Here is a 57,671-nt window from a genome sequence, read left to right on the forward strand (position 1 = left end):
ATCATTTATGACCGATAGAAACAAATAAGCACCTCGGCTGAGGTGCTTATTTCGAACATTTTAGTGTGGACGTTATGCCGCTGAATTCAAATGCGATTTTTTCGTGGTCACATTAGTACGAACTTCTGAGAAGTCATGGCTAAAGTGGTCAACTTGAATTGCTTTGTAACGCAGCTTATCCGCCGCCATAATCTGATCTATTTCTTGCTCAGTTAACACATCCTCTTCAAACGCTTGTTGTAGGCGGTCATGTAATAGACCTTTGCGTGCAACTTTGCCATCTTTAGCCGCCTTCATCAGTTTGCGCTCTAATGGCTTAACGTCATACATCGCTAAAAATGCATGCTCCATCAAACCCACACTGTCGTCTTCGTCTTTACCGATGTAACAAAGGTGCGTCAGACGGTCACGCTGAGCGCCTGGGGTCATCATAGCCTCTGCCAGACCTACACACAGTTCATCACTCGGTGCTTTGAAGTGATTACCAAGTGGGAATAACAAGCCTTTAAGGACACCACCTACGTATTTCACAGGGAAGTTTGAGTACGCTTCATTCAGTGACTTAGACGCATTGTATAAGCAGTGCTGTACCGCGTAATGGACAAAGTTTAGATCACCCTGTTGTCGACCTTCATCTTCGTACTTCTTCAACGCGGCTGATGCCATATAGAGGTAGCTTAGGCCATCACCCAAACGAGCAGAGATCATCTCTTTACGTTTTAAATCACCGCCAAGCGTCAGCATCGCAAAGTCAGCACTTACGGCTAGCGCACGGCTTAGACGAGTAATGTCCTTGTAATATTGCTGCGTAGGGCCTCTCATGTGCGCCTTAACAAAACGAGAACCAGTTAGCGCTGCGCCAAGTGCGCCAAAGGTGTTACCCGTGGCATGTTTAATGTGCTTAAACAGCAGATCATCAAACTCTTTCGCACCTTCTTTCGAATCTGGGTTGGCCGCTGCTTCCATCTCTTTCAGTACGTATGGATGACAACGTGTCGCACCTTGACCGAAAATCATTAGGTTGCGAGTCAAAATATTTGCACCTTCGACGGTGATAGCAACAGGAATGCCTAGATAATGTTTCGCTAGGTAGTTCATTGGACCATCTTGAATCGCGCGCCCCGCATGGATATCGAAAGAATCGTTCAGGATAGTACGGGCCATTTCCGTCATGTGGTATTTAGCAATAGCTGTCACGATGCCTGGTTTCTCTTTCATATCAAGAGACGTCGTCGTCAAAGTACGTGTTGCTTCAAGTAGATAAGTTAAACCACCAATGCGTCCCATCGCCTCAGCGACACCTTCAAATTTACCGATGGACATACCAAACTGTTTACGGACATATGCGTAAGCGCCTGTGGTTCGTGTGGTAAGGTGACCGATCGCGGTGCCGAGCGCAGGAAGGGAAATACCACGGCCTGCCGACAAACATTCCACCAACATACGCCAACCTTTACCCGCGTACTCTGAGCCACCAATTAGCCAGTCCATAGGAATGAACACATCGTTACCACGTGTTGGACCGTTCATAAACGCAGAACCGAGCGGATCGTGACGCTCACCAATTTCCACACCTTCGTGATCAGCAGGAATCAATGCACAGGTAATACCCACATCTTTCTTGTCGCCAAGCAGGCCATCTGGGTCTTGAAGTTTGAATGCGAGACCAAGAACAGTCGCAACAGGTGCTAGGGTAATATAACGCTTGTTCCAACTAACACGGATACCAAGAACTTCTTCACCCTCGTGCGTGCCGTAACAAACTACGCCTTGGTCTGGAATACCGCCTGCATCTGAGCCAGCTTCAGGGCCGGTTAAAGCAAAACATGGAATATCCGTACCGTCAGCGAGACGTGGTAGCCAGTAGTCTTTTTGCTCTTGAGTACCATAGTGAGAAAGTAGCTCACCTGGGCCAAGAGAGTTTGGCACCATGACTGATACGGCTGCGCTGATGCTTCGTGTGGCAATACGAGATACGATGGTTGAGTTTGCAAGTGCAGAAAACTCTCGGCCGCCGTATTCTTTCGAAATGATCAGGGAGAAGAAACGCTCTTTACGTAAGAACTCCCAGACTTCAGGTGGTAGATCACGGTCATCTTTTACGATCTGCTGATCGTTTAGCATTTCAAGTAAAGTCTCAAGTTCATTATCCATGAAGGCTTGTTCTTCAGACGTCAGTGCTGGTTTTGGGTAGTGATGAAGCGTTGTAAAGTTAGGCTTGCCAGAAAACAACTCGGCATCCCACCATACACTACCGGCTTCCATTGCCTCTTTTTCCGTACTCGACAATGGTGGCAGTACTTTCTTAAACATTTTAAATGCTGGGTCACTAATCCATTTTCTTCGTAGAGAGCTCATAGTTCAGATCCTTTTGTTCACATTACCGCTCGCGGCTTTCACTTTTCTTTTTTATTGATTTAATTAGGTTTACTTGGCGGACATTCCTGCCGACAGGTATGGAATCAGTAGGTCGACGACAGACTTCGCATCGACGTCTTTTTGGAATTTACTTTCCGCAATTTCCGTTAGCGCTTGACTAGATGCCATGGTGAAAACACAAGTTCCAAGGGTAAAGTGTAATCGCCAAAACAGCTGTTCTTCTGTTAGTTCAGGGTTTGCTTTGCCTATGGAGAACATAAACAACTTCAGCACTTCGTCATATCTGGTGCTGATAAACCAGCGCAAGTGCCCCTGTACATCGGTGTAACCTCGCCCTATCAACAACATAAACAAGGCAGTACCGTTTGGTCGCACATCATTTAACGCCCGTAAGGGTAAGCGCAACGATTCGAATACCTCATCCATGTTGTAATCGTCACGGGTGTTTAGCTCTATCAGAGATGTTTTAATGCTCGGCATTAACGCTTCTAAATAGCGGTCTAAAACGGCTCTAACGAGCGTCTTTTTATCGCCAAAATGGTAGTTTACCGAAGCAAGGTTTACGTTCGCCTTACCAGTAATGGTTCTTAGTGATGTGTCATTGAAGCCGTATTCTGCAAATAGTCCTTCTGCTACATCGAGTATTTTTTCTTTTGTTGTACTTCTCGGGGCCATTTCAATCACTCGTATTAAACAACTGTTTGAAAATATACTCCCGAAACGACAGATTAACAAACGATTAACATCACATTTTCAAGCATTGGTCTGACCAGACATAGAAAGTGCAGGCGTAAAGGAATGAATTTAAAGCGAATATTATTTTGTGAAAAAAACTTCTAAAAAAAATGGAACTGAATGGAATTAGCTCGGTCTGAATTACTGTAACAACTAGGGCATTTAAAGTTTTTCAGGCCGTCAAACTTGTTTCTTTCTGGTTGTTACATTGCTGCTTTTTCTTATTAACTCCTATGTTTGTATCCGCCCAGATAAATTTTCTTCTGGGCTTTTTTTCGTCTGTCGTTCCCCGCTATGCACTAGCAAATAGTAAATCCAAGATATAAAAAAACCTCTCAATTGAGAGGTTTTCGTATTTCAAATTGCTGCTCTAAAAGCGGTTCGCTTTAGTATTCCTCAGCAACCTCTTCTGACGCCTGCTTTGGCAACGAGAAGTGCAGTAACGCATAGCCAAGTACAGCGGCAGTGGTAGAGCCCATCAAGATGCCTAGTCGAGCATAAGTGTCAAACTCAGGACTCACGTTTGCAAACGCCAATGATGAGATGAAGATAGACATCGTAAAGCCGATACCACACAACACTGACACCGCAAAGATATGCATAAAGTTCACGCCTTTCGGCAGCTTAGCAATACCTAGTTTCACTGCCGCCCAACTGAATGTGAAGATACCCAGAGGTTTACCAACCAACAGACCCAGTGCAATACCCAATGGCAACATTGAAGTCAGACCTGACATCGATACACCCTCTAATGAGATACCTGCGTTTGCGAACGCGAATAGAGGAAGAATACCGAATGCTACATATGGGTGAAGTGCATGCTCCATGTGTTTTAGTGGAGAGTGTTCACCCTGCTTACCTTTCAGTGGAATAGCAAAACCGATCACCACACCTGCCAATGTTGCATGGACACCAGATTTCAGAACCGCGAACCAGAGAATAGCACCAACGATCATATACGGTGTTAGCTTAGTCACCCCTTTTGCATTCAGCATAAAGAGCAAGCCAGTCATCGCAAAACCAACTAACAAGGCCATTGTTGATAGGTCACCGGTGTAAAACAACGCGATGATCACAACAACACCAAGGTCGTCAATGATTGCAAGTGCAAGCAGGAACACCTTCAAAGCGATTGGCACACGTTTACCTAGTAACGCCATGATACCAAGCGCAAATGCGATATCTGTCGCCGCTGGAATTGCCCAACCAGAAATCGCTTCAGGGTCGCCAGCATTGAAAGCAACGTAAACAAGTGCAGGAGCCAACATGCCGCCAACCGCAGCAATTGCCGGGAAGATTGCGGTTTCTTTCGATTTTAGTGCGCCTTCAAGTAGCTCACGCTTTACTTCAAGACCGATTAGTAGGAAGAACACAGCCATAAGGCCATCGTTGATCCAATGGGATACTGACATACCAAATACATAAGTATGCAGCATAGCTTGATAAGTTTCGCCAAGTGGGGTGTTAGCAATGGTCATCGCAATTGCCGCAGCAATTACCAGAAGAATACCACCAGCGGATTCCATTTTGAAAAAGTCACGAATGACATCGTTCATGATTTCGCCCTTATATTTATTATCTTAATAAACGATTAACAAAGAATGATGAGAGTGTATAGCTGCTGAAAATTTTAGAATAATCGCTTGTTCAGAGTATAAACTTCGATTTTTCCGATGTATTCTTTACGACACATCGTATTTTTCAACAAGAACATATAAATTTACAAGACCTGACAATCTCCCTATAAGTCTATGTATTCACATAGATTACTATTAACTTAGTATAATATGTGACTGATTTTCGTGATTAACATGCAGTTTTACGACGAAAACTGCGTGTTTCAACGACAAAAAAGCCACCTTTGATGAGGTGGCTTTCTGTTCTTTTTAGTAACCGGTGAGTTGCATAAATCCCCACGCTTCATTGGAACCCGATGCGAGTATCGGTCCTTCCCAATAAGGGATCACAAACGGAAGCCACATGTCCGATTTTATGATTCTCGTCGTCAAATTGATGTTGTGCTCGGGGACATTAATGATCCATTGCAGCGGTAGCCTTCTTCCGTTTGATAAGCCAGTGACCTGCAAAGGTGTCATGGTTAATTCTTTCTCAGTTAAGTTGATCACCTTACCGGAACGTGTCGCTAAAGTGCCAAACAGATGGGGAACCTGTCCATGATGACGATAGCGACTCACCGTAAGTGCTCGTCCATCATCAAGATTGAAAACAAACCAGTCCCAGCCTTGTTGTCCTTCACCGATTAGGCCACTACCCCACTCTTTTTGCGTCCACGCAGCCCCTGTCACTTCAATATCCCGACCATTTAAGGTTAGGTTGCCTTTTACATTTAAGAAAGGCGCACTGAAGCTAAAGGATGCGACAGATTGGAGAGCGTGCTTAACTTGAAAGCCTTTATCGCCATTCACGACGAACGGGCCGCTAGTAGTGGTATTTAAATCCATACCAAAGGTATCCGTTGTCACCTCTAAGTTACCCGGAAAGGGCGTAGAACCTAACGCTCGCCACGTCCAATTATCTATCCACAGACGGAACGGGCGATTTGTCATTCCTGCTTGTCCAATGCCACCACGCGCCACTCTTTGTTCTTTCCATACTTTAGAGCCATTGCTAATCACAATATGGGAGATAAAAAGCTGTGGATTTTGCCAACCTCTCGTATCACGCTCATCTGTTGCAACTCTAAAGTAGCTCCATTGAACGTTGTAAACCTTGCCATGCTTATCTTGTAATTTGGCAAAGTAATTCCACCATTCATGTTGATAATCTGGATGGAAGCGAAAATCCTGAGGAAGCGAGACATGTTCATCTGGCAACACTGGTTCAAAGATCGTTTTGCTTTCTCTTTGTAGTACTGCGCTAATGTCACTCTCTTTCGTTGCCGTCGCTTCGGCCCAATGCGTGAAATACAGTGTCGCACCCGTTAATGCAATGAAAGCAACAAACACCAACACTGATATCGAGAAGATCTTTTTCGGCTTCATATTCTTCGTCACAGAGCATCCCTCAACGACTTCATCGGAGTACTCTTAATCATTCTGATCACTGGCAATGCCCCCGCGATCATGATGGCAAACATCGCCCAAGCAATCGTCTGAACATACTCCCAAGGGATCGTTTGCAACTCTAAAGACCAGCCAAAAGATTGCTTAATAATGATATCAACAATCAAATGTGCCAACGCTAATCCGAGCGGGACGGCAATAATGGCGGAGATCATACCAAAAGCAAACAACTGTAACCCCCCAAGGAGGACAAGCTCTTTACCCGACACGCCCATACAACGAAGTAAAGAAAAGTGCCTTTGCCGTGAAAACTCGCCAGCAAGGGTGGCAAAGAACAAGCCAAACACAGCAATAATCAATGTAATGTTGCCTAGTGTGCCTGCAATCGCAAAGGTGTGGTCAAACACTCGCATGGCTTGGTTATAGATATTGTTGTTGTCGAAGACTCGGTCTTGTGACAAGCGGAACACGTTTTCTAAGCGACGTTTCAAACCTTCGCCATTAACATTGTCTTCAAGTAAAACGCCAAGCCCAACGTTACCTGAGCCCGCAAAAGCATACAGCCAATTTCGGTGCGACATCATCACTTGGTTGTAGGGGTTGCCATAGTCGTAGTACACCCCAACAACTTGCCACCCTCCGCCTAACGGTGGCTGAAGATCAATATAGTCACCAGGGCGAATGTCGAGCTTCAATGCCATAGACTCACTGACCATCAGACTTTTTGAATGATGTAAGTGATACCAATAATTAGGCACGCCAAGTTTTACTGTGAGTGAATCAAGTTCCCCTTCCGAAGCCCCTGTACTCACTACTTGAAGCGCTCCACGTTCCGTAGGCACATCTTTTTCCCAACGCCACCAAACGGTATCGACCTCTGGTTGTTCTTTTAACCAAGCACTCATGCGAGCGGCTGAGTTGTTCGTAGGGTAGATGTAGATATCTGCAGCAAGACGTTGGCTCAACCATTTGTCGGTCGTATCACGAAAACTGCCTACCATGGTCTCAACACCAATGTTCGCCGCAAGTGCCAGCATAAAGGCCATCGTAGCAACACCTCGGTAACTCATGCTTGCCGCCGCATCAGCGAAGAACCAACGGACACGAACCCAACGTAATGAATAAGAGAAACTTTGGAACATATGCCACATCAAAAATGGCATAAACAACGCCACGCTGATCAACATTAGCGCTATGATGGCAAAACCTGACTCTTGCGTTCTTGGAGCTTGATAAACCGCAACGGCCGCCACACAAAAAGCACAAGCAGCAAACGCCTGCCAAGAGAACTCACGTCCAGCAAAGCGCATCAAAGATAAACGAGAAGAAAGACGGATGGGTTGTGATTTCAACAAACGAATCAAAGGCCATAAACAAGAAATCAGAGCGCCCAACGCCGACATTGCCAAGCTATATAAACTCGATTCCCATGACCAACCAATGGTGAGACCAACGTTGGCATCGTATAAATCACTTAAGCTGGATGACACTGCAGGAATCAGTTCATTCGCTAAGATCAACCCGAAGAAGTTACCACAAGCCCATGCAACCAAAACTAGAATGGTCAGTTCTAACATCAATGCCTGTGCGAGCTGCATGCCATTCACGCCCGTTTGGCGAAGAATACCAACTAAACGTTGACGTTGGATAAAAGACAGAGACATTGCTTGATAGAAGATAAACAAACCAACAAGGAAGGACAACATTCCCATGGCCGTTAAATTCATGTGGAATGCTTTAGTAAGCGATTCTAACTCTGTACGGCTATTGCGCACCAACGTCATGCCATTAGGTAGCATGTTTTTTAGCGCCAGAACTTTTTCCTCTGGCATTTCACCACAGGCAATCGCAGACAATCCTGAACTGCGTTGCAGCATTCTTAATAGAGAGATGTCCGTGACTAAACGTGTACCAGAAAGCAAGTTGTCACTATCAACCTTCAAAGGCCCGAGCTGACTGCCATCATTCAGCGTAATAAAGTCCCCATTGCTCCATGACATATGTGCAGCTAAATCTTGGCTGACTAAGATTGGATATGGCGGCTTCATTAACGTCAGCATTGGAAGATCTTTAAGCGATTTACCTTGCTGTAGCGGCAGCAATGCAACAGGGTCAACCCCCACCAGCATCAAACTTATATCGGTGTTGGTGTCTAAATGTAGAACATCAAATGGTGCGCATTGATTAAAACCAGCACGACGAAGCTGGATATAAAAGCCTTGAGGAATTTTGTTTGCAGAGTGTTTAGTACGAATACGGTAAGGCAAAGGGTTGGAAAAAAGTTTCTCACCAGTTTCGTAGCTCTGTTTCGCGTGTTGGTTAATTGAAGTCACACCAACAAGGAGTGATACTCCGAGGGTTAAACCAAGCCAAACAAGAATAATTTGAAGTGGGTAACGACGGTAATGACCGAGTAGCGCCTTAACTACGGGCCATAACATGCAATTGCCCTCCTTGAAGACGAATGCGGCCTTCCATGTGCTCAGCGACCTTTTCACTGTGCGTCACCAACAACAGCGTACACTCAAGCTGACGAGCAAGGCTGGTCAACAAGCGCATTACCGCTTCAGCATTTCGTTCATCTAAGCTACCAGTCGGCTCATCGGCAAGTAAGATCTTCGGCTCCATATACAGCGCACGAGCAATCGCAGCGCGCTGCTGCTGTCCACCTGATACCTCTTCTGGATAACGCCCTAAAAGCGGCATAAGATCGAGTGCAGAGAGAATTTGGCGCCATAAACCTTTGTCTTCAGGCAAGCCTTTTAACTGGCGACAGAAACGGATGTTATCTGCAATATTCAAAGTAGGCAGCAGGTTGAATTGCTGAAAGATGTTGCCGATGTTGTTTCGACGATAAAGTGTTCTTAAGCGCTCTGGAGCACTGTGCATCGCGAAACTTGGGTATTGGATTTCACCAGAGTCAGCGGTATCAAGGCCTGCAATTAAATTAAGGAGTGTACTCTTACCTGAACCACTCTCTCCCATTAATGCAACTTGTTCACCCTGTTGTAATGTTAATTCTGCCCCTTGTAGTACAGGATGAAATTCGCCCCCGTCTACATAGCCTTTACATAGGTCTGACAGTTTCAACATTGATTTTGCCGCTCAAATGGTGTTTAAAAATTGGAATCAGAATCTACACTAAAATCCGGTTGGTAGGAAGTAATTTGAATAGTTGATCACACTATCAGACTACAAATGCAACTTGTCTCGCGACCCTTCTTAAGCATCGATCAAATTTTTCATCCATTTCTTACTCGCCATGCGGTGTAAACATGTCCCCCACTTAACCACTTCCTCGGTTAGAAACAATAAGTAAACCCATTGTGGTTCAAAGCCTAGGTAGATAGCACCAAAGGCGGCAAGAGGAATGCTAATCACCCATTGCGCAATCAGATCTTGGTACAAGCAGAACTTCACATCCCCACCCGCACGAAGCACACCGACAATGGCCATCATAGGAACAGAGCGAAGAACCACGCCGACGGCAAGAATCACCATAAACTGTTCAGCTAGGTGGCGCGTTTCTGGTGTCAACGCACTGAAGGCGTCGAGAATAAGTTGGTTAGAAAACAGAAGTAAAATCGCCACCACGATAGCAATCGCCACATTGAGGATCACCGTCGCCCAAGCTTGATAATAAACAGGGCCAAAGTTCTTCGCTCCCAATTGATTTCCAACCAATACTGCCGCGGCGTTAGATGAACCAATCATCATAGCTAGAGCAATCGACTCTACCGGCGTCATTACTGACAATGCCGCTAAACCTTGAACGCCTGCTTGCCCCATAATCGCATGATAAGCAAACAAACCACCCGCCCAAGCAAGGAAGTTAAATGTGGTCGGAAGAGAGAGCTTCAAGAAACGTGTAATTTTATCCAGCACCAAGCTGGCACGAATGTCATCCAAACCAAACGCAATGATGTGTTTTTTAAACCACAGGTAACTGAATAAACAAGTTACTTCAATAGCACCACTGATGACGGTGGCAATGGCAGCCCCTTTAATACCCATCGCAGGAAAGCCAAATTGGCCAAAAATAAGCACCCAGTTAAGGAAGATGTTGGAAAGAATGCCGATGCCGCTAAAAAACGTACTTAGACCCGGTTGATGCATAGCACGCAGACCCACCGCCATACTTGCGACACAGGCTACAGCAAACATACTAACCGATGAAATAACGAGATAATCAGCACCAAGTCGAATCACCTCTTCCGAATCCGTTGTCAGGCGCATGATTGGTTCTGGGAACAGAACGAATAACACCACCGTAAGGGCAGCGAATACCATGGAAATCATCCAAGTCAACGACGTACTTTGCCTTACACCTACTTTGTTTCCCGCTCCCCAGTACTGCGCTGTTAACAACGCCCCGCCGGTTGTGACGCCAAGGAGCATGATGGTCGTAACGAATGTCGCTCTTGCCGCAACGCCGACCGCAGCAATTTCAGCCTCTCCCAATTGACCGAGCATCAGTACGTCCACCAAGCTTCGGCTGGAGAACATCATGCTCTGTAAAGTTATGGGTAATGCGATGGCAAATAGTCGACGTAAAAACGACTTATCAGCATGAATAACCAATTGTGAGAAAAAAGTCATGCTCGCTCCGACGACAACTTATTGATAGAACGGGAAAAGTGTCTCATGATTATACCCAGTGGTGACTAATCCACCAGTAATAAAAGGATTCATAATGAAAAAGGTGTTGGTACTCGGGGCTTCCGGCTACATAGGCTCTCAACTTCTTCCACAACTGATCGATAAAGGTTACATTGTCACTGCAGCAGCTCGTCATATTGACTATTTAGAATCTCGAACTCAGCCACACCCTAATCTCACACTCACTTATTTAGACCTCGCAGACGCAGAAGCGACGCTCGAAGTCGTAAATGATTTTGATTTGGTGTTCTTCCTTGTGCATGGTATGGCACAAGGTCACGACTTTGTTGAGTACGAGTTAAACCTCGCAGAGAACTTCAAAAATGCGCTTGAGAAAAGTCGCGTAGAACACGTGATCTACTTGAGTGCGATTCAGCCTCAAACCGGCAACTCTCAACACTTAGCAGCACGTAAAGCGACGGGGAAGATCATTCGTCAGGCTGGTGTTCCTGTTACCGAGCTTCGCGCAGGCGTGATTATTGGGCCAGGGTCTGCGGCATTCGAGATCATGCGTGACTTCGTCTATAACCTGCCGATTCTGATTGCGCCTAAGTGGGTCGACTCCAAAGCTAACCCAATCGCCCTACCCAACCTCAATCACTATTTGCTGGAACTGGCAGAAACCAAACCAACAGAAAGTGAAATCTATGAAGTTGGTGGGCCGGATACATTAAGTTATCGCGAGCAATTTGAAGTCATTTGTAAAATAACGAAGAAGCCTTACAGACTGTGGTCAACGCCACTGCTAACACCCAAAATGGCATCGTATTGGTTAGCCATTGTGACGTCAGTTCCCACAAGTATTGGTAAAGCGCTGCTTGCTGGTTTAGAGCACGATTACATTGCCAATACCAAAGCCATTCACGAGCGATTTCCACAAGAGTTAATCAGCTATGAACAGTCCGTAGCGGACACCATCGCTACGGAGGGAACTTTTGTGCGTAGTAACGTGTGGGGGTTTGAACCAGCAGCTCTCAAACGTTGGCAGCCGGGCTACGGCTATTATCCAAAACAAGCAGGAGCAAGCATTAAGACAAAAGCTTCTGCAGAATCACTTTGGAAAGTCGCACAAAAGATCGGGAGCCCTGAAAAAGGCTATTACTTTGCCAACATCCTTTGGCGCACCCGAGAGTGGCTTGATATCTTCTTTGGTGGAGGAAAACCCATTCGAGTTTCACCACCGGGGCCAGAGCTCAAAGTAGGTGATTTCATTGATTCATGGAAGGTCATTCGCTGCGAAGAGAACCAGTTTCTCTCACTGTTTTTCGGTATGAAAGGTCCCGGACTTGGTCGTTTAGAAATTACAATCAAAGACGATGGCGAAGAGCGCGAATTCGATATCACCGCATGGTGGCACCCGCAAGGCTTCCCTGGTTTGCTTTACTGGTTTGCGATGATGCCAGCACACCTATTCATCTTCAAAGGTATGGTAAAAGCGATCGCCAAAGAAGCAGAGCATCTAGAGCGGGAGTAACGCCCCATTGCGCTTGGCCTCTCATAGCACTTTCAAACAAAGCAAATAAAGGCTATTTGAGAGTGCTATTGAAAAGGTTCTATATTGATTAACACTCTGTAAATTTAATTGAATTTATTTCAGTACAATCTCCATATTATTCTTAGCTCATACCTTTTTAGACCGGCTTTGTTCTGAACTTAGTGACTATAACGTTAAGCAGATTTTGGAATCACAATGGGCAATCGATACATCATTAGCAGTAAACACCACGATAACTTTATGCTTCGTCAGCAACACGTCGATAAGATCGCGTTGGTGACAGAAGGTGGCGGCCAGCGAGGCATTTTTACTGCAGGCGTGTTAGATGCCTTCCTACATGCTGATTTCAATCCGTTTAATCTGTTGATTGGTACTTCTGCTGGCTCTCTCAACCTCGCCTCTTATATCTGTGGGCATCAAGGGCATGCTTACAAAATCATCACAGAAACAACACGACGCCCTGAGTTCTTTAAACTCACGAAATACTTGCTCAACGGTGAAGGGTTTGACTTAGATTTTTTAGTAGACAATGCCGAGATAAGCATCCCGTTAAACTGGGAAAAAGGTTCTGATTTACTCAAAACAAAGCAAGTCGTCGCTGTCGCGACACACGCACGAAACCTAACGACAGAGTGTTTTGATGTCACCGTTGATAATTGGAAAGATGTACTGAGAGCATCTTGTGCTATTCCCGCTCTGCACAAAAAGCCCGTAGTGTTTAATGGCGCACGTTGGTTAGACGGCGGTGTATCTGCACCAATCCCAGTTGAAGAAGCTTATCGTCGAGGTTACAAACACATCGTCGTGATCCGGACGATGCCCATCGATTTTGACGAACATCATCCTTTAATAGAAGCCGTGCTAAAGCGCGCGCCATCCAAAACAATGAGTGAACTGTCGGCTATTTTGCTCAAACACGAAGAAACTTATCGACAAACTCGACGCTTTCTCGCCTCTCCTCCTGATGATGTAAACATTTACGAGATTTCTCCAGCGCGGAACTTACAATCTTCGGTTGTTGAGAGTACGAAAAAACAACTTGATGCCGACTATTTGCACGGTGCTCAACTGGGCCGCTTGTTTGTGACCAGCATAGGAAGAAAACTCAATATTCCTCACAAGCCCTATAAACGCTATCACCCCATTACCTCGGAATTGAGCCATCATAAGCAGGATTATCACCAACAAATAGATGACGTATGGCAAAACAGAAAGAGCGGTTACTTTAAAGGTGCGATGAATAATGATATCGCTTGGATTAACGTGAACCCTCAAAACCATACAAGAACGTTAGTCATTGTTCAGGGGCGAAATGAATCGTTTTGGAAGTACAAAGAAGTCATTTACGAACTCAGCCAATACTTCAATATCTATTCCTTTGATCATCGAGGTCAGGGAGAGTCGCAACGCTTGGCAGAACACAGCGAACTTGGACACGTGGACCAATTTGAACATTATGTTGAAGACTTAGCTCAGTTTCTTGAAGAGGTTGTAGAGAGCCAACATAAAGACGAAGTTATGATGCTCGCCCACTCGATGGGAGGTGCTGTCGCAACTCAATACCTCGCGAGTTATGATCACAACGTTAAAGCTTGCGCCCTAACAAGCCCAATGTTTGGTATCAAATTACCCAAAGTGGTTGGCGGCATTCAAACGGCCACCATTAAACTCATCAGTCAACTTCAGAAAACACCGAATTTCGCCCCTACCCAAACAGCATTTGTGACTAAAACCTTTGAAGGCAATGACCATACAAGTAGCCCTAATCGCTTTAAAGCCTACAGTGATTTGTTGAGCAACCACCCCAACTTGAGACTCGGTGGTGTTAGCCCTAAGTGGATTAGCGAAGCCGTTGCTGCGGGTAAAAATTGTTTAGCTCAAGCCAAAGACATTAAAACGCCGATTTTAATCGTGCAACCGGAGGGGGATAACGTTGTGTCGTTGCCTGCCCAAGACTTATTCAATGAGCATTGTGCCAGTTCAAGGCTTTTAAGCATTCCTCATGCAAGGCATGACATTTTAATTGAATCCGACCGATATCGAGATTGGGCCCTAAAACGGATAATGAACTTCTACGATCACAGCCATAAGTTTGTTTAATCGCTTGATAGAAGTGAATGTCATGCCCTCAAAAACAAAAAAAGCGTACACACCACAGTATGTACGCTTTAAAGAGCCGTAATCTCCGATAAGTAACGTTCTTATCTCACCCGTAGGTGAAACTGGGTTACTTATTGAGATGCTTGATACGGTCTAGTCTGCTTTAAATGACAACGGGATCTCTGCCAGTTGATTGCCTTCGTTCGCAGGGAAGATCAGGTATTCACCGTGGTATTTCACCATGGATTTGTAGTCCGTCACTTTATGAACCATATAACCCGCTTGTGATGCTTTTTCGACAAACTCAGCGTGGTTACCGCGAACAAACCAACTCATCGGTTTAGCAAGCACTTCACCATCAAAACAGCTTTCACATTGGTCTGCACAAAGCGCCAGAGAGTTTTGACCCTCGGTGAAGATTTGTACTTTACCACAACCAATCAGTTGCTCAGAAGTCGACACTTCCCATTGAGCTTGCTCCATAAGATCCAAAAACGCTTCAATGTCTGAATCTTTGATCACTTTCTGTTCTTCGCCTTCTGGGAAGAATTGTGCGTAATAAGCAGAAATACGTTTGAAGATAAACAGCAAGCCAGCATCGTTCCCTTTTGAACGACCCGCTTTTTGCCAACGCGTTAAATCATCCCCAACAGTGCGACCGAAACGCTGTGATTTTAGCGCTTTGGTCACCCAACGAACCAAGTAATGATTGTTAGCAACTGGCGCATTCGCCAATTTACCTGAACGATGTTCCTGATCCAGTTCTTCCAGAGCAGAATTAACCAAGTGTTGAATTTCTTTGGTGTAATTAGACATTACGCCTTTCTTCCTAAAGCCCAATAAAACAGTGCAGACAGCACTGAACAAGCAAACATAACGATGATCATCGGCCATGCAACACCGCTCGGCATTGCAGCAACCAGCGCACCAATAAGTGAACCAGTACCAAAACGCAAGGTGCCAGCAAGTGAAGATGCTGTACCAGCCATGGTTGGGTAACCACTCAACAACAACGCCATTGAGTTACTACCAATCGTAGACAAGGTACCAATAAACAGCACGACAAATGGCACCATACCCCACAAACCAAGGTTGAACATCCAACCAACAAACAGACCAATACCCGCGGTTAATTGCACAGCTAAACCAAAACGAAGCATGGTATGAGAGCCGACTTTTTTCACCAAACGACCGTTGATGCTGGTCATGATGATCATCGCCACGATGTTCAAACCAAATAGATAACCAAATTGGTCCGGTCGAACACCATACAAATCTATATAGATAAATGAACCCGCCGTAAGGAATGCAAACATACCTGAGAACGAGAACGCCCCAGAAAGCATTAAACCTAATGCTTCAGGATTTGAACACAAGCGTGCATAGTTGCGAATTGTTGTTCGGAATCTTAATGGCTGACGGTTTTCTGGTTTTAGCGTTTCCGGAATCATCCATAACACCAGCAAAATCACTACGACAGCAAAGATAGCCAATACCCAGAAGATAGAGCGCCAACCGAACCAAATCGCTAAGTGACCACCGATCATAGGCGCAACAAGCGGCGCAATAGTGATAACTAGGGTCACAAACGACATTGCACGTGCAAAGTCTTCACGGTCAAACATATCGCGAACGACAGCTTGGATGATCACGGCAGCTGCTGCTCCTGCAAAACCTTGTGCAGTACGTACATACGTCAGAGCATCAATACCATTTGTAGTTGCACTAACTACCGCCGCCAAACCAAAAAAGAACACACCTAAAATGAGTACAGGTCGGCGACCATAGCTATCAGCTAGCGGTCCATGAAGCAACTGGCCTAACGCAAAGCCTGCGGTGTACGCCGTTAACGTAATTTGCACTGCCCCTGCTGTCACGCCTAGATCTTTCGCGATAGTAGGCATAGCTGGCAGATACATATCGATAGCAAGCGGGGTTAATGCACCGATTGCACCGAGAACAAGAAACAATAAAAAACTGATTTGTGACTGGGGAGCACTTTGGGCTTTTTCTGTCATTGATTTACCTCTTGTTGTGGTCCTCCCATCAACATTCCACATTGATTGAGACAGATGAGTGACACTTCTCGAACACTGGCTTCATAACAGAGTTACAAAAAACAGTGCGTAGTATCCATACTATTGAGAAATACAGATGCTCAAGTACTTTTTCACTTTTTTAGTGTCACTTGAGCATTACTGACGAAAGTATACCAAGGCGGTCTTGACTAACTCGACGCTTAAACCTGCATGATGATTATGCGCAGCGACAATATAACCGAGCTAAAACGAAGAGGCGGTGAAGTTAACACCGTCTGTACTTATCGTCAGTAAGGACCAACAAGAGAAAAGGTTTTTCTCAGATTAAATACAGTTCAGCCTGCGTTTACGAGCAGCGAATACATGACTGGTTCAGTCATTAACACAAATTTGGTAGGAAACCCCATTCTGAGTGATTTCCTACCAAAACACTAGTTCCTATCGAGAACTAAACAATTTCCCAGAACAGCGATTATTTCCAATCAGAAAGAATTACTTTAATACCGATTCGACTTCTTCTTCGGTTAACACACGGTAATCACCGGGCTCTAGAGCTTCATCCAATACGATAGAACCGATACGCTCACGGTGAAGGTGTTCAACCTTATTGCCAAGAGCAGCAAACATGCGCTTCACTTGATGGTACTTGCCTTCGACAATCGTCAATAGCACTTCGTTTTCGGCTTCGTTCACGATTTCCAAGTGTGCTGGTAATGTCGGTTCACGTTCATTGCGAAGTTCTATCCCTTGGGCAAACTTCTCCACGTAGTCTGGCTCAATCGCATCCACCAACCAAACACGATAGGTTTTCTCACACTTGTGTTTAGGTGAAGTAATACGATGAGACCATTGGCCATCGTCAGTGATCAAAACTAATCCTGTCGTATCGACATCCAAACGACCAGCAAAGTGCAAGTTCTCTACTTTCGGCTCATCGAGCAGAACGAAAGCGGTCGGGTTATGCCCGTCTTCATGCGAACAAACAAAGTCCGCAGGCTTGTATAGCATGATGTAACGTGGGCCAGGTTTACCAACGTCACGACCATCCCACTGGACGACACCACCTTCTGGTACTTTAAAAGAACCACTTTTTTGTACTTCACCATTGATGGTTACTTCACCACTTTTGATGATCTTTGTTGCCTGCTTGCGAGTCGCACCCAGAGCATCACACAAATATTTATCTAAACGCATGAATACCTCATTGAATTATACCCAAATGACCTCTGCCCAAGCCCATTTAAGCTAACAATCGGTAAGTAAAACCGCACTCAAAAGTCACTTGGGTATAAAAGTCGGGTATTATAGCGATCCTAATTAGAATAGTTGAGCAATTTCACAGATTTTCATGTACACCCTTCGCCCTTACCAAGCCGACTCTGTAAAAGCGGTGATTCATTATTTTCGCAAACACACCACACCAGCGGTCATTGTACTACCAACAGGTGCCGGTAAGAGTTTGGTTATTGCAGAACTGGCGAGACTCGCCAAGGGACGCGTATTAGTGCTCGCACACGTTAAAGAGTTGGTGGAACAAAACCACGCCAAGTATGAAGGCTACGATTTAAAAGGCTCAGTTTTTTCGGCGGGTTTAGGCAGAAAAGAAACCGATCAACAGGTGGTATTCGCATCCGTTCAATCAGTCGTACGCAATTTAGATTCATTCAAAAACCAATTTTCCTTGCTGGTCATTGATGAATGCCACCGCGTACCCGATGATAAAGACAGCAGCTACCAAAAAGTCATCACTCACCTAAGAGAGCTCAATCCAGGTATCAAGGTCCTTGGCTTAACCGCAACGCCATATCGTCTTGGGATGGGGTGGATTTACCAATACCACACTCGCGGACAAGTTCGTACCGAAGAACCTCGTTTTTTCCGTGATTGTATCTTCGAACTACCTATTCGTTATTTATTGGATGAAAACTTCTTAACACCTGCACGCATGATGGATGCACCAGTACTGTCCTACGACTTCTCGCAGCTTAAGCCAGCCAGTACTGGACGATACAAAGAAGCCGAAATGGATATGGTGATCGACAAAGCCAAACGCGCCACGCCACAAATCGTTGAACAGATCATTCAATACGCCAAAGAACGTCAAGGTGTGATGGTATTTGCTGCGACGGTACGACACGCTCAAGAAATTCATGGGTTATTACCTGAAGGGGAAACATCCATTGTGATTGGTGATACACCAACTCCAGAGCGAGATGCGATCATTCAGTCGTTTAAAAACCGTGAGATTAAATACCTAGTTAACGTCTCCGTTTTAACCACAGGCTTCGATGCACCGCATGTTGATTTGATCGCGATTCTACGGCCCACGGAATCAGTCAGCTTGTATCAGCAAATTGTTGGTCGTGGTCTGCGTTTATCAGAAGGCAAAACCGAATGTTTAGTGCTCGATTATGCCGGTAACAGCTATGACTTATACCAACCAGAAGTGGGCGACCCAAAGCCAGACTCCACCAGCGAGATCATCACTATTCCCTGCCCTGCTTGCGGGTTCAACAATAACTTTTGGGGCAAGTTAGACAGCAATGGTTTCTTGCTTGAGCACTTTGGCCGTCGCTGCCAAGGCTATTTTGAAGATGACGAAACCGGAGAACGCGAGCATTGTGGTTATCGGTTTAGAGCAAAATATTGCGGTGAATGCGGCGCTGATAACGACATTGCGGCGCGTATTTGTCATGAGTGCGATGCCACCCTTGTCGATCCAGACAAAAAACTCAAAGAAGCATTAAACCTGAAAGATGCGCTGATCTTCGAATGTACAGAAATGGATTTGTCGGTATTTAAGTCCAGTGACGGTAAGTCGCAACTGAAAGTGACATACTCTGGTGAAACCTATCAAGGCGAAGGCAATGCACTGGTACACGAGTTTTGGTCATTGAACACCAAAAAACAGAAGCAAACCTTCAAAGACCAGTTTGTGCGTCCTCACCTTGCCGACAAACATCGCCCATTTGAAGAGGCTTCCCCGACCAAAGTGGTCGCGAATCAGCATCGCTTTCGCTTACCTCAATTTGTAATAGCAAGAAAGTCTGGTCGTTTTTGGAAGTTACGAGACAAGATTTTTGAAGACGAATTAAAGCAGTAATCGGCACATTATCGCGTCCAGATTGAATACAACGGCGCGACATGATTACTGAAAACTCTCGGTTATTTTGAGCGGTACATATCCCGGTCAGCGAGTTCGATAACGTCTATCAGGGATTCATTCCCTGTTGCTTTGGCCACACCTGTCGTTACTTTTACTTCTACATTATAACGATCTAAAGGCTTGGCAACGATGTTCTCCTTGAGTCGTAAAGCTAAGTTTTCCGCAGATTCTAAGGAACAAGAAGGAATCACCGCTACAAACTCATCTCCGCCCAAACGAATCAACCAATCGCTTTGACGGAACGTAGATTGCATCGTTCGAGCAATATGAATCAATGCCATGTCACCAGCATTGTGGCCATGGTTGTCATTGATCTCTTTAAACTTATCACCGTCAATCAAAATCACAGAGTAGTGGCCTTGTTTTATTACCTGCTCAAATTCTTCATCTTCAAACACCTTCCGGTTATGTAGAGACGTCAATTCATCTTTGCTGGCATTTTTTATTGCATGCGCTAAGTGGTTTTGATGCCTTATATTAGAGGAATACAATCGATGGTAGGTGCGCACCAACCCCCAAGCGACCAACAACACCCATAGATTATCGATCAGCACCTTTACTACCGGAAGCTGATAGATAACCACGCTCGTATTATCGAGAGGTAGCACTAATCCTCCAGTAAGGTCATAAAAAGGGTACTTATCATGCCCTATCGTGACATAGTAATGCCCATTTACTTTTTCTGATGTGAGGCTTTGACCATCTAAAAAATGGTAGTTCACATAAACTTCAACAACGACATCTCCCAAAATCTGACCATTTAAATAAACGGGACTGGAGATGCTGAATGCGGTTTCACCGGTTTCTGTGTTATTGAAGTTTTCCGAGAAGATGACGCGATCCGCTAAGTCTGAGTCGTGCATATTCAAAGTACAGGAACGAGTTTGACTACATAGCATGGGATCAAACATCGATGCGTCGATAGCAAGATCATCATTCGCTTTCGAGAAGATAAGTTTCTTTCCCTCATAAGAACGATAGTAGATATGAACGTTAGGTCGTTCTGTTAGTTCTCTATTGTAGCGAAACAAGTCATCTAGAGCAGAAAACGCGATGCGTTCATTTGGGGTTAATTCTGCATCGTTAAGAGATTTAACTCGTTGCGAGCTCTCTATTTGTTGTTGGGTAAAGTTTACATCGGATTGGTTCTTCAAATCAGACTCGATTCGTAGCCCAGTTAATATCGCGGTACTTTTATAAAGTTCCAGATAGTTCGCAATAGAGGCAAACTCTTTTTCGCTGCGATTGATCGCCCATACGCTCATCACTGAAACTACGACGATATAGAGGCAAAACGAAATCACTAATGAGTTTTTCGACAATTTAAAAAGAAGCATTCTTTATCCTAGAACTCCATGCATACACTATGAACTGCACCGAGCTATCCAATTAAAGTGCTCTATGATTTGTCCAGACCAATTATATGTAACATTTATATCAACAACATATCGCGCGAAAAATATACATTTGTTGTGTTTTTGTTTATAGGCATGTTGCAAAACGCGAACCCTCCTTTTGCCTAATTAGTGTCAATTTTCTCTATAAGCTATTTAAATTACGGAATTTATATTTTTAACGGTTCGGGCGCAGAAAACTTTGCACCTAAATCCACATTCACTTTCCATTCATGTACAAGCGGATATAATTTTGCTAACTCTCCCAAAAAGGCTTTGCTATGTCTAAATCCTTCATTACACGCAAGCTACCCATGCTGTTAGGTTTAGTGCCACTTTTGTTGTCTGCGCCAAGCTTTGCGAATCATCACGATCACAGTGACCATCATGACGACAAAGATGGACACGCCATTGTTCGTGACGTTGAAAAACCGGGAACCCGAATTGAATTCGATGAAGATCAAGACGAAGTCTATCGCGCTGTGCAGAAAGGCTATATTCGCCCTTTCTCTGATATGTATGAAGCGGTGGAGAATGATCTTTATGGGCGTATTATTAAAGTAGAGTTGGAAGAAGATGACGATGAATGGGTTTACGAGCTAAAAATCCTATTCGATGACAGCGTGATCAAAGTGGAATACGATGCTGCTACGCTTGAAATGCTAGAAATCAAAGGTCGTAACTTTAATAAAGCGCTCAAACCGCAATAATCCATCAAACATAATAAGAAGAAAGAACATGAAAATACTTGTTGTCGAAGATGAACCTCGCCTAGGCGAACAAATTATCGAAACTTTAGAAAACAATGGTTGGGTACCAGAGTTATCCCAAGATGGCATTGATGCGCTTTATCGCGCGACGTCTGAAGAATGGGATGTGATCGTGCTTGATTTAGGCCTGCCAAAACTGGACGGTTTAACAGTACTTAAGGGGATTCGAGATGAGAACATTAATACCCCTGTTGTCATACTCAGTGCACGTGACACCCTATCCCAACGCGTTGAAGGCCTAAACGCAGGCGCGGATGACTACTTAACAAAGCCATTTGAAATGATGGAGTTAACGGCTCGATTACGAGCTCAATTACGTCGAGCATCTGGTAATGCTTCCCCAGTAATGAAGATTGGGGATTTGAGCCTAGATACGCGTTCTTCGAAAGTTCTATGGCAAGGACAAGCGGTTAGCCTTACTGCATTGGAATACAAAGTGGTCGCGTATTTCATGCATAACCCAGAGAAGGTCATTTCGCGTACTGAGTTGGTGGAACACATTTACAAACAAGACTTTGACCGTGACTCCAACACCATCGAAGTTTTTATCGGTCGTATTCGTAAGAAAATCGCACCAAAGATCATTAAGACAGTACGTGGCTTGGGGTATCAGTTGAATGCCGAGTAAAAACAAACTGCCAATGCACGTTCTCAAGCGGCTAAGTATTAAAAGCCGCTTAGTGCTTGCAGCGGTGGTTTGGCTCACCGCAATGATCCTCGCTGCCGGCGTGACAATTCCAACTCAAGTTTATCATTACATGGTGGATGACACTCGTTCACAATTAAATGTCTTTATGGACGAAATAGCCGCTCAGCTTGAAGTTGACAGTAAGGGACAACTCTCTCTTTCTACTCAACTTTCCGACCCTCGCTTTAGTCGCCCTTACAGTGGTTTATACTGGAGCGCCTCCACAGAGACCAACCTCGAACGCTCACGTTCACTTTGGGATAAAAAAATCACTTATAAGGGGCTTGATAAAAACGCGTTTGGTGCACGAGATGAAAAACTCATCACCATAAAGAAAACCCTTTATCTGCCCGACTATAACGGTCCTATCGATATCATCATTGGTGTTGATGAAGATCCAATTGAACACACTATTCAATCTCTCACCGGTCAATTGTGGATTATATTAGGCTTGCTATTCGCCGGCGTCTTAGCAGTTATCTTGCTTCAGATCGCTTGGTCATTGAGTCCCCTAACGAAGCTGCAAAGAGAGCTTGCCGAGCTCAAATCGGGCAACAAGAAGGGGCTGGAAGAAGAATATCCAAAAGAAATTTCACCTCTAATTTCCGATCTGAATGCCTTGCTCTTTCACTACCAAGAGCTACTTGAACGAGCGCGTAACCACGGGGGTAACTTATCTCACGCGTTAAAAACACCACTCTCCGTGTTAAAAAACGAAGTGCAGAGCTTAGCCCCTGAAACTCAAACGAGATTGAATGCGCCGATTAGTCAGATTCAACAACATATTGATTACCACTTAGGCCGAGCTCGTATGGCCGGCTCTATGAACATCCTATCGGTAAAATCTAACCCATCAGAACGCGTTGATGCGATCTCTATGGCGTTCGATAAAGTGTATGCCGTAAGAGAAGTCACATTAATCAATGAACTTGATTCTGAGTTGAACGTTGCCGTTGAGAAAACGGATCTTGATGAAATGGTGGGTAATCTACTAGAGAATGGTTACAAATGGGCAGCGAGCATTATTCGTGTCCATTCTACGCAAGACAAAGACAACATTCACATCATCGTTGAGGATGATGGACCTGGTATCCCCGCCGAGCAGTTATGTCAGGTAATCAAACGTGGTTACCGATTGGATGAAACCACCCCTGGCTCAGGTTTAGGCCTGAATATTGTGAGTGAGATGGCCCACAGTTATCGTGGCCAGCTTGAGCTTTCACAAAGCAAAATGGGCGGTTTAAAAGCCACCCTTATTTTGCAAAAGAGTCGAGTTTAAATCACATCCGGTGATAACACTGAAATGGCACTTATCGATGTTTCATCGTTAGGTGCCATTTTTGTATCTGATTGCTGATTAGGCACATTTAAAGCGAGTGAAGGCTCGCTAATCAACAAGACATTCCCATCAGAGTAATAGTCATGTTGATTGTCCATCGCGACAGGTTGCGCCAACGAATGCAATTCCCCTACTAAGGCTAGATGACTCATTTCGATTTGATTCGCCAGACGGTCTCTTTCACTGTCTACGTTTGGATCAATCCGGTGCAAAACGGTCACAATACCGGAATAGTGCGCTAATTTAAGTCCATCATCATAGCTTATCGCCCCAACCCAAACCGACTGATTTGAGCTTGCCTCGTGCCCTGCTTGCCACCAGCGTATATGAGAGCGTTTAAGTAAGCTTCCGGGTTCTTGAAATGCCATCGCTTGTGGTTTGCCATTCCAAAACAAATCCGACACAGGTGGCAGCTTTTGCTTCAACAAACTCACATAATCAGACAACTCAATGTCGTTTCTTGAGAATGTTTGATTTTCTAGCCAACCGAGTTCTTGCATTAAGACTCTCGGTGATTCACCGACGTAGACCAAATTTACAGCCTGAGCGTCAAACACATTGGAACGTCCTGGGTACACTTTAAAACCGAGATCGTTAAACGCGATTGGTTGAATCTCAGTGGACTCGACTTGCTGAACATTATCGTCAGCAAGATAGAAAAAATGACCATAGTTTGCAGCAACCAAACACAACACTAATGCCGTCAGTGATTTGGTCCACTTGCGTGACCAGTTCTTTTTCCACGCAACAACGGTAAATGTCACAGCCACCAATACCGAAGCAATAAGAAGTTTATGTTCAATTAAGATTAACTTTAAGGAATCCAATGGCAACCAAGTTTGCAGACCTGCAGCAAGCAAATATCCAGCAACAACAAATTGCCCAACACCGAGTATCAAACCTATTGATGAACAGATGGTAAAGCGCTTCCAACTCACGTTCACTGAACCCGCCATAAATGGCACGACCCAAGCGACTGGGCCTAGTAGACGTGCAAAGATCAAAATGGCGTTACCACGCTTTTTCATCAGCAAGCGACAACGGGCAATTGGGCGCTTCGTCTTAGCTTGCCAACGAATTAGCTTTCTCTGGGTTTTAGAACCCGAATGTTTACCAATAAAGTAACTGAGTTGATCACCAAACCAACCACCAATGAGGACGGCGATTACGCCCCAGATGATGCCTTGGTGTAATTGATAGCCCGCAGCGAGCAGAAACGGCTCGCCCGGGACAAAGAGATTTGGTCCAATCGTCGCATCCAGAAATGCCCCGAAGAACAGACTGATCGCTTCCAGCATACAGCCTCCAACGATTATGAGTGTTGATCTTTATAGTGACCGAATTTGTATTCCATTTCGTTGTTACGCATTTCCCCAAAGAAGAATCGACGTACATTCGCTTTGAAATAGGTCATGCCCATTTTAAAGAAACCATCTTGCTCCAAACGACGCGGATCGAATTCGAATGTCATTGGTAAAAAGCGGAATCGCCATGTTTTTGAAGCGCGTTTCACGTAATCACAATCTTCGCAAAGCGTGATGGATTCATCAAAACCGTTAAGCTCTTTATGCGCACGCTTGGTCGAGAAAATACACGCGCCAACAGCCGTTGGGAATGTGTACTGGGTAATGAACAAGCCTGTATTAAACAAGCCATAGCCAAGTTTGTGCGCCATTGGTAATTCCTTTGCCCCCATGTACACACCGGCCACTTCTAACTTCGCATCTTCTAACTTGCTCATTGCACGACTTAGAAAGTCGCTTGGCAAACGTACGTCTGCATCCAAGAAAAGAATGCGTTCGTATTTCGCCAACTCTGCCCCCGTGTTACGTCCTAAGCTGACACCACGAGTCTCCATTTGATGAACGGTAAGTTCCAGCAATGAGCTTTCGTAAGCTTGTGCAACTTCACGAGTCGAATCTTCGCTGTTCGAGTCCACCACAACCACTTCAAATTTCTGATGTGTTTGTTTAGTTAAATCTTCGAGTAGTCGACCAATACGTTTTTCTTCATTTAGAGTAATAATCACGATACTGACTGGGTTCATAATGCGCTCCATTGATGCTCTCGTTAGGTGTTGGGCCAAGAATAGAACCGAGTGGCTTAACGGTTACTGAGGTCAGCATTCATTTTGCGTTCATTTCGTTAATAACAGATGTCGATGATTACCCATTCACAAAAATGATGCCTGTCGAGAAAGGGAAGAAAAATACAAGTAAAGGAAGGTAAATAGGTTAAAATCGCCTCAAAGTGAACAAACTTTTATCTAAGCGATAAAACTTGCACTCTTACTATCCAAAGATTGCTGTCTTTTTATTGATTTGGGTGCATTTATGGTTGCTGAACCCAGACCAGGATGATAGTATCCGCGCTCGCTTGAACAGTTCCTGTTTCAAGCTTTACCACGAACTCAAGGTCGCATTGTGGTTCGTGAAGTTTAATTTTTACTAATTTGAGAGTAAATACTATGAAATTCGAAGCAGTAGTACGTACTGAACTAGGTAAAGGTGCGAGCCGCCGCCTACGTCACGCTGGCAAATTCCCTGCAGTTGTATACGGCGGTGAAGCAGCAGCAGTTGCTATCGTTCTTAACCACGACGAGATCGTTAACCAAATGGACAAGCCTGAGTTCTACGAAGGTATCGTTCTAGTGATCGACGGCGCTGAAGTTAAAGTTAAGCCACAAGACGTTCAACGTCACGCGTTCAAGCCAAAAGTTGAGCACATGGACTTCATCCGTATCTAATTCCCTACCAAGGAATTAACGGATAAAATCCAAACCTTTTGCATAAAAAGATTATCGGACTTACCAACCGAGATATCTAAAAAATTCAAAACCCCGGAGCCTTACCATCTCCGGGGTTTTACTATATATGGCCGATGAAAATTCCCACGCAAACTCCAAACACAAGAGAGCCCCAAACATGGGAGCGCCATGGATTCGAACCAACTATGTTCGTGCGATGTACTTCACCAAAGTGAGGTCATTCAACACCATGCCCTCAATGACCTCTGCCTCCTCCTCTCCTGACCGCACAAAGCCACATTTTTTATAGAAGTTCAGCCCCTGTTGATTCGTATCCAACGCTTTAAGGCTGATTTGCATCACCGGTGTGGACAACAAACGCGTTTCTAGCTCATCAATCAATGCGCTACCCGCTCCTTGCCCGTAGTAAAGAGGCGAAACATAACAACAAGTGACAACTGCTGTCTTATCCTCACTAGAATGATTCGGTAGCTCGTAGCTGAGAAAACCAACTATCTCTTTACCCTTCTCTACCACAATCAAATTTGCCAATTGTTCTGTCATCACTCGTGTCCACATCTTTTCTCTGCGCTCAAGAGTAAACTGACAAATATAACTTTCAGGCATCAATCCTTTATAGGCGACTTGCCATGAATCGACATGAATCTTGGCGATAAGCCTAGCTTCGTCCCTTAGTGCGTTTCTTACTGTATATCCCATTGCGCGCCTTTCTTATAACTCTTGAGTAAACACTCTCTGACGACTGTATGCTTCAAATCCCAGTGATTGGCACAACTTTATTGAAGGTGTATTTTCAATGTTTACTCGATACCTAACTTTACGCTGTCTTGCCTTCACCTCACGGACTAAGTGAGCAAGCAGCCGCTTCCCATACCCTTTCCCTCTCGCATATGGAGAAACCAATATGGACAAAGATTCAAACGGTTCCTTTCCCGGATAACAATATGACGCCAGTACCGCAACGAGCTTTTCATTGTCGAAGATGCCATAAAAGAAATGACTATCCAGCTCAAAGTCCGCCTTTTCTATATCCTCACTACTATTCTGGCTTAAAAAGAATTCAAGTAATGAAAGATCGGATTCGATAGTAAGCGGAATTATTTCGTCATCATTGTTGACGTTATCGTCATTAAATAAATAGTAGTCGACATCGTCATAATCACAGAAGAATTGCTTATTATTTAATTTCCGTTCGATCTCACTTGGTTGAAAATGTCTTATTTTATTCCATAGCTCTTCGGGACAGGATATAAACGTCGTTGCATCGGATTGGTATAAAAAAACCGCAGCCTGATCGGAGAACTTTTTCCAATATTCAGGGTCGTAAGAGTAACCGTTGTACATTTTATCGATGGCTGTGAACTGCTTCTGCCAAGAGCAATCGATTTCCGCTGTGAGCGCGGCTGATTTTTTGAGCATCCCTACCTCTCAACATGCTGTACAGAAAAATCTTAACTATATGTTTCGCATACATTATAAAAACATGAATCTGGTAAAATAATAATCAATCCTTGGTTCATATCTCGCCAAAATGCGTATTGATTCACACTAAGAAAACACATTCAATTGAGCTGCTCACAATTTTAATAAACCACTTCACAAAAGCCTTTCTAAATACGATTTCTGTTTATTTGTCGACATCCATTGCAGGCTTGTTATTTCCTTTATTCAACAAAACTATAAATAAGATATAGATCACTAAAGTTTCACACTAATTCCGTATATTTCACGCCGTAATAAAATCAAAATCACAAAGAAAGGATCCCTTATGAAGTTTTATAAATCCCTCTTGGTACTTTCTGTCGGTGCTGCGCTAGCTGGATGTGGCTCAGACAGCGACAACTCTCCAGTTACCTGTGAGACCGCAGACTCTTGTACTAAATTTACTGTTCTTCATACCAACGATAACCACGGTCGCTTTTGGCACAACAGCGACGGCGAGTACGGTATGGCAGCACGTAAAACACTTATCGAATCTATTCGTGCAGAAGTTGCTGAAAACGGTGGTGAGTCAATTCTGCTGTCTGGCGGTGACATCAACACAGGTGTACCAGAGTCAGACATGCAAGATGCCGTGCCAGACTTCGTAGGTATGAACCTTATTGGTTACGATGCAATGGCTGTCGGTAACCACGAATTTGATAACTCTCTAGACGTATTAGACATGCAAGCGGAGCTTGCTGACTTCCCGATGCTAGCTGCAAACATCTACAAGAAAGATGCAGACGGCAAAGTAACTGATGAACGTTACTTCGACCCTTACAAAGTATTCACGGTTAACGGTCTTAAAGTGGCGGTTATCGGTCTTACAACGAAAGATACTGCAAAACTGGTAAACCCAGACAATGTTGCGGATATCTACTTCGAAGATCCACAAGTTGAAATCCAAAAAGTACTTGCAGAAATCGAAGCAAACGAGAAAGTTGACCTAGTGTTCGCTACAACACACATGGGCCACTACCAAGATGGTCAACACGGCAGCGAAGCACCTGGCGATGTTCTACTTGCACGTTCTCTTGAAGAAGGTGAGCTGGACGCAATCATTGGTGGTCACTCTCAAAACCCAGTATGTATGGAACCTGGCACAAACAACTACGCTGACTTCAAACCAGGTGATGACTGTGCTCCAGACCAACAAAACGGTACTTACATCATGCAAGCGCATGAGTGGGGTAAATACGTAGGTCGTGCAGACTTCGAATTTTACGACGGTAAACTGCACCTAGCTAAATACGCACTAATCCCTGTAAACCTTCTTGATGACAACGATGAAGTGATCGGTGAGTACATCAAGCACGATGCAACAGTGAAGTCGATCCTTCTTCCTTACCAACAACAAGGTCAAGACTTGTTGGATGTTAAAGTTTCAGAAACTGACGGCAAACTTGAAGGCGACCGTGGCGTAGTTCGTTCAGAGCAAACTAACCTTGGCCACCTATTGGGTGAGGCATACCGCACTTATGAGCTAGTTAACGCTGACTTTGGTGTAATGAACTCAGGTGGTGTGCGTGACTCAATCCAGAAAGGCGATATCGCTTACCGCGATGTACTAACCGTACAACCTTTCGGTAACTTCGTAACCAAAGCAACGATGACCGGCCAAGAAGTTAAAGATTACCTAGACGTAGTTGCTACGAAATCTGCGGGCTCTGGTGCTTACGCTCAACTAGACAACATCACGCTATCTGTTGATTGTGACGCAAGCGATGTCACTATCACAGACATCAACGGTAAGGGCTTCAACCTAGCGGATACTTACACGTTCTCAGTGATCAGCTTCAGCGCGGCTGGCGGTGATGATTACCCAGTGATCGATGTTGAATCAACTCAAATGACAGATGCTTCTGTACTGCGTGAGTTCTTCGTTAAAAACCCTCAGATCTCTGCGGCAGACTTTGACAAGAATCTAGGCAATATCGAGTACTTCAGCAACGGTCAAGCTGTGAAAGGTTGTCCTGCTTCAGGTAGCTAAGCTACTAAGACCTTGTCTACACTTAGATGTTGACAGCTATTCGGTTGCATAACAATCGAAACAAAAGCGTGTCAGACTGACTCTAAGACCAACCGGAGCCCAAGTGGCTCCGGTTTTTTTATTGGTGCTAAATCCCTGAAAAAGCAGCCCCTTCATAAATCGTTCAAAAAATGTTCATTTGTGTTATTGACGCCCATGTGCGGGGCTTCTATGTTTGATAAGGTCTTTCAAATAAGCAGATTCATTGACTAACTTTCGCGATTCATTTTTATTCGCGCAGCTAATGATTCTGAGAAAGATTTGAATGGCGTTACAAACACTGCTCTCAAACAATTTGCCTTTAGGACTTCAAACGACGGCGTTGTGTCTCCACGTGCACGCCAATGAGCAGCGATCTGGACGTCAATGTGTTCAAACTGCTGCCATCGAGTTCTGGAGGTCAAAAATGAAACGAGCCAGCAACAGCTACAGACTGCAACTGATTAAAGAAGTGGTAACTCGCAGAGAACGTGAAGCATGTACTGATCCCATGGCAAACTATATTCATCAACTGATGGATGAACTGCCAACCAGTCGATTAGAGGTGGAGCAAAACCACCGCTTTGCCGGAAGCCACTTTGACGAACAAGCAGGAGGCTGGGTCAGTGACCAATGGTCAATGAAATAACGCCAACCACTTTTTCAGAGGTGGAAAATGGATAGGAGCTTCCCGGCTCTTATGGATAAGTATCTCAGACTGGGCCGGGAATAGTTGAATCCCACTATCAACTAAAACAAGTCTTGCTGCGGTGATGATCCATCCTGTGGCGATTCTGCTTTTACCTTCCCTGCCAATACCTTTCTTCTATAGCGTTGACGACATAGCTTGATCACGTGTAACTGTTGTGCAGGGGTAAAGCTTAGCCAATTAAACCGCTCTTCTCTCTTACGCATGCATCCCTTGCAATACCCTTTTTCGTCGGAAGTGCAAATTCCAACGCAAGGACTTGGGACGGTAAAAAACTCCAGTTGCTCCATGCTCAAACCGTTCTATCGTTAGCTTGTTTAAATCCAATACGTTAATAGTCGAATAACTGTAAGAAATTTCTAAGTTTTCGGTGAATATCAATACCGATAATGGGATCTCTGTTATAAAATACGCTGTGTTTAAAAACATACGAAACCATAACCGTATGCTGACAAAAACAGTGTTTTATTACCTATACTTACCACGTTTTCTAAAAACGGAGTCAATAAAATGAAGCTTAGCCTAAAAACGTTAGTAGCAGCAATCTCACTTCCAGTTCTGATGACTGCATGCGCTAGCAACGGTGATAATGTGAAAGAAATTACGGCTCAAGATCTACAGCACCATAACTGGGAGCTGGTTCAAATCGATGGCAAAAACATTGCATCGGAAGAACAAAAGAAAGCCCCTCGCTTAGAAATTGGTGAAAACCTAACAGCGAACGGCAACGCAGGTTGTAACAACTTCTTCGGTCAAGCAGAACTGAAAGACAACCAACTGCGCATTGAGAAAATGGGTATGACCATGATGATGTGCGTAGGCGATCAAATGAAGATTGAAAAAGTAATGTCTGAAACGCTTTCTGATTGGAGCGACGTTACTCTGACTAACGACGGTCTAGTACTGAAAAACGCAGATCACGAACTAACGTTCACACTGCGTGACTGGGTAAACTAATCCCATATTCAGTTTCTAAGACGATACGTCTCTGAAATGATGAGTCTCTAAAAAAGCAGCCATTGGCTGCTTTTTTTGTTTCTAATGTCCGACAGATTGCTTCGCAAGCTTTTCAGGATCGTCATACACCGCATGACGGTCAATCATATCCAATGTGGCTTCGTTCATGCCTCTCACCGCGACAATCGCCCCTCCTTTTCGGAACTTCATGATGGCTTTATCAAGCTCAGATATTGCCGTGATATCCCAGAAATGCGCATCCGATAAATCAATCGTGATGTACTTAGTGGCATTACCGAAGTCAAACATATCCGTAAAGCTATACGCAGAAGCAAAGAAGATTTGCCCATGCACTTTATGAATGGTGTGGTCGTGATCTATGATCACCTCATCCGACACTTTCATTAGGGTTCGACTCTGGTTCACATAAAACACACACGCCAATAGCACTCCGACTAACACACCTATTGCTAAGTTATGCGTCGCAACAACCGCAATCACGGTTGAAACCATCACAAGGTTTGTGGACAGACTGTGCTTACGCATTTCGGCAATCGAATTCCATGAAAATGTGCTGATAGAAACCATGATCATCACCGCTACCAACGCGGCCATCGGGATCTGTTTAAGGTAGTCACCCAAAAACACCACCATGATAAGTAGAAACACACCAGCGCATAACGTAGACAACCGCGTACGTCCACCAGACTGAATATTGATCATTGATTGGCCGATCATAGCGCAACCCGCCATACCACCAAACAACGACGAGACCATATTCGCAATCCCTTGTCCTTTACACTCATCATTATTTTCACTTTCCGTGTCTGTCAGCTCATCCACGATGGAAGCTGTCATCAATGACTCCAGCACACCAACAACAGAGAGTGCTAGTGAATAAGGGAAAATGATTTCGAGTGTTTCAAGGTTAAAAGGAATATCTGGGATCATAAAAACAGGGAGTGAATCAGGTAACTCTCCCATATCGCCTACTGTCCGAATATCAATATTGAACATTAGGGCAATCACAGTCACTGCGACGATACACACTAAAGGTGAAGGTAGCATTTTTCCTATTTTCGGAACATAAGGAAACATGTAGATGATGGCCAACCCTAATCCTGTCAGTGCGTAAACAGGCCAAGAAACATTGGTTAGTTCAGGCAGCTGCGCCATAAAAATTAAGATAGCCAACGCGTTTACAAACCCGGTCATGATCGACTTTGAGACGAAACGCATTAAATCCCCTAGCCTCAAATAACCGATCAACAGTTGAAGTACGCCAGCGAAAAATGAAGCGGCCAACAGATACTGTAAACCATGGTCTTTGACTAAGGTTGTCATCAACAGCGCCATTGCGCCCGTAGCCGCGGAAATCATTCCGGACCTTGAGCCTGTAAACGCAATCACGACACAGATGGAAAACGAGGCATATAGACCAACTTTAGGGTCTAATCCTGCGATAATAGAGAATGCAATAGCCTCTGGTATCAGTGCCAGCGCTACAACAACTCCTGATAAACAATCTCCTTTAACATTGTTGAACCAAGTATCTTTTGTAAATTTAAACATAAATCTCTCATAAACGTATTGCCTTAGTTGGTGCATTGCGCACGGTGAAGGGAGTGATGCAAACGCATCTGAGAGATCGTTCTAAGGCGGACTAATGAGCAAAAAGCACCTTCCTTTTCCTATTGATGGACCAAAAAATGAGGACAAACAACGAGAGTGCCCCCAAAAGAAGTGTGCTTTATATCACTATAAAAATCTAAATTGTAATAAATTCTTACAAAACAAAGTCAACAGTCCTACAAAGAGCCACAAAAAAACGCCTCACAAAGGAAGCGTTCTTATCATATCTATGCCCTATAGGATAAGGGATTATCGTAACAACCGTTTTTAGAATGACTGCTGAGAGTACCTTTCTCCATCAAAGCCACTTAATTGCTCATAAGCTTTGGAAAGAATCGCAATACCGATAATCGTCACCAAGAAACTCAACAGACTCATTAAGAAAGGAAGCTGTAAAAACGCAAGTGGTGACATAGCCAAACCAAACAGAAGCGGCACAATAACCACAACGCTCATCATGTACCAAGTATGGCCTTCGGTAAGGTTCCAAGCGTAAGGGAAAGAAACACCTTTACCAATCGCGATGGCTGGAAAAACCAAGACTAATCGACAACACACAACGCTTAACGCTAATAGCGCGATAGCTGCTAGGACAAGATTGATCATCGCGCAAACCGCAGCCACAGCGACCACCGCCACGGTCATGGCCAAGTAGTGGCCGATAAACCACATTTCGATTTTTCCAAACGTGAAACGTCCCCACAGCGGCACAGACTGAGGACCTTTCAAAATGATGCTGTGAACGTTGATTGCAACGATTGCAGATAAAAGAGCCATCAAGATCTGAACAAGAATAGGAGCGACATCCCCTTGCGCTGAGTTCAGTACAAGATCCAGTATCAGAGAAAGGAGAATGGGTAACGCTGTTGCTTTCGCAATAGCGTGTTTATTTGTACTCAATGATGAGAAAGCGCTTTTAACGGTATCGACAAACATAGTTGGATTCTAATTAAGAGTAAGGTTTATTCTGGTTACTGATGTTATCTTCCAGATAGTAAATGAGCAAACCTTTCCCTAATTATCATTGAGTTACCGTATTTACTTCGACCTAGATAGGTTCATTTAGCCACAATTATGCGCTTTGTTCACCGAATACGGCTTTGTTAGATTAAATGTCCAACTTTACGAATCAGTACAGCAAGGCTTTCCGCTTCGAGTTTCTTCATCACGTTGGAACGGTGTACTTCAATCGTTCGTAAGGAGACACACAACAAGTCCGCCATCTCTTGGTTTTTCATCCCTTTAACCACCAAGCCAAGCACTTCTCTTTCACGCTTAGTAAGATTCTGTAGAACTTGTTTTGCACCGAGCTTTTCACAGTTTTTGATCGACTGTTCCATAGCATCTTCAATCGCTAACACCAACGCATTGCCATCAACTGGCTTTTGGAAAAAATCGAGCGCACCATCTTTTAGCGCATCTACCGCCATAGGGATATCGCCGTGCCCAGTAAGATAGATAACACTGATTGGGCTAAATTGCTCATTCATGATTTGATGAACATCTTGTCCTCGCATCTCTGGCATACGACTATCAAGTAGCACACACCCTGCTGACGGTAAATCGGCTTCTTTTAGAAAATCTGGGCCACTACAGAACGCCTGAACCTCATAGCCATAGCTTTCTAACATGAACGCCATCGACTCTAATACGGGTTCTTCATCATCGACGATATAAAGGGGACAGAGGTTACGACTCATGACAAGTCTCCTGATACGGTAAAATAATGGTCACTTGGCAGCCAGTAGGCTCTATTGACCGAAAACGAATACTGCCTTGATGGGTATCGATAACATCACGACAAATCGCGAGTCCTAGTCCCAGGCCATTTTCTTTGGTGGTGTAGAACGCTTGATCCAGCGGAATATCTTGTTCTTCGATGCCAATACCGTTGTCCATGACATCTATGATGACCATTTCGTCACAAAAGCTTATGTGCAGGTCAACGTAGAGCTCCTTTCGCTTTGGCTCGTGACTCAAACACGCATCTTTTGCGTTGTTTAAGACGTTAAGGATGACTTGCTGCAACCCCGTTACGTCTGCAAAAATGGGTTGTACTTCACCTGAATACATCACCCCTAATTGAATGCGATGGCGTTGAAATTCATAATCCACCAGCTTCATTGACTCTTCGATGAGACTTGGAAGGTCAATCCAGTTTTTTTCAATCGGAGTACGATGAATCAAGCTTCGTAAACGTTGAATGATGTCACTGGCAGAAGTCACTTGTTGCTGAATCTTATCCAAAATAGGCAACATCTCTTCGGGTGTTGTCCCTCGTTCCATGCGGACTTTCGCCCCTTGGCTGTAGTTCTTAATCGCAGCTAACGGCTGGTTAATCTCATGAGCAATGCTGCTGCCAAGCTCCCCAACAATAGTGATCCGCTGTGCGTGTTCAAGCATGCTGCTTTTGCGTCGCAAGTCATTCATGGTGGATTTTAGTTTTTCTCGGCTGCGTTGAAACTTCCATTCCAACCAAAAGTGGTAACCCGTCATAAGCAATAAGGTCAACAAAGATGCCATCGCTATCGCTTGGTTCTTACCCAACCATTCTTTGACCTTTTGTCCCCATGATTTCTGCAAAGGATGCATATCCAAATGCTTGTAAACTTTATCTACATTGATGCTCGGCGCAGGCAACATCCAACCTACATTATTCGCCGCTATTGCCGCAGGGTGCTCAGCAGGCATCGCAAATAGTGTTTGTGCGACCATTTGCCCGACATCAAAAGGCGTGCGTTCGGTCATTGCCATGGTCCAGTTTGGATAAAGAGGTGTACTGACTGCACAAATTGAATCGGCCGGACGCTTTTCGTTAAGTACTCTTAAACTATGCAGCTGGATACGGCCCTCTTTCGCCATATTTTCCAACGTACAAGCAGGAACGATCGCCACATCCAGATCATTTTTGATCACATCCAAAATCAATTGATCCGTTGGTGGACCAGTGAAATGGATTTTTTCAAAGAATGAAGAGTTGAAGTAACCCAACTTATCCAACTCATAACGCAGGGCAAGAAAACCACCAAAGGCTTTTTCAGACACAGCAGCGACATTGGCTTTATTGATGTCTCTAAGTGTTTTAAAGGGTGATTCTTCACGTACCACCACCACTGAAGCAATCGACTTATTTGGCAAGTCGCTGTAAGCGGTTTTTTGTGTGGCTAACCAATTAATAGGGTATTCACGAGCAAGCTTGGTCGCCTGCCCCGGGCTGGTCAAAATGAAGTCGAGCCAACCGTGCAGAAATGCGTCTTCCAGTTGGTCGAAATCGTAAGTATGTAAATTGAATTTGTATCCAGGGTTTTGCACCTCTAACCAATCCAAAGTCGGTTGCCAAGCTTCACGCGCATGGGCGTGTCCGCGCAGTGCTAAAACACCAACATCATAGTCTGTTCTGTGTGCTTTTTGTTCACTAGCAAACACAAAAGAGGTAAAGAAAAAGAAGAGAGCACAAATGAAAAGAGTTAACTTTTGAGAATAATTATCAATCACTTACGAGATACTACCAAAACACCGTTGTGGCACATTTTAGCACCACTCCCCCCTACTACTTTGTTGCTTTAGATCAATCCCACATCATTATTGTGGGAAACCACAATATCGCCATTTAAACGTTTTCCTCAGAATGCCTTACCCATAAAGGGGTAGAGGCACTTTACCTGTTTCACACAATGAACATCTCTAACGAACAAAAAACGTTCATGTCGGCCTTTCCCCTTCAAAAGCATTCTAACTGTCGAAAAATCGAAGTTTCGGCACAAAAACTTTAAATTAAAATATGGAAGTAACTCATGAAAAAATCGACGATTGCGTTGGGTGTGTTGGCGGCTGTCGCAGCTGTTGGCTACTCAGCTTACAATACGATGTTCTCAGCAGAGGCCGTAACAGTGGATGCCGCTGCTCAAGAGCAGAAATTCACACAATACGCTCACCCAGAGCATTTCATTTCATCACAGCAACTGAAATCGTTAATGGACAGTGATAAAGACGTGGTTGTGATCGGCGCGTTAAACCCTATCAAACCAGATAGTCCTATCTCTGGTTCTTACACTATGTGGCGTAACGATTACTCTGCGGCTGAAGGCGTTTACGATTTCGGCGGTATGAGCAACAGCACGGAAGAGATGGAAACCATCTTAGGTAGCTTCGGCGCATCAACGGACAGCACAATCGTGGTTTACGCGGCAGGCTCTCACCACGATGCTGCGCGCCTTTACTGGCAAATCCATAACCTTGGTCACCAAGACGTTCGTTACCTAGACGGTGGCTTAAACGCTTGGATGGGCGCAGGTTTCCCAACTGGCTCTGCAAACCAAAGCGTTGCATCAGTTGAATACAAAGCTCCGAACACGCAGCAAGACAACAATACGCTAGCAACGTTAGATATGGTTATCGAAGCGCAAAACAGCTCTGACTGGGTGATCCTAGATACGCGTGGTAACGACGAATTTAGAGGCGAAGTAGCGGTTTCTGGTGCATTTGGTCCAGGCACCATTCCAAACAGTGTTCACATCAACTGGACAAAATCACTAAACGAAGACACGACTCTTAAATCAGCAGAAGAGCTGCAAGCCCTTTATGGCGACATCATCAAAGGCAAGAAAGTGATCGCTTACTGCCAATCTGGTGTTCGTTCTGCCCACACAACCATGATTCTTACTGAAGTATTAGGTGCAGAAGACGTCTACAACTATGACGGCTCTTGGATCGAGTACAGCCATGCTCACTACGAGCAGAAGAATCCTGAAGTGAACGTTATCAACGGCAAGAGCTGAACAACACGGAAATAGCACTCAATGAACAATGTAATTTTTAGCCAAAAGCTATTAGACACCGCTCAAACTATCGTCGATGGCTGTATGGGTGATGCCGATCCGGCATGTCAAACCGCATGTCCAATGCACACAGACGTAAAACAATACGTTCGCATGGCAGGCGAAGGTGATTTCCAAGGCGCTTTGGATCTGATCCGCAGCAAACTATTCCTACCTCAAACGCTTGGCCGCATCTGTGCACACCCTTGTGAAGCTTCTTGTCGTCGTAATACTGAGTTCGGTCAGCCGATCAGCGTTGCAGGCATCAAGCGTTTTGTTGCAGAAAAACTGGATAACCAAGATCACTGGGACCTTAACATTGCTCCCCTAACCAACAAACACATCGCGATCGTTGGTGCAGGTCCTGCTGGCGCGCAAGCGGCTATTGAGCTTCGTCGTCAAGGCCACGAAGTAACGATTTACGAAAAGCTAGACGTATACGGCGGCATGATGCGCGTGGGTATCCCTGAATACCGTCTACCACGCGACGTTATCGACTTCGAATACAGCTACTTAGCAATACTAGGTGTGACGACTCGCTTCGGTGTTGAAATCGGCAAAGACATTAGCTTCGACACTCTACGTAGCAAACACGATGCTGTGATTCTGGCTCACGGTGCACACGTAGGCTCTATCATTCCGCTACCAGGTCACGACAACAATGGCGTGTTCTCTGCAGTTGAGTACTTGAAAGAGATTTCTGAAACTCGTCAATTCCCACGTGCCGGCAAACGCGTGATGGTTATCGGTGGTGGTGACGTTGCGATGGACTGTGCGCGCTCTTCATGGCGTATCGGTGCAAGCGAAGTTTACCAATGTTCGCTTGAGAGCCTTGAAAACCTGCCTGCAAGCCAAATCGAAATCGACGAGTCGCTAGAAGAAGGTGTCGAATTCAACGCAGGTTGGGGCCCAGTTGCTATCGAACACGAAAACGGCAAAGTAACCGGCATCACTATCAAGAAAGTAGTGTCTATCTTTGATGAACAAGGCAACTTTGCACCTAAGTACAGCGAAGAAAGTAAAACTATCTCTGTGGACACGGTTGTTTTCGCTACGGGTCAAGTTGTGGCTGACATCACTGGTGGCGCACTAGAACAAACTCGCGGCGGCCGTTACGTAGTCGATAAACAAACACTAGCATCGAGCCTAGAAGACGTCTTCGTAGCCGGTGATGCGTGTGGCGGTAACATCGTGATTGAAGCGATGGCATTAGGTCGCAAAGCAGCAATGAGTGTTGAGCGTTTCCTAACGACTCGCTCACTGACTGAAGGTCGCGACTTCGAGCAAGAATACAGCTACTCATCTCGTCTAGACGTACCACTACCAAAAGGTACGGTAGATACCCCTCGCCTACACGGTGAATTGCGTAACGCTGAAGAGCGTAAGCAAGATTTTGCACAAGTGGATTTAGGCTTTACTGAAGAACAAATCAAACAAGAAGCATCTCGCTGTCTGCAATGTAGCTGCAAGCTATGTATGACCGAGTGCATCATGATGAACGACTTCAGTGACTGTCCGAAGACCATCTTCTCTGACTTCGTGAACAACAAGTCAATGGACCCATTGATGGCTTACTCATGTAACGCCTGTGACCAGTGCACCATCGTATGTCCGAAAGACTTCCCAATGAAGGAAATGTTCTTAGGCGCACGTGCGGACTTTGTTAAGGCAAACAATGGTGAATCACCAATGCCGGGTCACAAAGCAATCAACATGCACCAGAAGCTGGGCTTCTCAAAAATCTTCACTATGGCAAAACGAGCGGTATCGACAAAATGAGTAATAAAGTATTTATGCCAGGATGCAGCTTGCCATCCTACTCACCAGAAGGCGTAGCAGCAATTGCGAGCTACTTAAAAGAAGTGTACCCAGACATGGGCGCAGTGCAGAAGTGTTGTGGTAAACCAACCGCTGCAATTGGTCAAACTGAGAAGTTCAAAGAGCGTTACGGCCAGCTTCAAGCGGACTTCGATAAGCTAGACGCACAAGAAGTCATTGTGGCGTGTCAAAGCTGCTACGGCATGATCAAGAAATCTGGCGGCACACAAAAGCCGGTTTCATTGTGGAAACTGCTTCCAGAAATCGGTCTGCCAGAAGCGCTACGCGGTAAAGCGAAAAACAGCGACGTGGTATTCACCATTCACGACTCTTGCTCTACTCGCTACGAAAAAGAACTGCAAGACGGTATCCGCTGGATCTTGAACGAGCTTGGCTACAAAACCTCAGAACCAGAACACACACGTGAAAATACACGCTGCTGTGGCTTTGGCGGCATGGTAGTGCCAGCAAACCCAGACGTCGCAACACGCGTAATCAAACGCCGCGTGGAAGAGTTTGAGACAGACTACGTTGTGGTTTACTGCTCGGCTTGTCGTGCATCCATGATGGGTGTTGGTACGAAATCTTGGCACATTCTGGATCTGATGTTTGGCCCTGTGATCATGCAAGGTGATGAGCCGCCAGTAAACGTACTTGCTAGCCCTGTGAAAGCTTGGTTCAACCGCTACAAATCCAAAGCGGGTCTAATCAAGTGTATGTCTGTGTAGCTAAGTCTCTGTAGCTACGTTTTTGTAGCTACATCTTTTTAATTATTAGGTTTAAGTGAAGTTGAACTTATGAAATTCGTAAAAATTGCTCTTATTGTTGCTGTTATCGCTCTCGCTCTATTTGCAGCAAAACAAACTGGCATCCTTGAAATCATCACAGACATCAAGAGCCTACAAGATTGGATCGCAAGCTTTGGCGTTTGGGGTTACGCAGTATTCGTAGCAGCATTCGTGTTTGCGTGTGTTTTCCTACTACCGGGCAGTGCGTTCACCATCGTAGCGGGCATCGTATTTGGCCCTATCAAAGGTGGCGTTTTAGCGCTATTTTCTGCAACGCTTGGCGCGGTGGCGGCATTCATTGTGGCACGCTTCCTACTGCGTAACACCATCATGAAGAAGTTTGGCGATAACCCAATCTTCAAGAAAATCGACGATGGCGTAGCAGCAAACGGTACAAGCTTCTTGATCCTAACGCGTCTCGTACCTGTATTCCCATTCAGCCTACAGAACTACGCTTACGGTCTAACGAGCCTAAACCTTGGCACTTACGCTCTGGTTTCTCTACTAACGATGGCACCAGGTGCATTCATCTTCGCTTACATGGCGGGGGATATTGCAACAAACGGTGTGTCTGCAATGCTGCTAGTGAAGTTTGCGGTTGCAGGTCTTATCCTGTTTGGCATGTCTCTGATTCCAAAATACATCGCGAAGAAAAAAGGCATCAACATGGAAGAATTAGCGAAGTAATCCGGTCTATCCATTATTGACGCCAAAAGAGTGCGACTTATCGGGAGTTGCACTCTTTTCATTCATACCAGCTTGGTCATATTTTATGCCCCTATTGCTCACGTTTAAGGCCAAAGATAAATGTTGATCGGTATGACCTCACAAGGCGAGTAATTCTCTGAATCTATTGTCAAATTCGCGTTGATAATAAAGCAAGATAGATTACTATCCATCTAGAGGGAACGGAGCATTCAGTTGATGAATAGCCCTATGTTGAGTGCCGAAAATAAACGGTTGCCACTTCATAGCGGAACAAAGCTCCAAAATGAAAACAAAGATAAAAACACGGATTACGTATGAAAAAGCTACTTAGCACCATTGGCATTTTAACCGCCACTTTTGCCACATCTTCCTATGCCTCTTCTAATACAGAAGAATGGCAAAAAATCGAACAACAAGCCGACGGTCAGACCGTTTATTTCCATGCTTGGGGGGGTAGCCAAGAGATCAACCGCTATATCCAATGGGCAGGCAAAGAGCTTAAATCTCGCTACAACGTGACGCTTAACCACGTAAAAGTCACCGACATTTCTGAAACCACCACTCGTCTTATCGCAGAAAAAGCCGCAGGGAAGAACAGCGGTGGCAGCGTAGATATGGTTTGGATTAATGGTGAAAACTTTAAATCAATGAAAGACAACCAACTGCTGTTTGGTCCTTTTGTTGATGGTCTACCAAGTTGGCAGTATGTCGATAAAACACTACCGGTAGATGTTGATTTTTCAGAACCAACTGATGGCCTAGAAGCGCCATGGGGTGTTGGCCAACTTGTTTTTATCTACGATGAAGAGACGCTAAACAACCCGCCAAGCTCGTACGCAGAAATGCTAAGTTACGCAAAAGCGTTTCCTAACCGCCTTACTTACCCTCGCCCACCAGAGTTCCATGGCACTAGCTTCATTAAATCTCTGCTCATTGAGTTAAGTAACAACGATCCTGCACTGCAAAAACCAGTGACTGATGAAGCATTCAAAATCGTTACGCAGCCTTTATGGGCTTACTTAGATGAATTCCACACTGTTGCATGGCGCGGCGGTAAACAGTTCCCAGGCGGAACAGCAGAAACCGTACAGCTGCTAGATGATGGTCAGATTGACCTAGCTGTCACGTTCAACCCGAACGCGGTTTTCTCAGCACAATCAAGCGGCAACCTAGCAGAAAGCACCAAAGCATACGCGATGGACGCAGGTGCACTGTCGAACATCCATTTCTTAGCGATTCCTTGGAACGCAAACGCCAGTGCAGGCGCGCAAGTTGCTATAAACTTTTTATTAAGCCCTGAAGCACAATCTCGCAAAGGTGACATCAACATCTGGGGTGATCCTTCAGTGCTAAGCAGCCAGTACCTAACCGGCACGGCTAAGAATACTCAACAGTTCAAATCTATCGCGGAGCCACATCCAAGCTGGCAAGCAGCGTTAGAAAAAGAATGGCTGAAACGCTACGGAAATTAATACACACCCATGTTAAGAGCGCTGTATCTAGTTATTATCGCAGTTTGTATATTACCGACCATCCCGGGGCTACTCGGGGTGGTGGTGTCTGCGCTCGGCTATGTACCCCCTATCGGTTTGCACCACTTCTCACTGGATGGCTTTCATGCTGTGTTTGACTGGGAAGGTGTGTGGACGTCGATTGGATTGACTTTTTATTCCGCCATTTTCAGCAGCTATCTTGCTTGTTTGATCACTTTTGCGATTCTTCAAGCTTCATGGGGCAGCAAGTTCTGGCGCAAGATTGAAATGAGTCTTTCCCCTCTTCTTGCTATGCCGCATGTCGCGTTTGCTATTGGCTTCGCTTTTCTATTCGCACCAACAGGTATGGGCGTTCGCGTAATCAACCAAATGTTTGGTTACGATCCAAATGCGCAAACGGTGAATGACTTAGCGTTGTTGATTAAAGACCCACACGCTCTGGGTTTGATCGTCATGCTTGCTATTAAAGAAGTGCCGTTTTTATTGTTGATGAGCATTCCTATTCTTCAGCAATTAAAAGTTGAGAAGATTGAAAAAGTCAGCCATTCGATGGGTTACAGTTCCGCGCAAGCATGGTGGAAATGCGTTTTCCCACAATGGTTAGCGAAGCTGCGTTTTCCAATGTTGGCTGTTCTGGCTTACAGCTTATCCGTTGTGGATGTGGCGCTAATTATTGGCCCAACCAACCCTCCTACGTTTGCAGTGTTGGTATGGCAATGGTTTAACGACCCTGATTTGTCACTCCTACCAAGAGCGGCGGCGGGCGCGGTTGTGCTGTTTGCTATTGCAAGCCTTTTGATTGGTTTTGCACGACTCGTCGAATGGAGCATTACCAAAGGCTTTAAACGCTGGCAATACTCTGGTCGCAGCGGTTTCCGCTTACCGGGTAAAACCTTGTTTTCTCTGATAGCCCTACTCGCACTGTTAATGGTGCCATTGATGGTGGTCTGGAGCTTTGCACAGCGTTGGCGTTTCCCTGACTTATTACCAAGCCGCTACAGCTTACGTTTTTGGGAATACGAGTGGCAAAGTATTCTTGGCACGCTAGAGCAAAGCATGTTGATTGCAGTTATCAGTGCATCTATTGCCCTTGTACTAGCACTAATCGCTCATGAGTACCGCCTACGATACCGTTGGCAGGTGCCGGGTTACATCATCGCTGTACCTATGTTGATCCCGCAGCTTTCTGTGCTGTTTGGTATGCAGGTCGCTACTCTGTATCTCGACAGCAATGCATATTTCTTCTGGGTATGCTGGGCACATGTCTTCTTCGCTTTCCCATTCGTATACCTGTCATTGGATGGGCCTTGGCGTAGCTTCGACAACGGTTTGACTCGTGTCGCGCTAAGCCTTGGTAAATCGCCGATGCAGGCTTGGTTGAAAGTGAAATTGCCGATTCTTCTGCCTGCCATTGCCTTTGCTTGGGCAGTGGGAATTAGTGTGAGCTTGGCTCAATACCTACCAACACTGGTGCTGGGTGCTGGTCGCATCAGCACAATAACAACAGAAGCGGTAGCCCTCTCAAGTGGCTTCGACCGTCGTGTCACCGCGATTTACGCAATTTGGCAAGCGCTCTTGCCGTTAATGTTCTTCTCTTTTGCGATTCTACTTAGCCGTTTACACGTTAAGTATCGCCGGTTGTCTATTAAAGGTTTACTACCGAATGAGTCTTTGTCTCGAAAACCTCGCCATCCGTAAAACCAATGGCGATACTCTTTTCTCTGCGTTCAACATGACCGTAAAGAAAGGTGAAATTGTTACCCTGATGGGCCCAAGCGGCTGCGGAAAATCCACCTTGTTGGATGCGATTGCTGGCCACCTGTCTTCCGAGTTCGACTATTCAGGCTCAATCACGCTCGATAACGAAAAGCTGGATGCTTTACCTGCACACAAACGTCAGGTGGGTATTCTGTTCCAAGACGATTTGCTCTTCCCGCACCTCACCGTGTGGGAGAATCTCGCCTTTGCACTACCCGATTCAATCAAAGGCGCAGAGCGCAAAGAGCGTGCAATGCAGGCTTTGAAGCACATCTCGCTAACTAAACTTGCAGAGTCTTTCCCTGATCAAATCTCAGGCGGCCAACGCGCGCGTATTGCTCTCACTCGCATGTTGTTGGCAAAACCGAAAGTTGCCCTACTCGATGAGCCATACAGCAAATTAGATAAAGATCTGCGCGTGCAGTTTCGCAATTGGGTTGTGGAGCAACTTCAACAAGCTAACATTCCTGCTCTAATGGTGACGCACGATGAAGACGATATTCCTGAGGGCAGTCGCTGCCTAAACTGGCCTTGGGAGACAAGCCATGCTTGATAGCCTGAGTATCAAAATCATTAAGTGGCCATTGGCACAAAGCGCAAAACTGATTGATAAATGTGGCGTGACAGCTAACCAAACCACCTTGTTTGGCTTCGCCCTTGGTTGTTTTGCTTTACCTGCATTGATGGCAGAACAATACACGCTTGCATTAGCGTTTATTCTGCTGAATCGAATCTGTGATGGATTGGATGGTGCTTTAGCGAGGATTCAAGGCATCACCGATGCGGGCGGCTTCCTTGATATAAGCCTAGACTTCTTGTTCTATTCTCTGATTCCCTTTGGCTTTGTACTAGCAAACCCAGAACAAAACGCCGTCGCAGGTGCGTTCTTGATCTTCTCGTTTATTGGTACAGGGAGCAGCTTTTTAGCATTTGCGATCATGGCGGGTAAACGTGGTATCGATAATCCAGTCTACAAGCACAAATCTCTGTACTACATGAGCGGCCTGACAGAGGGTACAGAGACCATAGGTTGCTTCGTGCTGTTCTGTTTGTTCCCGCAACATTTTGCCGTGATTGCGTACATCTTTGGTGCAGCATGTTGGTTTACTACGTTTACGCGTATTTACTCTGGGTTTCATACGTTGAAGCCGTAAACAAAACTTCAAGAGAGATTCCTGATTGCGACGAAAGACCGCAGTCGGGAATCTCTTTTCAGCCTTCTCTCAATAAATCATCCCACTCACCACCAGCGTCAGCACAATTCCAGAGACAAAACTCGGAAAATGCCACGTCCGCTGCTTAGCGCGGTAATACTCTTTTTGTAGGTCCTCTTGGTAGCTCTTTACGGCCAATTCTTTAATGTAGTTATTATGCATAACCTGTCCTCCTGACGTGTTTTACAGATGGAGGATAAAAGCTCAAGTTAACTTAAGGTCAACGGAAAAATTCAATTTCGGATAGTATTATTTGCGGAGGCTGAATCCCTCACTCCTAGCTCTTAAGTTCAATCAGTTGCACTTGTTTGTATCACAGTTCCGTTATGTCACTTGATCGTCGTCAATGGAACATCAATCTCTCACACCTTTCGATGTTCAAATGACATCAAGTTGCTAGCATGAGCCCATTCAAGATAACTCTGGGCTTGTTATGACTCCTACTGTCGACCACGTACTTCTCAATATTGCACTCAATCTGAGCTCAAATCGCTCTCATGAGCAGCAATACCAAAACCTGATTGACGGGGTGGCACAAGTGTTCCCTTGCGATGCGAGTTGTCTGTTTATCTTTGATGAAGATGGCTTCCTTACGCCAGTCGCAGTAAAAGGTTTGTCGAGCTCAGTACTCGGTCGCCGTTACTTCCCTAAAGCTCACCCGCGTTTGGATGCCATCATTCATAGCCGCGAGCCTGTTCGCTTTGATGCCGACTGCGCCCTGCCCGATCCATTTGACGGAACACTGTTAACCGAAGATAAATGCATTGACGTCCATGACTGCATGGGCTTTAGCTTGTACGTTGAGGGGCAACTTGTCGGCGCATTAACCATGGACGCACTTGCGGTTGGTGCGTTTGATCATATCGACCCACTCGCAATCGAAACGTTCGCAGCACTAACGGCAGCAACACTGCGTAACATTGCGCAATTAAAAGCCCTTAAAGCGCAGAACCAGAAGCAAAAGAGCGTCACGCAAACCCTGATCCAACAGGCACGCTCACAACACGGTGACATGGTTGGCTTAAGCCCACAAATCAATCAATTACGAAACAACATTGCGACCGTTGCTCAGTCGGATTATGCAGTATTGGTAACGGGAGAAACAGGGACGGGTAAAGAGCTTGTTGCTCACTCTGTCCATGCTCAATCTCATCGCAATGATAAACCGATGATCTACGTAAACTGCGCCGCCCTACCCGAAGGTCTGGCGGAGAGCGAACTGTTTGGCCACGTAAAGGGCGCTTTTACCGGAGCCAATAGTCATCGTGCAGGTAAGTTCGAATTGGCTGATGGCGGTACAATCTTCTTAGATGAAGTGGGTGAACTGCCATTGATTTTACAAGCAAAACTGCTGCGAGTTATCCAGCAAGGTGAGTTGCAACGTGTGGGTAGCGATCAGCATTTGATGGTTAACGTGCGAATCATCGCAGCCACCAACCGGCAGTTAGAAAAAGAAGTGGAAGATGGCACATTCCGAGCGGATCTGTTCCATCGTTTAAACGTATTCCCAATCAAAGTGCCACCACTTCGCACGCGTGATGGTGACATTCCAGTTCTTGCGGGATATTTGTTAGAAAAAGTACGTCAGCAATTTAACGCACCAAACCTTCACGTTCACCCTAAGGTACTAACTCAACTAGAATCTCTGCCTTGGTATGGTAACGTTCGAGAACTTGAACACACCTTAACGCGAGCAGCGTTACATGCGATTCAACAAGGCGCGAGCACCATCATGCTCAATCACTTTGACACTTCATTGGCATTGGATGATGTAAAAAACACATCGCATTACTTGCCGAAACAGAGTCAGCCACTGCGCGAGTTAGTAGAGAGCTATCAACGAGACTTGATTGAACACGCTTTAAGCCAAACTGGCGGTGTTTGGGCAAAAGCAGCGGAGTTTTTACAAATGGATCGAGGCAACTTGTATCGCATGGGTAAAAAGCTCGGCATTAGCAAATAGAAGCTCCTATTTCGCTCATTTCCCTTGAAGGAAAAGTTACCTCTTGAACAGAGGGATTCCGGATGGTTCGCTTAGACTCGTCCGGAATGACACCTAACACCAATGCGCATGGGCTAACTGTCCTATTTGGCTTTTCGCACTTCATTCGCTATTCCTCATTCGTAACAATTAAACCACTCTAGTCTCCGCTTTCTTCTGACTCTTTAAATTCACCAAGTTCTCAGCAACCCTGTTGCGTCACTCCCGAAATCTACAGAGGCACACAATCGCGAATCTCTTACCTCCACAAAGCCGCCTTAACTTTTCTCCTGTTTAACAACTACTTCCACTTTCGATTGTTAAAGCGTTTCCAGCACGTTGCTTTTCTCATCACATCTGTATTTTCGTTGTCATTTGCACATCATTCGCGTTGTCACAATCACATCGCCCACATACTCAAAAAGCAACAAAACCATTTAAAATCAATAGCATAACAATTGGCACGCATTCTGCTTTAGAAGGAAAAACAAAACGACTATTACTACAATCACTGGAGAACCCAATATGTTCTGTATTCAATGTGAACAGACAATCCAAACCCCAGCTGTAAAAGGCTGTTCTTTCGCACAAGGTATGTGTGGCAAAACTTCAGAGGTATCCGATCTACAAGACGTGTTGGTTTACACTCTGCAAGGGGTTTCTTTTTGGGCAGCACGCGCGCTTGAATTCAACATCATCAATGATGAAATCAATCAATGGGCTCCAAGAGCATTCTTCTCTACGTTGACTAACGTAAACTTCGATCCTGAGCGTATCCTTGAACTGACTTCTCAAGCAGCAACATATAAAGCACTGCTAAAAGACCAAGTCATGTCTGCCGCAACACTTGCTGACGAAGTCGTATTGAACGTACCTAACGTTGCGAACTTCGAGCTACCAAACAGTGCAGAAGAAATCCTAGCATTTGCTCCTCAAGTAGCGGTAAACCGTGGTAAAGACCAAGTACACGAAGACGTTATCGGCCTGCGCCTACTTTGCCTGTACGGCTTAAAAGGTGCTGCTGCGTACATGGAACACGCACGAGTATTAGAGCAAACCAACAATGATATCTTCGCGGAATACCACGAAATCATGGCTTGGTTAGGTACTGACCCTGAAGATCTAGGTGAACTGCTAGACTGCTCAATGCGCATCGGTCTTATGAACTACAAAGTGATGGAAATGCTGGATCATGGTGAAACAGCAACGTTCGGTCACCCAGAGCCAACCACTGTTAACGTTAAGCCACTGAAAGGCAAATGTATTCTTGTTTCTGGTCATGACCTTCACGACCTAGAGAAAATCCTGCAACAGACTGAAGGCAAAGGCATTAACGTTTACACCAATGGTGAAATGCTGCCTGCACACGGTTACCCAGAGCTGAAGAAATACCCTCACCTAGTGGGTAACTACGGTAGCGCTTGGCAGAACCAACAGAAAGAGTTCGCTAACTTCCCTGGCGCGATTGTGATGACATCAAACTGCCTATTGAACCCGAACGTTGGCCAATACGCAGACCGTCTATTCACTCGTAGCATTGTTGGCTGGCCGGGTGTCGCTCACCTAGAAGGTGATGATTTTAGCCAAGTCGTTGAATGTGCATTAGCGCAAGAAGGCTTCCAGCATGACGAAATCGAACACAACATCACGGTTGGTTTCGGTCGCAACGCACTAATGAACGCAGCACCAGCGGTTATCGACCAAGTGAAGCAAGGCAACATCAAACACTTCTTCTTAGTTGGTGGTTGTGATGGCGACAAAGCAGAACGTAGCTACTACACCGACTTCACCGTGGAAGCACCAGAAGATACGCTAATCCTAACGCTGGCTTGTGGTAAATACCGCTTCAACAAGAACACATTTGGCGACATCAATGGCATCCCTCGCCTATTGGATGTGGGCCAATGTAACGATGCGTACTCAGCAATCCAGCTTGCACTGGCACTTGCGAAAGAGTTCGATTGCGACATCAACGAGCTCCCTCTGACGCTTGTTCTGTCTTGGTTCGAGCAAAAAGCAATTGTGATCCTGCTTACGCTATTCGCTCTTGGTGTGAAAGGCATTTACACAGGCCCAACAGCGCCTGCATTCCTAACACCAAATTTGATTGCGATTATCCAAGAGAAGTTCGATATGCGCAGCATTGGCAATGTTCAGGACGACCTTAAAACCATCCTAGCAGCGTAATCACCTCGCTTATCATGCGCCTCCTTAATTGGGGGCGCTTTTATCTATTGAGTACTCGACAACCAAAGAGATTGTTATGTTTTTTGAATGGCAAGGCAGTCAACCTGTCACGTTACGCTGTGTAGACAAATACCATGAAACTGCTGATGCAGTGAGCCTCAAGTTGGCAGACCTGTCAGAATCGCTCTTGTTTGAATTTAAAGCGGGTCAGTTCATCAACCTTGGCGTTGAAATCGATGGCAAGATGGAGTTTCGTGCCTACTCTCTCAGCTCTCTTTCCGGTGACGACTGCCTGCAACTGACGATCAAGCGTGTCGACGGCGGTAAGGTATCCAACTACATCATCGATAAGCTCCTCATTGGCGATACGGTTCAAGCGCTTCCTCCTACGGGTGATTTCAACTGCATTGATCACCCACCAATCGCGATCAATGGCAGAAAGAAAGCACTGCTCATCAGTGCGGGCTGTGGCATTACGCCTGTATTCGCGATGGCAAAAGAATGGCTAGGCAAAGACGCTGGGGTTGATATTGAGTTCCTGCACATTGCTCGTTCTCAACCAGAAACCATCTACTTTGATTTACTAGAGACCTACCATTCGGTTTATCCAGATTTCAATCTGAAATTGCTACTGAAAAATCGTGGTGAAACACTATACCCAGAAGGTCGTTTGAATACCGAGTGGTTAAAAGAACTGGTGCCCGACTTTAAACAGCGCACGGTTTATCTATGCGGTCCAAATCAGTTTATGCTTGATGTTCAAAGCTACTTGAGTGAGCTTGGCTTTGATATGGCGAACTTCTTCCAAGAAAGCTTTACACCAGCAGCAAGCGAAGAAACCGAAGTATCAAATGAATCAGCGAGTGTGTCAGTGCCTGATTTCGCCCAAACGATTGATGCTCAAAAAGGCCAAGTCCTTGCTGATGTGTTGGAAGGCGCAGGATTACCACTGATCATAGCTTGCCGAAGCGGTATTTGTGGCTCTTGTAAGTGTAAAGTTCGCAAGGGTAGCGTGTCTTCAACAAGCCAAGAGACATTGACCCCTGAAGAAATTGAGCAAGGCTATGTACTCGCCTGCTCTTCGACGATTGAATCCGATCTTGAAGTTCAGATTGGTTAAAGCCGTTAATACGAACATTAAAAAAGCGCCGTACTAGGCGCTTTTTGCTTATGGAAAAGTGTTATTAAACTCGGAAGTTTCTTTATCTAAACTCAGCTAAACAGTAAAACCTTCAGTGCAGCTTCGCTATCTACATCCATAAATTCTGGCGGGTTATCCAAACGCTCGCGGAATGTTAGCTCTGGCGCTTCTTCCTTCATGCTTTCAATCAAGAAATCGCTGGTCACCGATGGCGAGTTTACACACGCTAACACCTGACCACCTTCTGCCAATAAATCAGGCAAACGGCGTAGAATCTTTTTGTAGTCTTTGGTTAGTGCAAAGCTGCCTTTCTGGAATGATGGTGGATCAATGATGATCACATCGTATTGGCCCGCTTTCTTAATCTTGCCCCACGACTTAAAGATGTCGTGCCCCATAAAGCTCACTTGGTTGATGTTATGACCATTCAGCTTATGGTTCTCACGACCTTTAGACAGCGATGCTCTCGCCATATCCACGTTAACCACTTTATCTGCGCCACCAGCAATTGCAGCAACAGAAAAGCCACAAGTGTAAGCAAACAGATTAAGTACGTTTTTGTGCTTCGCATTTTCACGTACCCAGTCACGGCCGTAACGCATATCAAGGAACAGACCGAAGTTCTGGTTACGTCCGATGTCTAGCTGGTACTTCAAGCCACTTTCTTCAACCACAGGTCGAGCATCTAGCTCACCCAACAGAGTTTCAGAAGGTGCGCCGTCAGCGTAGCGATGTTGAATTACGATCGTACGCCCTTGTTTCTCTGCCCACAGAGCAGATTCTGAAAGCGTGTTCAACCCTGCTTTCAATTCAGTAAGAAACGTCTCATCCACTTCTTTAAATAGGTTGATGATCAACTGACCTTGTAACCAATCACACGTGATTTGCTCTAAACCTTCAAAACGGCGACCACGACCGTGAAACAGTCGGCGAATTTCATTGGGAGCTTGTGTTAGCTCCGCTTCTAGATGCTGGAAAAACAGCGGAAGTTGTGATGCTTGCATCGAATTCTCTTATTCGTTTTCTTTGTGATGGTTATTTAATCGTAGGCCAGTTCAGCTCCCACGGAGAAAGCCAAGAGTCTACACCTTGAGAGACGACTTCATTATGCCATTTACTGCCAAGTGCTTTATGCTCGCGCGGGTCGCAAACAAAGCGATGAGTTTCATCTTGATACGGAAAGCACAACGAAAATGCATGCAAGTAACCACGGTCTGCTTCATTGCCTGCATTATAAATAGGATCGCCAACAATTCCTGAGCCAACTGATTTCAATGCCACGCGAATTTGGTGTGTTTTGCCAGTGTGCGGCTTACATAAAAACAGGCGCTCTCCCGGCTCTGCAGCGAGGGAAAAGAATTGGGTAATCGCGGGATTCGTTTTGCTGTTCACCAGTTTCCATGAGGAACGACGAGAGCGTTCCATATCACCCACTACTAGCCCTTGTTTCTTCTTAGGCTTTTTCGAGCCAATCGCAAGGTAGAACTTTTCGACTTCGCGATTGGCAAATGCTTGAGATAAGGCGCTTGCTGCTTTCGCATTGCGGCCGAGAAGTAGAATACCAGAAGTCATTTTATCGAGACGGTGGATAAGATACAGCTGCTCATCACCACTCTGCTTTGCTACTTCTTGAAGCAACATAGTGTCACCATCGTCTTTATGAACAGAGACGTTGGGATGTTTATTGATGATCAGAAAATCTGGATGGGTATGTAGAATGTCGAACATAAAAAACTGGCTCCACGTTTGGAGCCAGAAGTATACCGATTCTAAGCAATTAGGCGAGCTTAAACTTACCCACTAGAGCTTCCAACTCTTGAACTTTACGATTCAGGCCCTCAACACTTTGAGAGCTGTCATTCGCTAGTTGTAATGAACGAGCTGAAATATCACTGATCGACGTAATATCCGCGGCAATTTCTTTCGTTACAGCGGTTTGCTCTTCTGCAGCAGTCGCAATTGAGTTCACCATACTTTGAACATGCGCCGCACCAGAAACGATTTCCTCCAGTGAGTTCACTGCACCTGAGCTTTGACTCACGCCAATTTCAACCAAACGACAGCCATCCTCAGTGTAAGTCACCGCCTCTTGAGTACCGACTTGAATTGCTTGGATGATCTCACCAACCTCTTGTGTTGCCTTTGTTGTTCGTTCAGCAAGAGCACGAACTTCATCTGCAACCACAGCAAAACCACGACCAAACTCACCTGCACGTGCCGCTTCAATCGCCGCGTTCAATGCCAGAAGGTTCGTCTGCTCTGCGATATCTTCAATGACTTTGATAACCGCACCGATTTTCTCGCCATGAGAACCTAGGCTGTTCATTTGCACCGACATATCCGACATTTGCTGTGATACTTGCTGAATGCTTTCAACCATCTCAACAATAACAGTACGCCCTTGCTCTGCGGTTGATTCCGACTTGCGTGCCTCTTCAAAGGTTGCTGCGCCCTGCTCTGCTACTTGAGAAATGGTCAGACTTAGCTCTTCTGACGCCGTCGCGATCAAGTGCGCTTTGTCCGCTTGGCTGCTTGCACCGGAGACAATATCTTGACTGACGGTAGCCAATTCTCCAGTCACGGACTTCACTTCTTCGGATACTAACGATATAGAACCAATAAGACTGGTCAAAGACGCTTGCATCTTATTCAAAGACGTCGCGAGGTTTGCTAGCTCGTCACCTGATTTATCGTCGATAGGCGCTACCGTTAGGTCACCCTCTGCAACGCGCTGCGCCAGTTCATCCAATTTACTCAAGCGACTGGTAATCGAATTAGACAACAAGTATGCGATAACAGCAGTGGCAACAAGTGCTATCGAACCAAGCACATAAATCGTCAATTCGATACTGTTAAATGAATCCGAAAGATCAAGCAAAGCTTCACTAGTACTTTGACGACCGTCGATTGATGCAGCATCTAGGATAGACTCAAGCGGTGCTAGATTCGTTTCATAAAGTGAGCGAAGACGCGCGACATTCTCTTCAACATTTTCTAAGCCGAGATTGGACAGAACTTGGGATTCAAAGTCTCGTGTAAAATCGCTCATGTAACGCTCAGCTTTCTCAACGTTACGGTAATCTTCACCACCTACCGTCTCCAAACGTTTAACTTCAGCAATCGCTGCTGCAAACTCCTTTTTATTAACTTGATATTCAGCCTGAGCGCCAGAGACACCAACAATGCTTCCTAATGCATCGCGATAAACATCACCGGCCTCATCGATCAGAATTAGATACTGAACTGTTTCAGGAACATCGTCCGTTCTCACCTCGTCAGCCACTTTGTGCGAGTTCAATACTTCTAATGTAATAATCCCTATCATCACTAGCATGATCGCCAAAATGGCACCAAAACTCGCGTACAGTTTTTTACGAACAGACATTGTCACTAATAACCTTCCTTACCGTTGTCATGGATTTTCTTACTGGTTAATCCACATATTTACACATGCTTTGTAAGGGTTATCGGAACGTACCTCTGCAACTTGAGTACATTTTTTTGTGATCTACATCTCTATGCGAGCGATCTCACAATTACTACCCGTTATTAATATGAGTTTTCTCAATCCTATAAATTATGAATATAAAAAAACGGGAACCGATTAAGGTTCCCGTTTTCAATCAAAGTCTATTTGGTTATAACTTCTTAGAGAAGATACCCGCCAGTGCGATGATGCCGATACCCACCAGCATGATTTCGCCCTTACCGCTGTCGAAACCAGACTTGATACCCATGAAGGCTACGATTGCGATTGCCACTGGGATTACGTACTTAACTAGGTTGTACCATAGACCAAATAGTGGGAAAGAAACTTTGCCGTCGTTAGTGATCTCTTTCTCTAGTTCAGCGCGGTTTAGACGCCAGCCAGCAAAGATACATACCAACATACCGCCAACCGCTAGGAAGATCTTATCCGTTAGTAGGTCAAAGATATCAAATGCGCCCGTACCGAATAGTGTCGGACCAACACCACCAAGTGATAGCGATGCGAACACACACAGTGTTGCCATTACGACACTCGCAGACAGTACTGCTGTAGAACGCTTCAGGCCTTTCTCATCGATTAGGTAAGAAACCACTACTTCTAGCAGAGATACTGAAGACGTCAGCGCTGCTACTGTTAGACCAATGAAGAACATCAGAGCAAATAGAAGGCCAATTACGCCGCCCATTTCAGCAAACAGTTGAGGAACAACGACGAATACTAGACCTGGGCCTGCTGCTGGCTCCATACCGAATGCGAACATTGCTGGGAACATTGCTACACCCGCTAGGATTGCAACACCTGTGTCCATTGCCGTAACCATGCCGGTAGTTTGAACTAAGTTTTCCTTCTTCTTCAGGTAAGAGCCGTAAGTCATCATACAACCCATACCTAGACTTAGAGAGAAGAATGCTTGGCCTAGCGCCGCTAGAACGACATTGCTGTCTACTTTCGAGAAGTCTGGCATGAATAGGAACTCAAGACCCGCCATTGCACCAGGAAGCATCAGACCTTTCACTGATACAACGATCAGGATAAGGAATAAAAGAGGCATGAGGATTTTACCAGCCTTTTCGATACCGCCAGAAATACCTTTCATAACGATAACGATGTTAAGGAACAGGTAAACACCCATCCACATTAACGGTTGGACTGGATCAGAAATGAAGCCGCCAAAACTGTCACCAATTGCTTCAGGAGCACTTAGTAGACCACCACCTACTTTAAAGATGTAAGCAAGCGCCCAGCCACCTACTACAGGGTAGAAACCCATGATTAGTAGACCACTTAGCACGCCGATAACACCGGTAAACGTCCAACGGCGGTCAGTAGATTTGAACGCACCTACTGCTGAAAGACCTGTCTTACGACCAATAGCGAATTCTGTCAGCATGACGCTAAAGCCGATAAAAATAACGAATAAAAGGTAAATTGCTACGAACGCGCCGCCGCCGCTCTCACCTGCTGTGTAAGGGAACTTCCATATATTGCCTAAACCGACAGCGGAACCCGCTGCTGCCATGACGAAGCCTAGTTTAGACCCCCACGTATCACGTGGTGCTGCTGTATTTGTAGCCACGCTTTTTCTCCAAAATGTTTTGTTGTGTTTGCATAGAGATAGGCGTCTAGAATATGTTCGTGTAAAAAATAATGTACACTTTATAAGATGTTTGTATGACGCTCTATGTATGGCAAGTAAAGCAGTTTCAATTTAAAATTGGAACCCCGATCAGCACATTTATCGCACAAATGTATCATTGTTCACGCTAAATGCTGCTTTTTTACGCAAAAGTTAAGATTTACTCCAACTTTTCACACCTTAGTAACAGAACGTCTCGTTATAAAATTCATTTCACGATACAAAATCATCCTCCTCTAGTGGTATGAAAATAGTTTCCCGTTCCGCCATTTACGCTTAATATCCATATTGGGTTTATTACTTTTGGCGACTATGGACAAGTTCTATCATTTTCTCACTCTAACTGGCATCGGCCTTTACTGGTTTTTGGTTGCAGGTGTTACGATCCGTGTCGTATTAAAACGTCGCGCTGTTAGTGTTTCTCTTGCATGGCTAATGATCATTTATATTCTGCCAGTGCTTGGCGTCGCTTGTTATTTTCTATTCGGTGAGCTCAACCTCGGCCGCAAACGTGCAGAACGCGCAAAAGAGATGTTTTCACCATTCCAGCGATGGTTCACTCAGTTAAATGACTGCAATGCGCATGTCCCTGAAGCAATGGGACGCCATATCTATCGTATTGATGAGCTGTGCAACAATCGTCTTGGTTTACCTGCATTAAGTGGGAACACGCTTTCTCTACAACAATCGCCTAACGAAATTCTCCACTCGATTATCGAAGACATCGAGAATGCTGAACACAGTATTCGCATGGTTTTCTATATTTGGCATCCCGGTGGTTTAGCTGACGCCGTTGCTTCGGCTTTGATTCGCGCTTCTAAACGTGGCGTAGACGTAAAACTGCTACTCGATTCAGCGGGCAGTCCACGCTTCTTCCGCAGTCATTGGTATAAAATGATGAAAGACGCAGGCATCGATGTTGTGCAAGCGTTGGAAGTAAAAATGTGGCGTATCTTCCTTCGTCGTTTGGATTTGCGCCAACACCGTAAGATCATTGTGATTGATGATGAGATCGCTTACACCGGTTCGATGAACCTGGTTGACCCCGCCTTTTTCAAGCAGAACAGTGGGGTTGGGCAGTGGATCGATATTATGGTGCGAGTCACTGGACCGACGGTAAATGTTTTAAGCGCTATTCATTGTTGGGATTGGGAAGTAGAAACTGGTGAGCGTTATTTTCCTAAGCATCCAGAATGTAGAATCGACAATAAAGAAGACGAGTTTCAGCATCCAATCCAAGTGGTGCCGTCTGGCCCTGGTATGCCAGAATACTTGATCTACCAAGTACTCACATTAGC

At 45.2% G+C, this 57,671-nt stretch carries 47 protein-coding genes (1 of these 47 cut by a window edge); 22 read left to right on the plus strand and 25 right to left on the minus strand.

From position 1 onward, the window contains the following. Positions 1 to 72 precede the first annotated feature (72 nt). The 7 genes from ITG12_RS04355 to ITG12_RS04385 all read right to left on the minus strand — a co-directional run bounded on the left by ITG12_RS04355 (position 73) and on the right by ITG12_RS04385 (position 10,736). Entirely contained in the window at positions 73 to 2,358 is a 2,286-nt protein-coding gene (locus ITG12_RS04355) for an acyl-CoA dehydrogenase (RefSeq protein WP_248873738.1), read from the minus strand. A gap of 69 nt (positions 2,359 to 2,427) precedes the next feature. Then, the gene (locus tag ITG12_RS04360) at positions 2,428 to 3,054 is read right to left on the minus strand and encodes a TetR/AcrR family transcriptional regulator (RefSeq protein ID WP_038868716.1); all 627 of its coding nucleotides are present in this window, start codon (positions 3,052 to 3,054) and stop codon (positions 2,428 to 2,430) included. Between the two features lie 446 nt (positions 3,055 to 3,500). Then, entirely contained in the window at positions 3,501 to 4,670 is a 1,170-nt protein-coding gene (gene nhaA / locus ITG12_RS04365; protein ID WP_038868717.1) for a Na+/H+ antiporter NhaA, read from the minus strand. Between the two features lie 330 nt (positions 4,671 to 5,000). Beyond that, a complete protein-coding gene (locus ITG12_RS04370; RefSeq protein WP_104046911.1) occupies positions 5,001 to 6,116 on the minus strand; it encodes a lipocalin-like domain-containing protein in 1,116 nt (371 codons plus the stop codon). Between the two features lie 8 nt (positions 6,117 to 6,124). Next, complete coding sequence (locus ITG12_RS04375; RefSeq protein WP_039977378.1) at positions 6,125 to 8,578, minus strand: ABC transporter permease; 2,454 nt, start codon at positions 8,576 to 8,578, stop codon at positions 6,125 to 6,127. Next, positions 8,559 to 9,230, minus strand: coding sequence for an ABC transporter ATP-binding protein (locus tag ITG12_RS04380; protein WP_038874609.1), 672 nt, complete (start codon positions 9,228 to 9,230; stop codon positions 8,559 to 8,561). The genes ITG12_RS04375 and ITG12_RS04380 overlap by 20 nt, the downstream gene beginning before the upstream one ends. 129 nt (positions 9,231 to 9,359) lie before the next feature. Next, positions 9,360 to 10,736 (minus strand): MATE family efflux transporter, encoded by a 1,377-nt coding sequence (locus tag ITG12_RS04385; protein WP_248873740.1) that lies wholly within the window; start codon positions 10,734 to 10,736, stop codon positions 9,360 to 9,362. Between the two features lie 94 nt (positions 10,737 to 10,830). On the opposite strand from ITG12_RS04385, the gene ITG12_RS04390 reads away from it, so the two are divergent. Both ITG12_RS04390 and ITG12_RS04395 read left to right on the plus strand, forming a co-directional pair. Next, complete coding sequence (locus ITG12_RS04390) at positions 10,831 to 12,270, plus strand: DUF2867 domain-containing protein (RefSeq protein WP_038874607.1); 1,440 nt, start codon at positions 10,831 to 10,833, stop codon at positions 12,268 to 12,270. Positions 12,271 to 12,486: 216 nt separating this feature from the next. Next, positions 12,487 to 14,391, plus strand: coding sequence for an alpha/beta fold hydrolase (locus ITG12_RS04395; RefSeq protein WP_248873742.1), 1,905 nt, complete (start codon positions 12,487 to 12,489; stop codon positions 14,389 to 14,391). Between the two features lie 153 nt (positions 14,392 to 14,544). Here ITG12_RS04395 and ITG12_RS04400 read toward each other — a convergent pair whose 3' ends face one another. The 3 genes from ITG12_RS04400 to rsuA all read right to left on the minus strand — a co-directional run bounded on the left by ITG12_RS04400 (position 14,545) and on the right by rsuA (position 17,624). Then, positions 14,545 to 15,207 (minus strand): DUF2913 family protein, encoded by a 663-nt coding sequence (locus tag ITG12_RS04400; RefSeq protein ID WP_198593984.1) that lies wholly within the window; start codon positions 15,205 to 15,207, stop codon positions 14,545 to 14,547. Further along, complete coding sequence (locus ITG12_RS04405; RefSeq protein WP_248873744.1) at positions 15,207 to 16,409, minus strand: Bcr/CflA family multidrug efflux MFS transporter; 1,203 nt, start codon at positions 16,407 to 16,409, stop codon at positions 15,207 to 15,209. Before ITG12_RS04405 ends, ITG12_RS04400 begins: the two co-directional genes overlap by 1 nt. 513 nt (positions 16,410 to 16,922) lie before the next feature. Next, on the minus strand, positions 16,923 to 17,624 hold the full coding sequence (gene rsuA / locus ITG12_RS04410; RefSeq protein WP_038868727.1) for a 16S rRNA pseudouridine(516) synthase RsuA: 702 nt from the start codon (positions 17,622 to 17,624) through the stop codon (positions 16,923 to 16,925). A gap of 154 nt (positions 17,625 to 17,778) precedes the next feature. Here rsuA and ITG12_RS04415 point away from each other — a divergent pair, with 154 nt between their 5' ends. Then, positions 17,779 to 19,533, plus strand: coding sequence for a DEAD/DEAH box helicase (locus ITG12_RS04415; RefSeq protein ID WP_042601805.1), 1,755 nt, complete (start codon positions 17,779 to 17,781; stop codon positions 19,531 to 19,533). Between the two features lie 62 nt (positions 19,534 to 19,595). On the opposite strand, the gene ITG12_RS04420 is transcribed toward ITG12_RS04415, so the two are convergent. Then, positions 19,596 to 20,933 carry a GGDEF domain-containing protein gene (locus ITG12_RS04420; RefSeq protein ID WP_038868730.1) on the minus strand — a complete coding sequence of 446 codons (1,338 nt, stop codon included), beginning with the start codon at positions 20,931 to 20,933 and terminating at the stop codon, positions 19,596 to 19,598. A 338-nt stretch (positions 20,934 to 21,271) separates the two neighbouring features. On the opposite strand from ITG12_RS04420, the gene ITG12_RS04425 reads away from it, so the two are divergent. Genes ITG12_RS04425 through ITG12_RS04435 form a run of 3 tightly spaced genes read left to right on the plus strand, consistent with a single transcriptional unit; the run spans position 21,272 to position 23,727 of the window. Next, a complete protein-coding gene (locus ITG12_RS04425; RefSeq protein ID WP_038874596.1) occupies positions 21,272 to 21,700 on the plus strand; it encodes a hypothetical protein in 429 nt (142 codons plus the stop codon). Positions 21,701 to 21,728: 28 nt separating this feature from the next. After that, a complete protein-coding gene (locus ITG12_RS04430; protein WP_038868732.1) occupies positions 21,729 to 22,388 on the plus strand; it encodes a response regulator transcription factor in 660 nt (219 codons plus the stop codon). Then, positions 22,378 to 23,727, plus strand: a complete 1,350-nt coding sequence (locus ITG12_RS04435) for an ATP-binding protein (RefSeq protein WP_248873745.1) — start codon at positions 22,378 to 22,380, stop codon at positions 23,725 to 23,727. The genes ITG12_RS04430 and ITG12_RS04435 overlap by 11 nt, the downstream gene beginning before the upstream one ends. Here ITG12_RS04435 and ITG12_RS04440 read toward each other — a convergent pair. Together ITG12_RS04440 and ITG12_RS04445 are read right to left on the minus strand one after the other, a co-directional pair. Continuing rightward, on the minus strand, positions 23,724 to 25,085 hold the full coding sequence (locus ITG12_RS04440; protein WP_248873747.1) for an LssY C-terminal domain-containing protein: 1,362 nt from the start codon (positions 25,083 to 25,085) through the stop codon (positions 23,724 to 23,726). The genes ITG12_RS04435 and ITG12_RS04440 overlap by 4 nt on opposite strands. A 14-nt stretch (positions 25,086 to 25,099) precedes the next feature. Next, positions 25,100 to 25,834 carry a glycosyltransferase gene (locus tag ITG12_RS04445; RefSeq protein ID WP_248873748.1) on the minus strand — a complete coding sequence of 245 codons (735 nt, stop codon included), beginning with the start codon at positions 25,832 to 25,834 and terminating at the stop codon, positions 25,100 to 25,102. A gap of 420 nt (positions 25,835 to 26,254) precedes the next feature. Here ITG12_RS04445 and rplY point away from each other — a divergent pair, with 420 nt between their 5' ends. Next, entirely contained in the window at positions 26,255 to 26,533 is a 279-nt protein-coding gene (gene rplY, locus ITG12_RS04450; protein WP_038868737.1) for a 50S ribosomal protein L25, read from the plus strand. Positions 26,534 to 26,737: 204 nt separating this feature from the next. Here rplY and ITG12_RS04455 read toward each other — a convergent pair whose 3' ends face one another. Continuing rightward, complete coding sequence (locus ITG12_RS04455; RefSeq protein ID WP_038868738.1) at positions 26,738 to 27,253, minus strand: GNAT family N-acetyltransferase; 516 nt, start codon at positions 27,251 to 27,253, stop codon at positions 26,738 to 26,740. A gap of 12 nt (positions 27,254 to 27,265) precedes the next feature. After that, a complete protein-coding gene (locus tag ITG12_RS04460; RefSeq protein ID WP_054755898.1) occupies positions 27,266 to 27,973 on the minus strand; it encodes a GNAT family N-acetyltransferase in 708 nt (235 codons plus the stop codon). 349 nt (positions 27,974 to 28,322) lie between these two features. On the opposite strand from ITG12_RS04460, the gene ushA reads away from it, so the two are divergent. Both ushA and ITG12_RS04470 read left to right on the plus strand, forming a co-directional pair. Beyond that, on the plus strand, positions 28,323 to 30,026 hold the full coding sequence (gene ushA, locus ITG12_RS04465; protein WP_038868741.1) for a bifunctional UDP-sugar hydrolase/5'-nucleotidase UshA: 1,704 nt from the start codon (positions 28,323 to 28,325) through the stop codon (positions 30,024 to 30,026). 445 nt (positions 30,027 to 30,471) lie between these two features. Continuing rightward, complete coding sequence (locus tag ITG12_RS04470) at positions 30,472 to 30,693, plus strand: hypothetical protein (protein WP_038868743.1); 222 nt, start codon at positions 30,472 to 30,474, stop codon at positions 30,691 to 30,693. A gap of 101 nt (positions 30,694 to 30,794) precedes the next feature. Here the strand turns inward: ITG12_RS04470 and ITG12_RS04475 are convergent, their stop codons facing one another. After that, positions 30,795 to 31,043, minus strand: a complete 249-nt coding sequence (locus ITG12_RS04475; RefSeq protein ID WP_248873750.1) for a DUF1289 domain-containing protein — start codon at positions 31,041 to 31,043, stop codon at positions 30,795 to 30,797. Positions 31,044 to 31,263: 220 nt separating this feature from the next. Here ITG12_RS04475 and ITG12_RS04480 point away from each other — a divergent pair, with 220 nt between their 5' ends. Further along, on the plus strand, positions 31,264 to 31,710 hold the full coding sequence (locus ITG12_RS04480) for an META domain-containing protein (RefSeq protein WP_038874586.1): 447 nt from the start codon (positions 31,264 to 31,266) through the stop codon (positions 31,708 to 31,710). 81 nt (positions 31,711 to 31,791) lie between these two features. Here the strand turns inward: ITG12_RS04480 and ITG12_RS04485 are convergent, their stop codons facing one another. The 4 genes from ITG12_RS04485 to ITG12_RS04500 form a co-directional block, all read right to left on the minus strand. Continuing rightward, positions 31,792 to 33,282: a SulP family inorganic anion transporter gene (locus ITG12_RS04485; protein ID WP_248873752.1), complete on the minus strand. Its 1,491-nt coding sequence runs from the start codon at positions 33,280 to 33,282 to the stop codon at positions 31,792 to 31,794. Between the two features lie 327 nt (positions 33,283 to 33,609). Beyond that, positions 33,610 to 34,278 (minus strand): hypothetical protein, encoded by a 669-nt coding sequence (locus ITG12_RS04490; RefSeq protein WP_248873754.1) that lies wholly within the window; start codon positions 34,276 to 34,278, stop codon positions 33,610 to 33,612. A 167-nt stretch (positions 34,279 to 34,445) separates the two neighbouring features. Next, the gene (locus tag ITG12_RS04495; protein WP_038873562.1) at positions 34,446 to 35,042 is read right to left on the minus strand and encodes a response regulator; all 597 of its coding nucleotides are present in this window, start codon (positions 35,040 to 35,042) and stop codon (positions 34,446 to 34,448) included. Next, positions 35,032 to 36,837, minus strand: coding sequence for a sensor histidine kinase (locus ITG12_RS04500; protein ID WP_248873756.1), 1,806 nt, complete (start codon positions 36,835 to 36,837; stop codon positions 35,032 to 35,034). The genes ITG12_RS04495 and ITG12_RS04500 overlap by 11 nt, the downstream gene beginning before the upstream one ends. Positions 36,838 to 37,136: 299 nt before the next feature. Between ITG12_RS04500 and ITG12_RS04505 the strand changes: the two genes are divergently transcribed. The 8 genes from ITG12_RS04505 to ITG12_RS04540 all read left to right on the plus strand — a co-directional run bounded on the left by ITG12_RS04505 (position 37,137) and on the right by ITG12_RS04540 (position 45,878). Next, a complete protein-coding gene (locus tag ITG12_RS04505; protein WP_038881388.1) occupies positions 37,137 to 38,120 on the plus strand; it encodes a rhodanese-like domain-containing protein in 984 nt (327 codons plus the stop codon). A 21-nt stretch (positions 38,121 to 38,141) separates the two neighbouring features. Further along, entirely contained in the window at positions 38,142 to 39,938 is a 1,797-nt protein-coding gene (locus ITG12_RS04510) for an FAD-dependent oxidoreductase (RefSeq protein ID WP_038881390.1), read from the plus strand. Beyond that, positions 39,935 to 40,705, plus strand: coding sequence for a (Fe-S)-binding protein (locus ITG12_RS04515; protein ID WP_005442306.1), 771 nt, complete (start codon positions 39,935 to 39,937; stop codon positions 40,703 to 40,705). Before ITG12_RS04510 ends, ITG12_RS04515 begins: the two co-directional genes overlap by 4 nt. 69 nt (positions 40,706 to 40,774) lie before the next feature. Then, positions 40,775 to 41,452: a TVP38/TMEM64 family protein gene (locus ITG12_RS04520; RefSeq protein WP_038881392.1), complete on the plus strand. Its 678-nt coding sequence runs from the start codon at positions 40,775 to 40,777 to the stop codon at positions 41,450 to 41,452. 335 nt (positions 41,453 to 41,787) lie between these two features. Beyond that, complete coding sequence (locus ITG12_RS04525) at positions 41,788 to 42,945, plus strand: ABC transporter substrate-binding protein (protein ID WP_248873757.1); 1,158 nt, start codon at positions 41,788 to 41,790, stop codon at positions 42,943 to 42,945. A gap of 9 nt (positions 42,946 to 42,954) precedes the next feature. After that, entirely contained in the window at positions 42,955 to 44,664 is a 1,710-nt protein-coding gene (locus tag ITG12_RS04530; protein ID WP_038881396.1) for a thiamine ABC transporter permease, read from the plus strand. Then, entirely contained in the window at positions 44,630 to 45,277 is a 648-nt protein-coding gene (locus ITG12_RS04535) for an ATP-binding cassette domain-containing protein (RefSeq protein WP_009705796.1), read from the plus strand. Before ITG12_RS04530 ends, ITG12_RS04535 begins: the two co-directional genes overlap by 35 nt. After that, positions 45,270 to 45,878 carry a CDP-alcohol phosphatidyltransferase family protein gene (locus ITG12_RS04540; RefSeq protein WP_005450653.1) on the plus strand — a complete coding sequence of 203 codons (609 nt, stop codon included), beginning with the start codon at positions 45,270 to 45,272 and terminating at the stop codon, positions 45,876 to 45,878. Before ITG12_RS04535 ends, ITG12_RS04540 begins: the two co-directional genes overlap by 8 nt. A 69-nt stretch (positions 45,879 to 45,947) precedes the next feature. Here ITG12_RS04540 and ITG12_RS04545 read toward each other — a convergent pair whose 3' ends face one another. After that, positions 45,948 to 46,100 (minus strand): hypothetical protein, encoded by a 153-nt coding sequence (locus ITG12_RS04545; RefSeq protein WP_173400287.1) that lies wholly within the window; start codon positions 46,098 to 46,100, stop codon positions 45,948 to 45,950. 271 nt (positions 46,101 to 46,371) lie between these two features. Between ITG12_RS04545 and norR the strand changes: the two genes are divergently transcribed. From norR to ITG12_RS04560, 3 genes are all read left to right on the plus strand, one after another. Next, positions 46,372 to 47,901, plus strand: a complete 1,530-nt coding sequence (gene norR, locus ITG12_RS04550; protein WP_038881398.1) for a nitric oxide reductase transcriptional regulator NorR — start codon at positions 46,372 to 46,374, stop codon at positions 47,899 to 47,901. Positions 47,902 to 48,444: 543 nt separating this feature from the next. Next, entirely contained in the window at positions 48,445 to 50,106 is a 1,662-nt protein-coding gene (hcp, locus tag ITG12_RS04555; protein ID WP_038881400.1) for a hydroxylamine reductase, read from the plus strand. Positions 50,107 to 50,182: 76 nt separating this feature from the next. Then, complete coding sequence (locus ITG12_RS04560; protein WP_038881401.1) at positions 50,183 to 51,226, plus strand: hybrid-cluster NAD(P)-dependent oxidoreductase; 1,044 nt, start codon at positions 50,183 to 50,185, stop codon at positions 51,224 to 51,226. A gap of 92 nt (positions 51,227 to 51,318) precedes the next feature. On the opposite strand, the gene ITG12_RS04565 is transcribed toward ITG12_RS04560, so the two are convergent. The 4 genes from ITG12_RS04565 to ITG12_RS04580 form a co-directional block, all read right to left on the minus strand. Continuing rightward, positions 51,319 to 52,251, minus strand: coding sequence for a class I SAM-dependent methyltransferase (locus tag ITG12_RS04565; RefSeq protein WP_038873587.1), 933 nt, complete (start codon positions 52,249 to 52,251; stop codon positions 51,319 to 51,321). A gap of 31 nt (positions 52,252 to 52,282) precedes the next feature. Then, positions 52,283 to 52,975: a TIGR01621 family pseudouridine synthase gene (locus ITG12_RS04570; protein WP_038881403.1), complete on the minus strand. Its 693-nt coding sequence runs from the start codon at positions 52,973 to 52,975 to the stop codon at positions 52,283 to 52,285. Positions 52,976 to 53,024: 49 nt separating this feature from the next. After that, the gene (locus ITG12_RS04575; RefSeq protein ID WP_050568885.1) at positions 53,025 to 54,638 is read right to left on the minus strand and encodes a methyl-accepting chemotaxis protein; all 1,614 of its coding nucleotides are present in this window, start codon (positions 54,636 to 54,638) and stop codon (positions 53,025 to 53,027) included. A gap of 247 nt (positions 54,639 to 54,885) precedes the next feature. Next, positions 54,886 to 56,313, minus strand: coding sequence for a sodium-dependent transporter (locus ITG12_RS04580; RefSeq protein WP_038873593.1), 1,428 nt, complete (start codon positions 56,311 to 56,313; stop codon positions 54,886 to 54,888). Between the two features lie 372 nt (positions 56,314 to 56,685). Here ITG12_RS04580 and cls point away from each other — a divergent pair, with 372 nt between their 5' ends. Next, positions 56,686 to 57,671: the 5' portion of a cardiolipin synthase gene (gene cls, locus ITG12_RS04585; protein ID WP_038873594.1), read on the plus strand. Its footprint extends 475 nt past the window's final position; the window shows 986 of its 1,461 coding nt (coding positions 1-986); its start codon is at positions 56,686 to 56,688; its stop codon lies beyond the right edge, outside the window.

Origin of the sequence: Vibrio sp. ED002 (assembly GCF_023277445.1) — a bacterium.
Lineage (GTDB): Bacteria > Pseudomonadota > Gammaproteobacteria > Enterobacterales > Vibrionaceae > Vibrio > Vibrio jasicida.

Coding starts and splice junctions, on each gene's coding strand:
- ITG12_RS04370 (WP_104046911.1), bottom strand. CDS start 6,116: ATGAAGCCGAAAAAGATCTTCTCGATATCAGTGTTGGTGTTTGTTGCT.
- ITG12_RS04390 (WP_038874607.1), top strand. CDS start 10,831: ATGAAAAAGGTGTTGGTACTCGGGGCTTCCGGCTACATAGGCTCTCAA.
- hcp (WP_038881400.1), top strand. CDS start 48,445: ATGTTCTGTATTCAATGTGAACAGACAATCCAAACCCCAGCTGTAAAA.
- ITG12_RS04525 (WP_248873757.1), top strand. CDS start 41,788: ATGAAAAAGCTACTTAGCACCATTGGCATTTTAACCGCCACTTTTGCC.
- rplY (WP_038868737.1), top strand. CDS start 26,255: ATGAAATTCGAAGCAGTAGTACGTACTGAACTAGGTAAAGGTGCGAGC.
- ITG12_RS04440 (WP_248873747.1), bottom strand. CDS start 25,085: ATGCTGGAAGCGATCAGTCTGTTCTTCGGGGCATTTCTGGATGCGACG.
- ITG12_RS04495 (WP_038873562.1), bottom strand. CDS start 35,042: ATGAGTCGTAACCTCTGTCCCCTTTATATCGTCGATGATGAAGAACCC.
- ITG12_RS04560 (WP_038881401.1), top strand. CDS start 50,183: ATGTTTTTTGAATGGCAAGGCAGTCAACCTGTCACGTTACGCTGTGTA.
- ITG12_RS04415 (WP_042601805.1), top strand. CDS start 17,779: ATGTACACCCTTCGCCCTTACCAAGCCGACTCTGTAAAAGCGGTGATT.
- ITG12_RS04480 (WP_038874586.1), top strand. CDS start 31,264: ATGAAGCTTAGCCTAAAAACGTTAGTAGCAGCAATCTCACTTCCAGTT.
- ITG12_RS04455 (WP_038868738.1), bottom strand. CDS start 27,253: ATGGGATATACAGTAAGAAACGCACTAAGGGACGAAGCTAGGCTTATC.
- ITG12_RS04485 (WP_248873752.1), bottom strand. CDS start 33,282: ATGTTTAAATTTACAAAAGATACTTGGTTCAACAATGTTAAAGGAGAT.
- ITG12_RS04375 (WP_039977378.1), bottom strand. CDS start 8,578: ATGTTATGGCCCGTAGTTAAGGCGCTACTCGGTCATTACCGTCGTTAC.
- nhaA (WP_038868717.1), bottom strand. CDS start 4,670: ATGAACGATGTCATTCGTGACTTTTTCAAAATGGAATCCGCTGGTGGT.
- ITG12_RS04395 (WP_248873742.1), top strand. CDS start 12,487: ATGGGCAATCGATACATCATTAGCAGTAAACACCACGATAACTTTATG.
- ITG12_RS04505 (WP_038881388.1), top strand. CDS start 37,137: ATGAAAAAATCGACGATTGCGTTGGGTGTGTTGGCGGCTGTCGCAGCT.
- ITG12_RS04510 (WP_038881390.1), top strand. CDS start 38,142: ATGAACAATGTAATTTTTAGCCAAAAGCTATTAGACACCGCTCAAACT.
- ITG12_RS04470 (WP_038868743.1), top strand. CDS start 30,472: ATGAAACGAGCCAGCAACAGCTACAGACTGCAACTGATTAAAGAAGTG.
- ITG12_RS04540 (WP_005450653.1), top strand. CDS start 45,270: ATGCTTGATAGCCTGAGTATCAAAATCATTAAGTGGCCATTGGCACAA.
- ITG12_RS04570 (WP_038881403.1), bottom strand. CDS start 52,975: ATGTTCGACATTCTACATACCCATCCAGATTTTCTGATCATCAATAAA.
- ITG12_RS04515 (WP_005442306.1), top strand. CDS start 39,935: ATGAGTAATAAAGTATTTATGCCAGGATGCAGCTTGCCATCCTACTCA.
- ITG12_RS04535 (WP_009705796.1), top strand. CDS start 44,630: ATGAGTCTTTGTCTCGAAAACCTCGCCATCCGTAAAACCAATGGCGAT.
- ITG12_RS04490 (WP_248873754.1), bottom strand. CDS start 34,278: ATGTTTGTCGATACCGTTAAAAGCGCTTTCTCATCATTGAGTACAAAT.
- ITG12_RS04545 (WP_173400287.1), bottom strand. CDS start 46,100: ATGCATAATAACTACATTAAAGAATTGGCCGTAAAGAGCTACCAAGAG.
- ITG12_RS04530 (WP_038881396.1), top strand. CDS start 42,955: ATGTTAAGAGCGCTGTATCTAGTTATTATCGCAGTTTGTATATTACCG.
- ITG12_RS04405 (WP_248873744.1), bottom strand. CDS start 16,409: ATGACAGAAAAAGCCCAAAGTGCTCCCCAGTCACAAATCAGTTTTTTA.
- ITG12_RS04420 (WP_038868730.1), bottom strand. CDS start 20,933: ATGCTTCTTTTTAAATTGTCGAAAAACTCATTAGTGATTTCGTTTTGC.
- ITG12_RS04385 (WP_248873740.1), bottom strand. CDS start 10,736: ATGACTTTTTTCTCACAATTGGTTATTCATGCTGATAAGTCGTTTTTA.
- ITG12_RS04425 (WP_038874596.1), top strand. CDS start 21,272: ATGTCTAAATCCTTCATTACACGCAAGCTACCCATGCTGTTAGGTTTA.
- ITG12_RS04400 (WP_198593984.1), bottom strand. CDS start 15,207: ATGTCTAATTACACCAAAGAAATTCAACACTTGGTTAATTCTGCTCTG.
- ushA (WP_038868741.1), top strand. CDS start 28,323: ATGAAGTTTTATAAATCCCTCTTGGTACTTTCTGTCGGTGCTGCGCTA.
- ITG12_RS04360 (WP_038868716.1), bottom strand. CDS start 3,054: ATGGCCCCGAGAAGTACAACAAAAGAAAAAATACTCGATGTAGCAGAA.
- ITG12_RS04445 (WP_248873748.1), bottom strand. CDS start 25,834: ATGAACCCAGTCAGTATCGTGATTATTACTCTAAATGAAGAAAAACGT.
- ITG12_RS04380 (WP_038874609.1), bottom strand. CDS start 9,230: ATGTTGAAACTGTCAGACCTATGTAAAGGCTATGTAGACGGGGGCGAA.
- ITG12_RS04355 (WP_248873738.1), bottom strand. CDS start 2,358: ATGAGCTCTCTACGAAGAAAATGGATTAGTGACCCAGCATTTAAAATG.
- ITG12_RS04565 (WP_038873587.1), bottom strand. CDS start 52,251: ATGCAAGCATCACAACTTCCGCTGTTTTTCCAGCATCTAGAAGCGGAG.
- ITG12_RS04460 (WP_054755898.1), bottom strand. CDS start 27,973: ATGCTCAAAAAATCAGCCGCGCTCACAGCGGAAATCGATTGCTCTTGG.
- rsuA (WP_038868727.1), bottom strand. CDS start 17,624: ATGCGTTTAGATAAATATTTGTGTGATGCTCTGGGTGCGACTCGCAAG.
- norR (WP_038881398.1), top strand. CDS start 46,372: ATGACTCCTACTGTCGACCACGTACTTCTCAATATTGCACTCAATCTG.
- ITG12_RS04430 (WP_038868732.1), top strand. CDS start 21,729: ATGAAAATACTTGTTGTCGAAGATGAACCTCGCCTAGGCGAACAAATT.
- ITG12_RS04520 (WP_038881392.1), top strand. CDS start 40,775: ATGAAATTCGTAAAAATTGCTCTTATTGTTGCTGTTATCGCTCTCGCT.
- ITG12_RS04475 (WP_248873750.1), bottom strand. CDS start 31,043: ATGGAGCAACTGGAGTTTTTTACCGTCCCAAGTCCTTGCGTTGGAATT.
- ITG12_RS04435 (WP_248873745.1), top strand. CDS start 22,378: ATGCCGAGTAAAAACAAACTGCCAATGCACGTTCTCAAGCGGCTAAGT.